Here is a 57671-nt window from a genome sequence, read left to right as displayed (position 1 = left end):
TGTGTGGTTGCGATAAGACATTTTGAGGTTTTTTCGAAACAGGTACTGATCGTCATTGAAACAGTCAACGTAGACGTACCAGACATCATCAATGAAGACAAATTTTGGAGACCAGGAAATTCCCGCAGCATTGCTCAGGTTGCTATACCAGTTTTCTGAGATCACTGTCGTGAACGCGTTCACTCCCTCTTCTATATAGGGAGAAGTGATCTGACTGATCCAGTTGGTTGCATTCACCCTCCTGACATCAATGTAATACATCTGCTTTGGTTTAAGCCCATGAAAGGTAATGGCACCGGAAGCATCCGTGAGACCATTCGCAACAGGGCCGTCCTGGTCGAGAAATCCTGCCAGAGATAAATAAACAGAAACTTCAGCGTTCGAAGCCCCGTTGCCCTCGGCATCAAGTACCGAAATTTCCAGCTGGGTGTTGGGGACTTCCGCTTCTTTGTCGCAACTGCACAATATGCCTAAGGCAAATAAAATGATCAGGACTCGCTTCATGGCTGGGCGTTTAATTCTTCTTTTTCTTGAACAGGCTATAGGAAAGCAGCAGCGCTATGGCAAACGCCATGATCAGAAAATAGTATCGCGGTTCACCTTTCTGCCAGGTTTTGTAAAAGTAGGCGGCACTCAGTGCCATTACCACGGTGACACCCAGGGTACTTAGATACTTGACAGTTTTCGGATTCATTGCTCAAACATATGTAATCCACACATGATGACAAACGATGGGTCGTGAAAAAGAAACCAACTAAATAAAAGGACAAAAACCAACCCTTTTTGGGACGATCGGTTACCGGATTTGTGGCTTTCCATGAGTATCTTTAACCTCTGGATTTTTTGCAGCAAGCTGCTTTAGGGCAGTTTTTTTGTGTCTGTTTTTCTTTTTTGATTTTTAAACACCTTTTTCATGAAATATCTATTCAAGGCCTGTTTGGTGGCTCTTTTTGCCATCATTTTACATGATGTCCAAGCACAAAATGAATCTCCACTGCTGACTAATATCACAAACCGTGAGGCCATGGCACTGGATGGAAAGTGGCGATACATAGTGGATCCAATGGAAAACGGGTACTATAATTATCGGTATAAAGTCAATCCGAATGGCTATTTCAAAGACCAGAAAGCCGAAACGGTCAGTGACCTGATCGAATATGATTTTGACAAATCCGGACAGCTCAATGTACCTGGCGACTGGAATACCCAGCGGGAAGATTTGTTTTTTTATGAAGGTACGGTCTGGTACAAAAAGTCATTCATGTATGAACCGTCCGGCCAACGTGCTTTTCTTTATTTCGGAGCGGTGAATTATGATGCCAAAGTTTACCTCAATGGCGTGAAAATCGGAGAGCATATCGGCGGGTTCACTCCTTTCAATTTTGAGGTGACGGATCTTTTGCAGGCAGGTGAAAATTTCGTCGTGGTAAAGGTGGATAATACCCGCAAGAGCGAAAGCATCCCTACCAAAAACAGTGACTGGTACAATTTCGGAGGGATCACCCGATCTGTGAAGCTGGTCTCCGTGCCTGAAACCTTTATCAGAGACTATGCCATTCAACTTAAGAAAGGGAGCAAAACAGACGTGGAAGGCTGGGTGCAGCTGGATGGTACTCAGTTGACCCAAAAGGTGCAGTTGGAAATCCCGGAGGCTAAGGTGAAGCTCACACTAACTCCTGATGCTACAGGTTTGGCTAAGGTGAGCTTCAAAACCAAACTGAGTCTCTGGTCTGATACAAACCCAAAACTTTATGAGGTGCGGCTCTCAGCAGGAAACGATCAGGTGACCGATCAGATTGGGTTTAGATCTATCGAAACCCGTGACAATGACATTCTCCTGAATGGCGAGCAGGTATTCCTGAAGGGTATCTCTATTCATGAGGTGGCAGCCTTCACCGGTGGCCGGGTGATTGCGCCGGAGCAGTGTCTGACTTTGCTCAATTGGGCTCGAGACCTGGGCTGTAACTTTGTGCGATTGGCCCACTATCCACACAATGAAGACATGGTGCGCCTGGCAGATCAAATGGGACTCATGGTGTGGTCTGAGATACCCGTGTACTGGACCATAGACTGGGAAAATCAATCGGTGTTTGCCAATGCTGAGAACCAGCTTCGTGAGATGATCACAAGGGATAAAAACAGAGCTGCGGTGATCATGTGGTCGGTGGCCAATGAGACACCCATCAGCGATCCACGAACAGATTTTTTGAAGCGACTGGTGGTGTCGGCCCGTGGTTATGACAACACCCGCCTGCTGACGGGTGCCCTGGAGCCGCATTCCAAAGATGGCTACCGGGTGATTGATGATGCACTGGGTGAGTCATTGGATGTGATAGGCATCAACAACTACTGTGGCTGGTATGGTGGCACCCCTGCGTCATGCGCCGGAGTGGAGTGGAAAATGGTCTACGACAAGCCTTTGGTGATTAGTGAGTTTGGTGGAGGTGCCTTGCAGGGACTGCATGGTCAGCCTGAGGAACGCTGGACAGAGGAGTATCAGGAGGATGTGTACAAATACAATATTGAGATGCTCAAAAACATCCCGTTTCTGCGCGGCACCACCCCCTGGATTCTGATGGACTTTTATTCTGCCCGGAGACCTTTGCCAGACATTCAGGATTTCTTTAACAGGAAGGGTTTGATTTCAGATCAGGGTATCAGGAAGAAAGCGTTTTTTGTATTGAAAAAATATTATTCCGAAAAACCCATCCAACTGGACTGAGTTATATTGCTGTTTTAACTCGAAAAAACACTTGTAACTATGCGAAATATCAATGCTGCGCTGCTATCGTTCGGCATGTCCGGAAAGGTTTTTCACGCTCCGTTTCTCCATTTGCATCCCGGTTTTACGCTGTTGGGTTCATGGGAACGCAGCACCAAAGCCATTGCCAATCAGTACCCCGGTGTGCAGAGTTATGACAGCATGGAAGCGGTTCTGACTGATGATCGGGTGGAACTGGTGGTGGTGAATACGCCCACCTATACGCATTACGAATACGCTAAAGCTGCTCTGAAGGCAGGTAAACACGTTATCGTGGAAAAAGCATTCGTAGGGCGCACCTCAGAAGCTGAGGAGCTAAAGGCATTGGCTGGGCGTTTGGGGTTGAAGCTGGCGGTATTTCAGAACAGACGCTGGGACAGCGACTTCAAGACAGTACAGCAGGTGGTTCGGCAGGGTTTGCTTGGAGAGATTGTGGAGGCGAGCATTGCCTTTGCGCGATATACACCCGAGTTGAGCGCAAAAACGCATAAAGAAAAGCCAAGTGCTGGAGCAGGAATCATTAAAGATCTGGGAGCCCATGTCATTGATCAGGCGCTGTGCCTGTTTGGAATGCCACGATCCGTCTTTGCAGATATTGCCATTACCCGGCAGCATTCTGAGGTGGATGACTATTTCGATATTTTGTTGAAATACGACAAAATGCGCGTTCATGTCAAGGGTGGCTACTTTTTCCGCGAGCCCACCCCTTCGTTTGCCTTTTTTGGAACAAAAGGCACCTTTCTGAAATCAAGGGCTGACGTACAGGAGGATCAACTGAAGGCGGGCATGAAACCCAGTGATCCACAATTTGGGGTGGAGCCGAAAACAGAGCAGGGACTGCTACACACTGAAGTGGAAGGCAAAGTGATCCGGGAGAAAATTCAAACCAGCCCAGGCGACTATAAAGAATACTATGAAGCGGTGTACCAATCCCTGATCGCAGATCATCCTGAGCCAGTCACCGCGCAGGACGGTGTGAATGTCATGCGCATTATCGATGCGGCATTTGAAAGTGCCGAAAGCGGGAAAGTGGTGGATTTGGAGTAAGAGCATGCTAAACTCCCCTCTTGAGAGGGGAATGATTTAATTTAAAAAAGGATGATTACCGCATATTTGACTGAGACTTATAATTTTTCGATACTGACTGATATTGGGACAAATCTCCCCTTTTGAGAGGGGCCGGGGGTGTGTTTATTTATCACACAATGCGGGCACAATCTGCTCTCCTCTTGAGAGGGGAACGATTCAACACAAAAAGGGGGATTACCAAATATTGACTTCTTATAATATTTCGATACTGACTGATGTGCTGTATCCTGAATGAAAAAGGGAAGTGAAATTTTCTAGATATCTGCTCCCCTCTTGAGAGGGGCTGGGGGTGTGTCTTTTTAATACAGCAAACCAGGCCAAAACAGGATCCGTCTTGAGAAGGGCCGGGAGGTGTGTTTGGATCCTTAATCTTCTCGCCTGAAAGGTCATTTCCCTACAGCGCCAAAAGGAACATTTCGAAGTGTGGTTTTGACCTCACCGAAAAGTGGCTTATCTTCCATAAAATCGCCTTTTCTTGAAAAAAGTATTCGCCGTAAGCCTAATGGTTCTTGCTTTCTCTACAATGGGCCAGGACGTGATTAAATTTCGATCACTGTCAACAGCTGACGGACTCTCACAAAATTCAGTCAATCAGATACTTCAGGATTCGCGCGGCTACATCTGGCTGGCCACCCAGGACGGCCTCAACAGATACAATGGTTATGAATTTGAGATTTTTCGTCCCGACGTTGAGGACTCCTTTTCTCTGGCGGACAATTTCATTATTCAAATGCTTGAGGATGATCAGTATCGCCTTTGGTTGTCTACGCGTGCGGGCATTCACGTTTTTGACATAGAAAATCGCCGCTTTCACAAACTGATTGATACCATACCGGGAAGAATAGTGCAGAAATATCATCTGCGCAAGCACGATGGATTTGTTTATTGGAAGAATACAGATACAGTAAATAGTATCTCCAGAATGCCAATGAATGTCACGTTAACAAAGGCGAATAACTCCCTTCAGGAATATTCTGAACAAATTCATCTCGCTCAGGAATACATTTATCAATATGTTGTGGGCGATTCAGGGCTTATTGTCCTGAGCAAAGGAAATATTCTGATCCCGGGGTATGGCCTTCGTGGTTCGGAGACAGACATGGATGGGGTAGGTGCACAATCCTGGGATTATCAGCCGGTGGGAGATAGCGTTTTACTCTTGCCTGGAGTAGATAAGATTATTTCAATCCATCAATTGAAGGGGAAAATCAAGAGCATAAATACCGGTTTTTCGGCTATGTGTTTTGTGCCTGCCAATGAGGACTATTGGGTAGGCACCAAGACAGGTTTGTACAGCTATGATGTGTATGCTGAGAAGACCAGTAAAGTGAGTACCAATCCTTCATTTCAAAACACCACCATTCATGACCTGACCAAAGACTGTTTTGGCCAATATTGGATGGGCACAGCTAATAGAGGTGTTTTTATTTATGATCCGAAGTGGGCTCAATTTCAGTACCTGAACTCTAATGGGCACATTGTCTGGGGATATGCGGAGCAAGGGGCGTATGCCTATCAAGCCACTCAAAACGGTATTTATGTGATAGATACGGCGACACGGACAGTAGTCCGGCACTTGCTCAAGGGCCAGAAAGTGACAGCTATCTATGTGGATTCGTTGGGCACTTTATGGGTTGGCACAGCCAATGGGGAGATTTATTCACAGGCGTACAATCAGCTGAAGCTCGAGGCCTATACTAAAGTGCTTGATCAGCATTCGTCGATCACGGGATTTCGGCTCGATCGTCAGGGAAATTTTTGGGTCGCTTCGCATGCTGATCTCGTCATGGTCAGTCCTAATGGAACCATTCACTCTGTTGAAGAACAGTCAAAGTCTTTCTTGTACGTGATGGATTTATTTGAAGATAGGGCGGGCAACATATGGGTAGGACTGCAAGATGGAGTTGGTTATGTCAAACCCACGGGGCAGTATGTGCATATAGCCCACACCAAAGGAGACCCGCGAAGCCCTAATTTTTCTTTCAGTTCGACTGTTCTGGAAGATAGCAGAGGGACGATTTGGGTAGGTACCTATGGTGGGGGCATTAGCCGGCTCAATGCAGACTCTACCTTCACTCACTTCACAGAAAAGAACGGACTGAGCAATAATGTCATACATGCGATGGAGGTAGATGATCAGGATAGACTGTGGATGGTATCCAATGGTGGGTTGAGTATGTTTGATACCAAATCCCAAACCTTTAAGAATTACTCCAATTCCAATGGGCTAAGAAGTCAGGATTTTGCTTTAGGTGCAAGTTATCACTTTGCTGATGGCAGACTGGGTTTCGGGACAGTAGACGGTTTACTGGTGTTTAATCCTAATAGAGTGGACACCTTGTTTAGCCAGCCCATATTAAAATGGGAGAGACTCCTGATTAACTATGACCGGGTGCTGGATCATTCTCTGGATGGGCTCAAGCAAATTGATTTGTACTACGGAGACCGGGTGTTCTCTCTCGGATTTGCTGCCCTCAAATATGACGATCCACACGATGTTACCTATAAATACACGCTGGAGGGCTTTGATGAAGAATGGGTGGATGTAAGTCCGCAATCAAGAATGGTCACCTACTCGTCATTGCCGTTTGGTAGCTATGAGTTCAAGGTAAAAGCGTGTAGTGGGAAGGGGCTCTTTCAACCCATTACCAGAGCCCTGGTAATTGTGGTGCACCCGCCCTTCTGGCTCACCTGGTGGTTTGTATTGTTGATGTTATTGACGGGACTTGGTCTCGGTACAGGATTGGTATATTATTTGTCCAGGCGGAAACTAAAACTGCGCCTGGCAGAGCTGGAAACACGAGAGAAAATCCAGCAGGAACGCGAGCGCATTAGCCGGGATTTGCATGACAGTGTGGGCACTCATTTTGCCTACATCATTTCCAGACTTGATTTTCTATATCTCGGTTGGGAAGGAGCACATGTGACGGACAAAAAAGCCTATTTGGGTAAATTAAGTGACTTTGCAAGATCCGGAATGAAGATGCTGAGAGAAACCATCTGGGCGCTCAATGAGGAGCAAGTCTCCGCCACCAGTCTAAAATTGAAGATAGATGACTACCTCAAATTGTGCTTTACCGATCAGCGAACCAGTTACAAATTCCTATTTACAAGTGTCGAAAATAAAGTGAACGCCACCATTGCCCTCAATACCTTCAGGGTGATACAGGAAGCGGTAAGCAATGCTTTGAAACACGCCGAGGCTAGTCATCTGGAAATTTCGCTCAATATTGACAGCTATAAACTGGTGTTAAGTGTGATGGATGATGGAAAGGGGTTTGATATGGGTGTCGTGGGTGAACAGGAGGGGCATTACGGCTTGCAGAATCTTAAAAAGAGAGCGGACGAGCTCAACGCCGAATTTTCTTTGATTTCCGATGGGGCGGGGACCAAAATCCTGATCACCTCTAAAATAACCCATACGTAGTATTGAATGCCGCGCTAAAAATCTGCTATTTAACATGATGGAAAGCATAAAGCTTGGGATAGTTGACGATAATGCACATTTGGCCAATCAAATGGTCAATAATTTCTCGTTGTTCAGTCACATCAAAATTGTTTTGATTGCAAAAAATGGTGTAGACCTGCTAAACCAGTTGAAGACTACCCAGCCTGATCTAATTCTGATGGATGTGCAGATGCCAGAGATGGACGGAATCACCGCTACCAAGGAAGTGAAGGCACGCTATCCAAACATTAAAATTCTCATGCTTTCGGTGTTTGACGAAGATAAAAAGGTGTTTTATTCAATACTAGCAGGGGCTTCGGGTTACATACTTAAGGAAGAGACCCCTGTGCGAATTTTAGAGGCGGTAGAAAATGTGCTCGATGGAGGAGCTTCCATGTCATCCCTGATTGCCGCCAAGGCCCTCAACCTGATTCGCTTTCAAAACAATCAGAAGTTGCCACAAAAACCGCCCTCGGACTTTGGATTGTCTAAGCGTGAGATGGAAACGCTGGAGCATCTGGCTGACGGTGAGGACTATCTCAAAATTTCTGAGTCTTTATTCATAAGCCCAAATACTGTGAAAAAACACATCTCCAATCTTTATGACAAGCTGCATGTGCACTCCCGAGCGGAAGCCGTGCGCATAGCGGTAGAGAATCAGTGGGTGTGACCAGTTAAGTTACCAACACCCGAAACCGGAAAGATTTCGGGTATATGTTTATTTCTTAGCCACATTAAACATCAGACCATATCCCACCATCATCCAGAGATTTTCTCCCTCAGGCGCCGGCCGTGATCCAATCTCAAACTTGATGAACTGCCCGTTGTTATTGTTCAGACCGGAATTCATGAGCATATAATAAGTCCCAAATCTCAGTCCAATGTTTGGCGTTTTGATCTCACTGTCTCCCTTGAAGTCATATTCTGTACCGGAGGGGCCATAATGGCCTGCATGGTCTATAAATGTTCCCAGATTCATCGTTACGCCCACCAGAACATCGGCATAGAGCTGGAAATACCTCAATTTTTTTAGTTCTCCATAATTCTCTGTAGTACTGGAAACTTTCATGACCAGGCTGGATCGCTGCATGCTGGTCAGTCCGAGGTAAAATCCTGCAGTTGAGAAATTTCCGGAATGAAAAGTTTGCGCTTCCACCTCATTGACTGTCGCTGGTGATCCATATTGGAAATTGCCCGTGTATCGCATCAGTCCCCCTCTTGCCAAAATCGATTTTTCGAAGGTAAATGGCACCTTGATGAAGGTGTTGTGGTAGCCTACAGACTTAAGAGGAAACGTTCTTTTTTTCGCCACACTTCCAGTGACTAATGGGAATTCACCTCCGAGTTCCATGGTCGTAGGTGCTTCAAAATTGGCGTCAGTAATAGACGCATTGATGAGGGCGTAATCGAAGTGCGCCCTGAGATGAATCGGTAATAATCTTACGTGCGCTTCACCCCCAACACTTATGGCACCGAGTGTTTTTGCCAATGAAGAGTACACATTGAAGTAGGGCATAATCGAAACCTGGTTGAAAGCAGGTTCCTCACTTACTTTTTCGTAGTTGACTTGTTGGGCGGTTGCAAAGGTGACAGTGAGCCCAATGATGGCGGCGGTGAATAAATTTTTCATGAAATTTTTTTAAGAATAAAATTCGACCTGCCTGAACGATTGATCAATAACCCATATGGATAATATCTGGAGTGGGCAGGAGCATTTTCCAATGGTAAATACTCCATATGGGTTATTGAAGGGTGCTTGACCCTGACGGATCTTTGATGTGTGAATCCTTTGCTGTGAGCGATTGTATCATGATATCCTGGATGTGGTAAGTCAAGGGTCACCGCTAACCTAATTTTCAATTAACTAATAAAGAAATGAAACTTCGAATGTTAATCTGCCTTATGATCGGGTCATTCATGTGGTCTGTTACTGCTCAGGATAAAGAGCGTGTGAAGGAACTGGAGAAACGCTATGCCACTTTTTCTAAGCACAAGAAATTCTACGACAAGGACAAATGGTCCATGGTGAGATTTCATATAGTCTATAAACTGACCACTGCCAAAGTGGCCAAATCCATGGACAAAAATGACTATGTAAAAGTGAAGTCATCAAGTGGAGCCTATGGAATATTGAAAGGAGTAAGTGAGGACGACCTGCAAGCCATTACGGATCAGGTCGCCAGAAATTTTATGCAAAGAATGAACGAAGAGGCGGGTATAGAGATAATTACCTGGGGTTCTTTTGAAGGGTCGCCCAATACGAAAAAAATCAAGGAAATGGCCATGGAACGTGAGGTGTATTCCAAGTCTCAGGGTTTGGGATATGCGGTCAGCTATGATGGTACGCCTGTGTGGAATAAGGTCATTCAGATCATTCCGGATGGTAAGAAAATCGCCAAAGAACTTGATTCAAATAATGGTATGCTGACCATCTACATAGATTTCGCTGATGCAGTTTCCGAGGCCAGTACCAGTGTGACACGCAAGGGAGATTGGATCTATTATAGCGAATCTGCAGAGCAGAACATACTCCCTGTTGTAAGAATTATTCCCAATATGCAAAGTCAGAATGCCTGGGAGCAAGCGACGAATATTGGATTTACTCAGTTCAATGCACAATCAGAGCAGTTGTATACTTTCAGCATGTCCTATATGACTGAAGACCCGGAGTATTTACAGTCAGAGATAAATTATGCCACCAAAGTGGAAGCCTTTAAAGGTGATCTGCCGGAGGTATTGGCCAATCGTGCCAACAACAAAATCGAGTATGTATCGACTTTTGAAGTCACCACCACCCCTGAAAAATATGGTGCAGCGGTCATGGACGTGACCAACAAGTTTTTTGATGACCTGATTGAGTACTACAATTTGGTTTCCGCCAAATGACGATCATGGATAAGGTTAAGCAATTGATCCTTCTTACGACACTGTTCTTTGGAGTGTTCGTGGCTCATGCACAAGATGGCAATCATGTTTTCGTCCAGCTTAATGTGGAAAACAATGCCTGGACCCTGGATAACTATGAGAAGGTAAATGCAACGGTGATCTACCCCGAAGTGATGTATCTAAGTACTTACGGTAGCGGTAAGGGTGGTGGTAACTGGGAGCTTGACTTTCCCGGTATATTTTCGGCACTATTTGGCAATGGTAATAAACTGGCGAGTGATGACAGTCTCTATATTTCCAATATCAACATCTGCAACTTCATTTCAAGGCATTATCTGGTTGATATTGCTGATGAAACACACAGCATAGGCTTTGCCTGGGGAATTGACTTTGTTGGCAATCAGCTAGCTCAAAATGCCGAAGAAGGCAACCTGGAAAGTGGAGATCAGATCGCTCAGGTTATGGGAATGGGAGTGCTGCTGGGTGGTGCTTATGAGTACAATATGGATGATCGGCTGTTGGTGGATTTGGATCTGACTTCTCATCTGGTCTATAACTCAGAGTCTGCCAAGCAAAATGGCCGCACCTTTCATGGAGTAGGGTGGAGGTCGCGCTTGAGGGCCCGGTATTACCTCAGTAGTAATTTCGTTGCCAAAGCCGAGCTGCTTTTGGAGTCCAACCACCACGGACCGAATGAAATCAATGTTTCTGAAGATGGAGGGAAGTTTAGTTATTCCCAATTCAGCATAGGAATTGGGTATCAATGGGTAAGGCCTTAATCTGTCTGGTGCTGAGTTGAGCAACCCCATCTCAACTTCTTTTTTAAGATTTATACATTCTGTCGGGTCTGTTTTCAATGATGTTTTTTGTAATTGAATGACCGGAAGACACGGTGGAAATAAAAAAGAAACAAAATTCTCCTCGCTGCATTTGGTAGATTGGATTGATCCGTTATTTTTGCGTTCCAATTTCGCAGACATGATCACAGGGAAAGTGTTGAATGTGGTCAGAATAAGTGGATTTGGAAAACGCAGCACTGAATAAGTGTGAGACCCAAACACAGAGGAGTGGCAGAGTGGTCGAATGCGGCGGTCTTGAAAACCGTTGTACCGCGAGGTACCGGGGGTTCGAATCCCTCCTCCTCTGCAAAAAAGCCTTCTTACAGATTGTAGGAAGGCTTTTTTCATTTTAGGTACCAACCGAGGTACAAACATTTAGTGCTAGACGCTATGTGAAATTGGGAAACGCTTAACCTTAAACAGAGCTACTTTTTTTGTTTTGATAGACTCTTTGAAAAAAGGCAAAACCATTCCCCTCTTGAGAGGGGCTAGGGGTGTGTCTTTCCACTTTTCGTTTCTACACACCCCCGACCCCTCTCAAGAGGGGAGGTTAGTGGTCCAATCATACGCACCTGGCTGACGAATTCTACCGAAAAAGTTAGTTTACTGTAGGCTGTGAAATCATATTAAGTTGATCATATCCATTTCTGCAAAGAGATTACGGGTCCCCTATGAATAATTCCTCCTCCTCTACTTTTAAGGAGTCAAACCTACCAAAACTCCATACTAACGTGCCCGGGTTTTTTCTTTTATGGCCTACCCAAAATATGCGATGCTAAGATCGAGCAAACTTGATGAGCCGATCAACCGATCCATTGTCTGCTTCCTTCAAAGCTTTGAGATAATCCGCTCTTGTATCTCCTTCACGACTTGAACTGCGCTCACCCCATGAAAATGGTTCTAAGCCGAAAAGCTTTTCAACGATGATGTCAGCCATCAAGCGACTGTGTCTTCCGTTACCATTTGAAAAGCAGTGGATACTTACAATGCGATGCTTAAACCGAATGGCCAGCTCATCAGGTGGAAACACTTCATTTTGAAACCAAAGAGCAGCGTCACTCAGGAGCATATTTAATTCCTGAGAGACCATCCAATAATCTACTCCTATATTCTTCTGAGTATGTCGGAATGTTCCTGCCCATTTCCACACCTGATTCAACATTCGTTTGTGAACATCACAAATGAACTTCTCACTAAAAATCTTCTCAGGTTTAATTGACTTCCCAATGAGCCATTGGAAGGCCTCCTCTACATTTTGTTGCTCAAACTCATCCAACTCCTCTCGACTAGTGATGGAAGGAATAAGCAACCCCTCTTTCTCTTCTTCACCAAGAGGGGTCTGGCCATTGAGGTACTCAGGATCTAATCCCATAAAATCTTCGGCATTTCAAGCTTTAAACTATTCGCTCTTTCTTCAATGGCTTTATTGATCCTTTCAGGAGAATTAGCCTGGTCTTCCAGCTTCATTGATGTGGATGTCCGTGACACAATTTGCTGGGCCAGTTCCTTTGCCTTACGCTCAATCAAAGCATCCAGGGATCCATCTTTTGGAACCAACCCGTAGACAAGCGTCATATCTAAAGCTCGTGCGGCTTCCCGAAGGTTCTTGATTGTCAATGTGCCAGCTGCTTCACGAGCTTCCAATTTCATGATTCCTTGCTTGGTCATATCTAGCCGTGCGCCCAATTGATCAAGAGACATTCCCAAAGCTGTGCGTATCGCTTTTATCCATCCTGTGGGAGGGCTTGATACGTTTGATGTGGAAGTAAATGACTGCATCTTGCGGTCCATTTGATCCAATAAGAGTCGCTGCTTGTTCTCCATGAGTAAATATATATGTTTACTTATATGGCACAAATATAAACATATAAGTTTACTAAATAACTAGTAAAGTAAACGTATTAGTTTACTTTAGAAAGGATGTCCCGGGGGTTCGAATCCCAAATGGCTCGAAAAAAGGTCAAAATACGCAGTTACAAGATTGGTGACTGTAATTGAGAATGCCATGTAACTGATTAATAATCAATACTTAAAAGAGAGGATCAAGTTCCTGCTCCTCTGCATAAAATGAAAAGGTCAGTACTGAGAGAAGGCAAAACTATTCCCCTCTTGAGAGGGGCTAGGGGTGTGTCTTTCCACTTTTCGTTTCTTCACTCCCTCCTCCCTTACTTCCCTCCATGCTTTGAGATCATTAAGTCCCAATCATAAGATGAAGGAACTGAGAAATAAGATGGTGTTTGATTATATAGTTAGGAATCCTTACTATATTTGCATCTGAACCTTTAAACCAATTCAATATGAAATCTTCCATGTTAGTTACCCTTGCTTGTTTGGGCTTTGTCTTTAGTTTATCTGCCCAGATCTCTTCGTACCAGGGTGATGATTTTGCCATTCAAAGTGTCAGCGTGACCAGTAACCCTAACCTGGGAGTTACCATTTGGGAAATTAATGTGTCTGGACTGGCGGGTAATACTACCCCTACTCCTGTTGGTCAGTTGGATGGTGCTCCTGTCCTTGGGTATGTTTTTCCTACAAGTCTGAAAGCGACAGATGTTGGATTTAGCCAAACAGAGGGAATTGTTGCACTTGGCCTTACCTCTCATCCTGATTTTGATGATACGCCTCTATGGGATGAAAATAATGATCGGGTGTATGACAATGATGGAATTGTATGGCATCCGCACTGGGTAATTCTTGTTGAGGATAAGCGTGTGGCGGGAGGATTATCCGTCAAGCAATTCAAAAAAGAGGATGCAACGGTGATTTTGCCTCCTACCAACCCTGGCATGCCAATGTATATGGATTCACCCGGATATCCGGTCATTACAATTGGTAATACCATTCTGGTGGTAGTGCCAAACTACCGAATCAATAACCAGACTGACTTCACCTATGATGGAGTTGCTGCTTTTATGCAAGTGAATACAAGTAAGGAGGGTCTGCCAATGCTTGGAGTGTATGAAGTCTATTCGGTGGCAAGTGGAGACTTGAGTCTTCCATATAAAGTGCAGAAATAATGTTAAGAATTGCAGTATGGGATACCTATGTGGAGAGGAGCGATAACAAAGTAATGCACTTTGATATTCTCGTTCCTCTGGAAGTAAGGGATGCGAAACAGGTCTATGATTTTGGAATGTCATACCTCAAATCAAAGCCTTTTCATACCGGGGCAATTAGTTCGAAGGAGTGTACTTTTTGTCATATAGAGAAAGCCTCTGATCAAGTCATTAGTGACATCAATGAGAAAGGCTACCACATCATCGAAATGCAGAATTGCAACTAGATTAATGTCTTTAAGGAGCAGTCCGTTCTTCTGGAGCGGGTTGCTTGCCGTTAATTACCTGATAGAAACCATGGCGAAACTTAAACTTTACGTTGAAAATTATATGGCCGGGGACCATAAGCTGGGGGAGCTCAATCTATTATTTACCTTTCAGGTGAATTGCCCTGGTTGCTTTAGTTATGGCTTTCCTTTAATGGAACTTTTGAGGGAGAAGTATCACGACAGGATTTCTTTTCTGGCACTATCTACTGCGTTTGAAGATTATGAATTCAACAACGTAGAAAATACAGAGTTGCTTGTCCAGGAGGGTCAATTGGTGGGTGAAACAAAAAAGATGTTTGGAGAGCAATTACCCTATCCAATCAAAATTCCAGTGGCAATGGATCAGGTAGCCGGTTCAAACGTTGATCTTGAAAGTTTGGCCGAGGAAATGTGTCATGCTATTTCTGATTTTAGCATCCGGTCCAATTCAGATAAAAATGAAATGCATGTAAGAATCAAAAATTACCTGCTCAGTCAGGAGAGAATTTCTCTTACCTTCAGTGTCAATCTGTTTCAAGGTACCCCTACTTTTGTATTGTTCGATAATAGCTATGAAATACTGTTCTCGTGGTTTGGACACCGGCCAAAAGAGCAAATTGAAAATACAATTGACGAATACATTCGTAAGTACTCGTAATAATATCTCATTAACTTTTCAAAATGAACAAAGCAGAGCGCATATTCGATCTCGAATTTCAGCAAGAGGATGTGAGGAGTAAAATTGTGGTGGGTCTCGAGCGCATCGGTGAGGTTTTTAGAGCTTTGCTTTGGGACTATGCCAAGTCTGTCGGTATCAGTCCAATACAAATTCAAATTCTTGTTTTTGTGGCGCATCACAAACCAGAATATTGTACCGTGAGTTATCTGGCCATGGAGTTCAATGTCACTAAGCCAACAATCAGTGATGCGGTGAAGGTCCTGGAACAAAAACAAATGGTAAAGCGAATCGACTCGTTAAAGGACAAAAGAAGCTATCAGGTGTCCCTCACCACTCAGGGGAAAAACCTGGTGGATGAAGTTTATGGCTATGGGGGACCATTCCTCAGGGAACTGAATAATTTTGATTCATCACAATTAGAAGGCCTGTATCATTCTATTACCCACATTATTTACGGCTTAAACAAGCATGGAATCATTCAAGTCCAGCGAACCTGTTATGCTTGTGCCTTTCATCAGTCATCTGATCATCAGCATTTCTGTACTTTATTGGATAAGGAATTGACCACCTCGAACATCAGGTTAGATTGTCCTGAGTATACAGCAAAAGAGAAATAGACAGTGCTTCGGAATGGTCATCAGGAGATTGTGTGGCAGTGAGACAAAACTACCCTGTTGGGTAAAAAATTACCACCTTGTTGACGCTCATTCTTAGCCTAAAATGGCTTTGAGTTGATTATAGCGTGATTTTTTATTGGTATGCATATTGTTATGGGCCTGGCAGGGATTAATAGGGTGGAGATATAATCAAATACGGGTTAATCTTGTCTGATGACGATCTGGACTTAGCAGTGTCAAAAACTCAACTGTTCTTGGGAAGAAGCGTTTTCCAGAAGGCTGAGATATCGTTAAATTATCTTGTCAAAATAAACTGAATTAAAATGGGGTGGAAATTTAGCTTAGCTCAAAGAATACGAATGGGTCTGGCAATGCTGGTAGTATTTTTGTTGATACTGGCTACCAATTTGGTTGACCGGCGTTATTTTAATGTGGTACAAAAAAGTATTACAACGGTATATGAAGATCGCCTATTGGCTAAGGACTACATCTATAAAATTTCCAGACAGCTGCAGAAAAAAAGGGATTTTTTGGCAATTGAGGACAAAGCTCAGGTAAAGAAAAAAATCATTCATGCGAATGACTCAATTCAAATACTTACGACGAAGTTCGCAGCGACCAGGCTTACTGATCATGAGGCGATACTTTTCGAATCATTAAAGAAAAATCTGGATGAATTATATGATCATGAAAGGAGATGGTCTCTGGATGCTTCTTTCAGGGAAGAAGGCTTGACTGCAGAGACGATAGATAACACCTTCCAGGCCATTTATGATGATTTGGATGCGTTAGCAAAGATTCAAATTGAAGAAGGTAAAAACGAAATTATCATTTCCACTGAGACCATCAATACAAGCAACCTGATTTCAAGGCTTGAAATAGTCATGTTGGTAATCATTGGGGTATTAATTCAACTGCTGATATTCCTAAAGCCGTTAAGTCGTTAGGTTCTTCAGTTGCGATTAGCTTTCAATTATTAGGTTACCACAGATCCTAGTCCTTCTCCAAATCGTATACTTCGCCACTGGCTGCTCGTGATACGCTGGCATTGAATTCAAAGCCAAGCAGCAGGATAAATGACATCAGCCATTGCCAAACCATCAGGGCGATAATGGCTCCAATGGAGCCGTAGACCTTGTTGTATGTGCCAAAATTGGCAACGTAGAAGGAGAAGCCTACAGACACCAGGATGCATAAGATGGTAGCCAGGGACGATCCGTAGGAGAAGAACTTCCACCGGTCGTGAATGGCGGGGCCCCAGTAATAGATGGAGGCTATCGCCAGGTAGAAGGCGATGTAGACCACGATAAATCTGAGAAGGAGGATGACATAATACAGGAAGTCTTCAGAGAGTAGTCCGGCCTCCAGTAGCCAGTCCAGCACCACCTGTCCGATAATAATAAACAGGATAGAGAAGATCAGCGCAAAGGCCAGTAAAACGGTGAGAAAGAGCGCTATAAGCCTGGTTTTGATAAAGCTACGGTTCTCCACTGTTTTGTAACTCATATTGAAGGTCTGCATCAGGGAATTCACACCATTGGTGGCCAGAAATAATGCAAAGAGCACACCAAAGGAAATCAGGCCCTCTCGTCTTATCTGTAGGGTGTCGTAGATGGTTTCGGCAGTAATCTCAAAAACACTTCGCGGTAAAATATCCTGTAGAAAGTGAAGAATTTCCCCCTGGCTGATGGAGGGGATGTACTCATGAATAAAGGGTATGAGTGCAAACAGGAAAATGATCGAGGGGAATAGAGAAAGTGTGAAATTAAAGGCCACACCATAGGCCTTTTCGAAAAGCTGATTATCCCCCACTTTGTCAATAAATATGATGAGCGCGCGGTATAACGAAGTTTTTCCACCGGATATCCTGATGCTCTTCAGGAAGCTGATCATTCGCAGATACCAGCCCGTATAGCTGAGGTGCCGATGAATGATCGTTCGCTTTCTCAATGGAAATGTGGTTGTATTAGTTTGTCCATAACCTCAGGTAATCTTACCGGTCGCCCGGTGTCCATTTTGATGAATACCAGCTCCGTCGCTCCTGTATTAATTAGCTTTCCGGCCTCATTAGTAACCTCGTAGTGAAATTTTATTCTTGCTCTTGGCCGCTCGGGGATGCTCACAAGGATGGTGAGCAAGTCGTCATACTTGGCTGGCTGATGGTAATTTACATTGAGCGAAAGCACTGGCATCCCAATCCCCATTTCCTCCAGTTTTTTATAAGGAAACCCCAGCGAACGGAAGGCTTCTACCCTGGCTACTTCATAGTAGGTGGCGTAGTTGCCGTAGTATACATACCCCATTTGGTCTGTCTCCGCATACCGTACCCTTATTTTCACTTCTTGCTGGTACATTGACTATCTGTAAATCCGCTCCATGTTAAGTGCCCGCTGAAATCTCGCAGCGTTGACGTTGTGCTCTTCCAGGGTTTTTGCAAATGCATGATAACCCGAAAAATCGTCTTTTGCACAAAAATAAAGATAGCGATGTTCTTCTGCATTCAAAACCGCCTCCAATGCGGCAATAGAGGGCATGTTAATAGGGCCTGGAGGTAACCCCCGGTACTTGTAAGTATTATATGGCGATTCGAAATCCTTGTCTTTGTTGAGAATCCGGCGAATGGAAAAATCACCGATCGCAAATACCAGCGTGGGATCGGCCTGGAGTTTATACCCTTTTTCCAGTCGGTTGAGATATACTCCCGCAATGGTGGCAGCTTCATCCATTTTATTGGTTTCGGCGTCCACTATGGAGGCCAGGGTGGCAGCTTCTGTAGGTGTCAGGCCCAATGCTCTGGCTTTGGCCATCCTGTCTTCATTCCAAAACCGGTCGTATTCTTTTTTCATCCGGTCCAGGATATCCCTTGGACTGGCCGTCCAATAGACTTCATAAGTGTTAGGCAGGAACATACAAATGAATGTCTGGGTAGTGAGGCCATAGGACTGAGCCACACTGTCAGATATCAGAAGTGGAGCCATGTCTGCCGAATCTATTTGCAGTGGAAAAGTGAGCTTGCTGGCCAGCTCCTCTATCTTTCGGGCCCCGTTAAAAGTCAGCTTTACCGGAGTCTGAATGCCCGCTCTCAGCATGTTGATAGCTTCTGTGTTGCTCATGTCTTTTTTGAGCAGATACATCCCGGCTTTTATTTCCCTGTCGAATCCTTTGGCCTTAGCCAAGAAACTAAAGGCAACCAGGTCATTGACAATGCGCTGGTCATAAAGCTCATTTTGAAGCTCCTTGAAAGTGGTGCCATCTTCAATGGCAAACATCCGATCTTCCTGTTCTACCAGTATATTTGGGGTATAAAGTATCTGATAGCCGTAAAATGCAAATGAGGAGAGCATTACGGCAAAAACGATCATGAAAGCAGCAATAAAATTTTTCTTCTTCATCAATTAAAAAGGATTCCCAAAGTGAAAAGTCTCGCAAAAATAACTAAGTTTTCTACTCGTTTGACTTATAGTGGGAGATCTGTTATTTTCTTCATCTTAACCCCGTAAAAATATGTCTGCAGAACTGATAAAACTCTACCCGGAAAACCCCGAAGAAAAGAAAATTAGACACATTGTGGATGTCTTACGCAATGGAGGGCTGGTAATCTACCCTACAGATACTGTATACGGTATCGGGTGTGATATTTTCAACAGCCGGGCACTGGACAGGCTGAAAATGCTGAAAGGGATCAAAGGGAAAGACCTCAACCTTTCCTTTATTTGCTATGACCTGAGCCAACTCTCAGAATACGCCAGACACGTGGAGACTCCGGTTTTCAAATTAATGAAAAAGTGTTTTCCGGGCCCCTATACATTTATTCTGGAGTCATCCACCAAGGTGCCAAAAATCCTGAATGCCAAAAAGAAAACGGTGGGGATCAGGGTTCCGGATAACAACATTCCAAGAGACATTGTCAAGATCCTGGGCAATCCCATCATCACCACTTCCATTCACGACGAAGATGAGATTGTAGAGTATTCTACCGATCCCAGTTTGATTTATGAGGAGTTTGAAGGCCTGGTGGATGTAATCATAGATGGAGGATTCGGAGGCAACCAGCCCAGTACCGTGATCGATTGCACCGGTGGTTCGCCGGTGGTGATCCGTCAGGGCATGGGTGATATTGCGCAGTATTTATAGATGTCGGAGCTTGTTATTGAACCCCACTACCTGGGGAGTCTTGAGTATTTTACCCAGCTGATAAAGCGTGAGCGCGTCTTATTGGAGGTGCACCAGCATTTCTCCAAGCAAACCTATAAGAACCGGTGCTATTTGCTCAGCAGCATGGGACCGATTCCTTTAACTGTACCCGTGAAGTTCACGAACCGAACGGCCTTCAAGGAGGTGCAGATAGCACATGATCAGAGTTGGAAAAGAGAACATTGGGGCGCATTTTATTCGGCCTATGGCAAGGCCCCTTTTTTCGAATTTTTGGCAGACCATTTTAGGGATATCTGGGATAGAAACCATCGGTTTCTTCTGGATCTCAATTTGGAAATGATGACATTGTGTCTTAAAATCTTACAAATTGACATACCAATAGAAATTACCGAGAGCTATCAAAAAAAAATAAATACCCCCATTAATGATCTGAGAGAGCATATTGTGCCGAAAAAGCCTTTTGAAGAACGACATTTATATATACCTTCCCCGTATACTCAGATATTTGGCAGCAAATTTGTCCCTAACCTGAGCATTATTGATCTTCTGGTGAGCGAAGGCAGCAATGCTTTGGAGGTTTTGAAAAAATCTTCTTATCCGACAGGTGAACAAATCTGAAAATCAATGTGTTTCTAAAACTCATTCTTTGTGAGGTTTTGACTCACAGAAGTTTTAAATTTACTTACTAACGCACTATCATAAATCCATTTTATGGAAGCTAAATTTTCAAACAGAGTAAAGGAGGTAATCTCTCTCAGCCGTGAAGAAGCTTTACGACTTGGGCATGATTATATCGGCACCGAGCATTTGCTTTTGGGGATGATCCGCGAGGGAGAGGGTGTTGCTGTCAGTTTGCTGAAAAAGCTTGGGGTATCTCTGGAGGAGCTAAGATCCGCCATAGAGCAGGCTACCAAGGGCACTGCCACGAGCAATGTGAAGAACCTCGCCAACATTCCTTTGACCAGACAATCGGAAAAAGTACTAAAAATAACCTACCTGGAAGCCAAGATTTTCAAGAGCCAGCTGATAGGTACGGAGCATTTGCTCCTCTCTATCCTCAGAGATGAAGACAATCTGGCTACTCAGATTCTAGATAAATTTGACGTGAGCTATGATGTGGTGAAGGAGCTGCTGGAATACCAGACAGAAAATCCTTTGGCACAGTCTGACACAGATGATGGTGACGAGGATACCGGCAAAATCTTTGGAGGCTCGTCCTCTTCCGGCTCCAGTGGTCGGGAGACTGGCAAGGGAGGGACTGAAAAGTCACGAACTCCTGTTCTGGATAACTTCGGTAGAGATCTGACCAAGCTTGCGGAGGACGACAAGCTGGATCCTATCGTGGGCCGGGAGAAAGAAATAGAGCGAGTGGCTCAAATCCTGAGTAGAAGAAAGAAAAACAACCCGATCCTGATTGGTGAGCCTGGTGTAGGTAAAACCGCAATCGCTGAAGGGTTGGCCCTCAGAATTATACAGAAAAAAGTATCCAGAATCTTGTTTGGAAAGCGGGTGGTCACCCTTGACCTGGCATCATTGGTGGCAGGTACCAAGTACAGAGGACAGTTTGAGGAACGGATGAAGGCGGTGATGAACGAAATCGAAAAGTCACCGGATGTCATTCTTTTCATTGATGAGCTTCATACCATTGTGGGAGCAGGAGGAGCCTCTGGTTCTTTGGATGCCTCCAATATGTTCAAACCGGCCCTCGCCCGTGGCGAAATACAATGTATAGGGGCTACTACACTGGATGAGTACAGACAGTATATTGAGAAGGACGGAGCATTGGCCCGACGTTTTCAGATGGTAATGGTGGATGCGACTACTGCAGAAGAAACCATTCAGATACTGGACAACATCAAGGATAAATATCAGGATCACCACCACGTGAACTATACGCCCGAGGCGATTAAGGCATGTGTGGCGCTGTCCGACAGATATATCAGCGACAGGTACCTTCCGGACAAAGCCATAGATGTAATGGATGAGGCAGGTGCCAGGGTACACATCAACAACATCAGTGTGCCCAAGCAGGTGATAGAGCTGGAAGAGCAGATAGAAGACATCAAAAAGGAGAAGAATCGTGTGGTGAAAAGCCAGAAGTACGAGGAGGCTGCCCAGCTACGAGACAGAGAGAAGAAGCTATTAGCTCAGCTCGACGAGGAAAAAAACAAATGGGAAGAGGAGACGCGCACCAAGCGCTATGAAGTGGATGAGGAAAATGTGGCGGAGGTTATCGCCATGATGACGGGTATTCCTACCAAGCGAATCGCTCAGAATGAAAGCGCCAAACTTCTGAATATGAAGGAGGAGCTGAAGAAAAAAGTGATTGGTCAGGAGGATGCAATCATGAAGCTGACCAAATCTATTCAGCGTACCAGAGTTGGACTCAAAGACCCTAGGAAGCCGATCGGATCGTTCATTTTCCTTGGCCCTACAGGGGTAGGTAAAACTGAAATGGCTAAGGTACTTTCTACCTTCCTGTTTGATAAGGACGACTCGCTCATCAGGATTGATATGAGTGAGTACATGGAGAAGTTCTCCGTGTCCAGACTCGTGGGAGCGCCTCCAGGATATGTGGGCTATGAAGAAGGTGGTCAGCTGACTGAAAAAGTTCGCAGAAAGCCATACTCAGTAGTGCTGCTGGATGAGATAGAAAAGGCCCATCCGGATGTATTCAATATTCTGCTGCAGGTGTTGGACGATGGTATCCTCACCGACGGCCTTGGTCGCAGAGTTGATTTCAGAAACACCATCATCATCATGACGTCAAATATTGGCGTGAGGGATTTGAAGGATTTCGGTGCCGGCATTGGTTTTTCCACTTCCTCCAAGCGTGACAATGCTGAGGACGTTATGAAGTCCACCATTCAGAGTGCATTGAAGAAAGCGTTTAGCCCTGAGTTTTTGAATAGACTGGATGACGTGATCGTATTCAATACATTGGAGCGTGAGCACATTCATCTGATTATAGACATCACTTTGGATAAGCTCTTCAAGCGGGTAGTTGATCTTGGGTATCATGTGGAGCTGACCAAAAAGGCGAAGGATTTTATCTCAGACAAAGGATATGATCCGCAGTATGGCGCCAGACCGCTCAACAGGGCCATTCAGAAATACCTGGAAGATCCTGTAGCTGAAGAAATCCTCAAGGGAGAAATTCAGGAGGGAGACACCCTGGTGGCTGACTGGGATGGGAAAGCTGAAGTACTTCACCTTAAGCTGAAAAAGAAGAAGGTGAAGCAGGAAGACAAAGAAAAAGAGTAAATGAAAGGGCCGATAAGGCCCTTTTTTATGCGCTGTTTTTTTTATGATGAGAACAATTCCTCTAGGATCCAGCTCGACATCCTCCGAAAGCGCAACCTTTTTGTTGTAAACTAGTTTATATTATAAACTTAACTATCTTTACAATTAAAAACATCTGTCATGTCTGAACAAACACTAACAAACAAAGAAAGCCTGGCACTGATCACGGAGATGATCGGACAGGCGAAGAGAAACTACCAGAAGGGAGGAAGTTTTCATTTCCTCCTTTGGGGCTGGGTGGTCATGCTCGCCAATTTGGGCCATTACTACCTCGAGGGATTCACCGACTATGCTCATCCTTATCTGGTTTGGGTGATCACTTTTCCGGCTGGGATTATCTCTGCCCTTTACGGCGCCCGGCAGAGCAAGAGGGCCACAGTAGTGAGTCATCTGGATCGTTTGTATGGCCAGGTATGGATCGCTGCCGGTGTGGGGATTGTCATTACATTGATCTTCATGCGGAACCTTTCGTTCAACCACGGCGCTATGATTCTTCTATTCGCCAGTATGGGCACTTACCTTTCTGGTCAAATGTTGAGGTTTAAGCCACTGATTTTGGGTGGTCTGGCCCTGGCGGCGGCTGCCGTGGTCTGCTTCAATGCGTCGGTGACAGATCAATATCTGGTGAGCGCCATTGGTATATTTCTAGGATACATCATCCCCGGATATCTTCTCAAAACCAAAGAAAATGGATGATTTTAAGCCATTAGATCCCCTGTTACATTCTCAGCTGCGCCTGGCTGTCATGAGCCTTTTGCTCAGTGTAGAATCAGCTGAGTTTACCTTCATAAAGGAAAAGACTCGGGCTACAGCGGGCAATTTGAGTGTGCAGTTGGATAAACTTTCGTCGGCGGGCTACATTCAGGTGGAGAAGGCCTTTAAGGGAAAGAAACCAGTGACAACCTGCCAAATTACGAAGTGGGGTGTGGAGGCATTTGAGACATATGTCAATGCCCTGAAGGGCTATATTGAATAATTTTTTTAAATATTTAGTTTATAAAATAAAGTAGTTTATCATGAAAGAGACAAGAAAATTGTTACTGATCCTATTGGGAATAGTGATCAGTCTGGTGGCCTTTACTCAGGACTTTAAGGCTACTGCCCAAAAGGAAATGCAGAAAATGAGCTTCATGATCGGGGAGTGGCAAGGTGAGGGGTGGGTCATGACTCCTGGTGGGAAGGAATTCAGTAGTGTGGATGAAGACATCTCCTACGATCTTGACAGTACGGTCATCAGTCTGCGCGGACTCGGAATGGCAGATAAAGGCGGGGTGAAGATAAAGGTGCATGAAGCGCTTGGCGTTTTGTATTTTGATCCTTTTCAAAGAAAATTTGGAATGAGCTCGTGGATTTCTAAAGGAATGCACACAGATGCCAATGTAGAACTGTTGGGTGAAGGCAAGCTCAAATGGTGGTTTGAAGCGGGACCGGCCGGCACCATCCGTTACACCATGACTATTGCCAATAATGAATGGGTAGAAATAGGTGAAATGTCACAGGATGGAGAGAATTGGCGACAATTTTTTGAAATGACCTTAAAAAGGAAATAGCAGAGTGCGTTAAACCGGCCGGATATCGGCCGGTATTATCCTGTCAATAGGCGCCCAGATATTTTCTTAGAAACCATTCGGTGCCTAAAAGACCAGCGATAAGCAGGATCACCCAAATACTGTTGATCAATGGGAAGGTTTCCTTGCTGGTTTTGATAATGCTCTTGTAACTTTTACTTATCAGATCCTCGCCAATTTGACCAGCCAGAGAGAACGGGTAAAACAGGCCATCATTCTTTTCCGCTACCGAGCGTAGCATGTTGTGATCAGCAGTAAGATTAATCCCTTCCAGTTGGATATCACGTATAGCAAATGATCCGGTCTCAGAAAAGCCTTTACCTCCTAAAGTAGTAGTTGCTTTGAACTGGTAGACACCAGCCTCCAGGGCTCCCAGGTTAAAACTGCTGTTGACAGGGCTATCCACCATTTCATAAGTGGTCTGGGTTCCGTTTTCATCGGTAATAGACAACTGGATGGTATTCCCATAGGCCCTTTCATAGATCTCATTGTATACCTCCGTATCCATGAATACCCGCTCCCCGATGTGGTAGTTGGACGCTCTTGGCTTCACTACGAAACGGTCCTTATTCACCTTAATGCTGAGATACTGCACCGTCTTCAGGATCAATTCTTCAAAGAATTCTGAATTTTCTTCACTCCCCGCTTCCTGTAGTTTCCATTGCCAGATTCCCGCACCTGGTGTCACCGCAGACTTTTGTGATCCATCGTCGAAAAACACCAAAAGAGGGCGTTCGGTGGTGATGCTACCTATCTGCTGATATAAAAGAACTTCTGTAGGCCCCACCAGTTGATATTCGCCGAAGGGAACCTCTATTGGTGGGTAATTCTGAAGCCGGTCTGTCAGCTCTTCGGATATTTTGAATTTAGAAAAGTTGCTGTTGTACGCACCTCTTACCTTGTCTTTGCCGTTTCCCTTCAGGCTGATGCTGAGGTAGGTGATGGTCTGAGCCATATTTCTCACATTGGAGGAGGAGCCCATGATGTACCATTTGCCTGTGGACTCAAAGTCGCCGTACTGGTGTCCTGAGAAAGCCTGATGTTCTATGATGGCATCAAATTTTTTCTCCGTGGGCCGCTCATGAATCCCCGGTATGTAGAGGACGGTTTCGTAGTTGGAGGTGGCATTGAGGACGGATCTGATGGCGTTGATGTCCGGGTGCGGAGCAGGAGCAAGTATCAGTATTTTGTCCTTTCCTTCTATAACGTCAATATAAATGTCCTGCTGATTGTTAACATATGACGATTCTCCCTCTTTTTCCTGTACAGCTATGGTGAGTCGGCGAATCCCCGGTGATTGAGCATCCAGTAGAAAATTAACTTCCTGGGCGCCGGGCTGAAGGGTGATCTCCTGAGCGGCTATCTTTCTTCCATTTTCGATTACTTCCACCGCCAGAGGCAGGCCATCATAGCCTTTTTGTGAAAGCAAAATGCTGATAGGGAATTGATTTCCCTGATAGGCTACCTGATTGTTTCTGACATTGCGAATGGCAATGTCCCTGGGTGGGATCGTGTCACCCAGGCCAACCGTAAAGACCGGAAAGCCGAATGTCTGGTAAGCCGGAGACTGGCCTTCATTGATGATGCCGTCTGAAACAAGCACTACAGCCCCGATATTCTGATTTTCGTAGACTTTTTCCACCCTTTTCAGCAGCGAGCTCAGGTTGGTCGTTTTTTCATCAAAAAAGATGGTGTCCTGCCTGCCAGAAAGGGTCTCTACTATTGGTTGGTATTTGTTTTCAAGATCCTTTCGGGTTTTGTCTATCCAGGCCTTTACATCCGAGGTATTCGCCGCCTCAGAACGTAACCCAATCGATTCAGAATTATCCACCGCCATGATGACCAGTGGAGTTTCTGTCCGGTTCACGTTGAGCTGGAGGAGTGGGTTGAGTAGTAGCAGAAGGATCAAAAAAACCGCGCTCATCCGAAGGAATCCCATGAACACATTCAGAGATTTACTCCATGGGGAGGCCTTTCGGGCATACAACAGCATTGCGGCACCAAGTGCCGCAATGAGTGATACAAATACCCAAATCGGAGAAACATCGAATGAATACCAACTATTATCCATAGAACAGAGTAAAGCCGTTTTGTAACCCAAGTGAAGCTAAAAACGGCTTAATTGTATCATGTGTTTGATTGAATTTTGATCAGGTAAGCATGCCGCCATCTACCTGCAGCACCTGCCCGGTCACGTAGGAGGCCATGTCTGACCCCAGGTAAACACAGGCGTCAGCCACGTCCTCGGGTTGTCCGCCTCTTTTCAGAGGTATGGCGTCTCTCCAGCTTTGCACGGTTTTTTCATCCAGTGCATCCGTCATTTCAGTTTCTATAAAGCCCGGAGCGATGGCATTGCATCGAATGTTTCTTGATCCAAGTTCCAGCGCTACAGATTTGGTGAAACCAATGATCCCGGCTTTTGATGCGGCATAGTTGGTCTGACCTGGATTTCCCTTTACTCCTACTACGGAAGACATATTAATGATTGATCCTGAACGCTGCTTCATAAAGGTTCTTGCTGATGCTTTCACCGTATTGAAACATGACTTCAGGTTGATGTTCATGATTTCATCCCACTGTTCTTCCGACATTCTCATCAGTAGATTATCTCTTGTAATGCCCGCGTTGTTAATAAGAATATCCAATGCACCAAAGTCTGCCACCACGCTATTGATCAGCTCCTCTGCTGCCTTGTAGTCGGAGGCATCCGAGCGATAGCCCATGGCTTTTATGCCGAAGGCTTCCAGTTCTTTAGAGAGTGCCTCACCTTTTTCTACACTTGACAGGTAAGTGAAAGCCACATTGGCGCCGTGCTCGGCATATTTCATGGCAATGGCCCTACCGATGCCTTTAGATGCGCCAGTGATAAGGGCTGTTTTTCCTTCTAGTAATTTCATTGTAATTAGTCAGCTGTTTATTAAAAAAGCTCTGGCAATACTATCGTTGACAACTTTTCGTAAAAAAGTAAAATGAAAAGTCTGGAATGGACGAGTGTATTGGCCTTGAGCCAAATATTCGATGTTTTTCAGGTGCCAAATTAACACTTACACGGCTAAAGAGCGGTGAGATGAACCATAATTGTGAAAAATAGGATTAACGATAGAAGACTCAGAATCTTTTACCTGGGAGACGAACCTTTTACAGAGCGGCTCATCCGGGCCTTATTTGCCCGAAAAGGCTATCAGATGGAGGTCTTCTCAGGAGATTTGTACGCAGACCCGGCCTGCCTTTTGCTAATGGACTCAGCTGTTCACCTGAAAAAGTATCAGGACGTAAAAGGGTTTAAGGTACTGATGAAAAACGAACCTCTCTTCGATTATTCGTATCATCTGTGGACCAAGACCCCAATTGCTGAGAATGCTGTGGATAACATACTGTTTTTTTACCAATGGGAACCAAGGTCATTCATTCAGGAGGACATTCAATCAATAAAGTCTGGCCGGTTGGAACGATTTGTTGGTCATGATCAGGCCAGACTTCAGGAAGTGATTGCGGAGTTTGTAGACAGTTTGAGTTTGAATTTGCGATTGCTGTGGGAAGCCTATCGGCGGAGAGAGGTGTCCGAAATTGGAGAAGTTGCCCATAGGATGTTATCTGGTATAAGCTACTATGACGCGAATCTGGCGAAAGCTGCGCTCAGGGGTCTGGAGCAGCTCGTTGGTTATGATCAAGCCTATTTGAATAGTACTTTGTATACCATTGAATGCCGCATTCGGGTGTTGAGGTCAGGACTTATCAGAGAGTATTTCTAATTCATATTTTTTGATTTTTTCATAGAGGGTTGTGCGGTCAATATTGAGTATTTTGGCCGCTTTTGTCTTGTTGAAATGTGTTTGTAGGAGCACATTTTTTATCAGCTGAATCTCATTGGCCTTGTTTACCTCCTTTAAATCAGAGGAGGCAGGTTTTGGCTCTTCTGTTCTCTCTTCCAGAAAAGAGGGCAAACTCTGAATGGAAATCTGCTTTGCTTTTTCGATGAGCACACTTCGTCTGATGACATTTTTGAGTTCACGAATATTCCCAGACCAGCGATAATTCATGATTTGCTCATGAGCATCTGGGGTCACCCCTGTTATATGCTTGCCAAATTCCTGATTGGATAGAAGAATAAAATGATTAACCAATGCCTGAAGGTCTTCTTTTCGTTCTCGCAGTGGGGGGATTTCAATCTGAAATTCATTGATTCGGTGAAACAAATCTTCCCTGAATTGACCCTGTTTTACTTTTTGCTTCAGGTGGTCATTGGTAGCCGCCAGAATCCGAACATCCACAGTCTCTTCCTTTTCGCTCCCCACTTTTTTAATTGTCCTTTCCTGCAAGGCCCGGAGCAATTGCACCTGCACTTCGGTGTTGAGATTGCCTATCTCATCCAGAAAGAGCGTGCCACCATCGGCAAGTTGAAACTGCCCAATCTTGTCACTATGCGCACTGGTGAAAGCCCCTTTGACATGTCCGAATAACTCACTCGCTGCGAGCTCATTGGAGAGCGTACCACAATCTACTGAGATAAACGGTCCATGGGCACGTTCACTCTTGTGGTGAATCAGCCTGGAGAGATATTCCTTGCCAGTGCCACTTTCTCCGAGTATCAGCACGGATAATTCTGTTGGGGCCACCAGGCGGGCTTGATCCAGGACTTCCTGAAACCTCGAACTGGTGCCGCTGATGAAACTTGGTATGGAATCCTGCTGTTCCACATGGGTTTCGTCTTTGCATGCTTCATGTATGATGTTCAGTAGCTCCTCATGGTCTATGGGTTTGGTGATGTACTCAAAGGCTCCGAGTTTCATCGCCTGTACGGCAGTCTTCACATGGCCATAGGAGGTCATTAGCACTACCGTTTGCCTGGGGTTGTTTGACCTGATCTCCTTGAGCAGCTCAATTCCATCCATGCCCGGTAGACGCAAATCGGTGAGTACGAGGTTATAATTGTCCCTTTTCAGAGCGACTAACGCTTCCTTTGCTGATTTTGTAAGCGTGGTTTTATACCCGTTTTTTCGGAGGTGTTGCACCACCATCATCCCAAATGACGAATCATCTTCAACGACCAATATTTTCATATAGCTGTTCTATCTAACTTCTTTAACTCATAAATCAGAGATTTTGTATAAAGTTTTGATAGAAAAAGCCCATCAAAAGGATTTGATGGGCTTCATTCAGCGTTATGAATAAGGGGATTATGCGCCAATCACCTCACCATTTTGATCATATGTGACTGTTTCTGCCTGGCCATCAGGGTTTTTGAAGTGAACCTCATAGGAAAGTGTTCCGCTTTCAGAAATCGCATAGGCCTTATCAACTGTCCATTGAGCATATTCGCCAGCCGAAATTGCTTCGACTACTTCCTTGGGGAGATCTTCCGGATCAATTTGTTCCTTCCCCATCTGAGTCATTTCCATCGGGTCTTCCCCCGTGGGAATACCGATCTGAGCCAACGCACTGGAAGAAATAAAAAGAGCGAGCATGAGCGCCCCGAGGATACTTTTAACTGAATTTTTCATAATTGACATAAGTTTTTGTTTCGAAATTGTTTGATAAGGGACCTAACAGAACTGTGCCAAATCCCCAGTCTTGTTTCAAATGACTGATACTCAGTGGTTTTTATTTTCATGAAGGAAATTGAGGGCTTAATGAGTTGTTGGATTTTCAGATAAATCGTTGGTAAATCCCACAGTTTTTTCCGCATCGCGGGGGTAAGAGGTCATGCTTTATGGAATCAAATTTTTTTCTAAACCCTACTGGCTTAAATTTGCGACCGTCAATAACCGGATTAAATAGTTAGAATATGGCATCAAAATATGATTTAATAGTAATTGGGAGTGGTCCTGGTGGATACGTGGCAGCAATTCGAGCATCACAGCTTGGTTTGAAAGTGGCAGTGGTAGAGAAGGCTGAACTAGGCGGGATTTGCCTCAACTGGGGGTGTATTCCTACCAAAGCACTCCTGAAGAGTGCTCAGGTGTTTGAATATATTTCACATGCGAAAGACTATGGCATAGATGTGAAGGGTGCTTCTGTCGACTTTGGAGGGATGGTGAAGAGGAGTCGTGAAGTAGCCGGTGGCATGAGCAAGGGCATTCAGTTTCTGTTCAAGAAAAATAAGATTGAAGTAATCAATGGTTTCGGTAAACTTCAGAAGGGCAAGAAGGTAGAGGTGACAGATGAAGCGGGAAAGAAAACCGTTTATGAGGCCAACAGCATAATCCTGGCAACAGGTGGGCGATCGCGGGAATTACCATCTATGCCTATAGATAATGAGAAAATCATTGGGTATCGCAAGGCCATGGTCATGGATAAGCAGCCCAAGAAGATGATTGTGGTAGGATCCGGTGCCATAGGAGTAGAGTTTGCCTATTTCTATAAGTCTATTGGGACAGACGTGACCATTGTGGAATTTATGGATAGGGTGGTGCCTGTAGAGGATGAAGAAGTGAGCAAGGCACTGGAGAGAAATTTCAAAAAGAGTGGCATCAGCATCATGACAAGCAGTGAGGTAACCAAGGTGGATACCAAGGGCAAGGGCTGCAAAGTGACTGTGAAAACCAAAAAAGGAGAAGAAATACTGGAGTGTGATGTGGTACTGTCTGCAGTTGGCGTATCTACCAACCTGGAAGGCATCGGCCTTGAGGAGACAGGCGTGAAAACCGAGCGCGGTAAGGTGATAGTTGATGATTTTTACAAAACCAATGTGGACGGAGTATATGCAATTGGTGACATAGTGCATGGTCCGGCATTGGCACACGTGGCCTCCGCAGAGGGGATTATCTGTGTGGAGAAAATTGCTGGTGAAAATCCGCAGCCATTGAACTACGGGAACATCCCGGGCTGTACCTACTGCTCACCTGAAATTGCCTCTGTAGGTATGACGGAGCAGCAAGCCAAAGATGCCGGATATGAGATCAAGGTGGGGAAATTTCCGTTCTCAGCTTCAGGCAAAGCAAGTGCCGCCGGGCATAAAGATGGTTTTGTGAAGGTGATTTTTGATGCAAAATACGGCGAGTGGCTAGGATGCCACATGATAGGAGCCAATGTGACTGAGATGATCGCGGAGGCTGTCGTAGCCAGAAAGCTGGAAACCACAGGGCATGAGATCGTAAAGTCTGTGCATCCACACCCTACGATGAGTGAGGCCATCATGGAGGCCGCCGCCGCTGCCTATGATGAGGTGATTCATATTTAAAATTGTCAAAAACATTTTGAGGATCTTTAGCAGAGAGCCGGATTATATTCTGGCTCTCTGTTTTTTTTATGGGAGTTTTTTTGTGCGCAAAAAATTGACTATTATTGTCAATAACTTTTTTGTCATGATTGGGAATATTTTGAAGGAAGGACGCTTTACCAAGGAGCTCAAGCTCAAGGAGCTGGCTGCCAAAGCTAATATTGATCAAACACTGCTCAGTAGATTTGAAAATGGAAGTCGTATGCCCACTGAGAAGCAGCTTAGTGTTTTAGGCGAGATTCTAGGCCTGGATATGAGAACTGCAAGGATAGAATGGATGGCAGAGAAATTGGTGGGAATGATACAATATTATCCGGAAGCCAGGGAGGTACTTCGTGTAGCCGAATCCAGGGTGGAGTACCTGGCGAGCCAAAGGGTTCTTGACCCACCAAGCCTTTCAGAGCGCATGACATTTAAATTGGAAAATCTGGATGCGCTGAAAACCCAATGGGCAGCGAGGCCAGTACTGAGCCCTGCACAGCTTCAGAGAATGCATGCATTCTTCGATGTGGAATATACTTATGAAAGCAATCGGATAGAAGGGAATACCTTATCGCTGCAGGAAACGGCTCTGGTGGTGAACGAAGGATTGACGATAGGTGGCAAGTCCATGCGTGAGCATTTGGAAGTAATCAATCATTCGGAAGCCATAGCGTTTGTCAGGGGCATAGTAGAGCGAAACGAAGATTTGGGTAGGCGAACACTCATGGAAATCCATCGGCTGATCCTAAAGGAGGTGGATACCGCCAATGCCGGGAGATACAGACAGGTGCCCGTCAGGATTTCAGGGAGTGAGACTGAACTTCCGCAGCCCTATCTATTGGATAAGTTGATGGAGGACTATTTTGAGTATTATGAAGCCCACAAATTGCGACTTCATCCCGTGATTTTGGCCGCAGAGATGCATGAGCGACTGGTAAGCATCCATCCGTTTATAGATGGTAATGGGCGTACCGCCAGGTTGGTAATGAATCTTATTTTGCTAAGAAATGGCTACACCAGAGCTAATATCAAAGGAAGCACTGAAAGCCGGATGCAGTATTATCGCGCACTTCAGTCTATTCAGGAGGGTAACAATCCTGAACCTTTCTATGAATTGGTTGTAGACGAGTCACTGAGATCTATCCGGGCTCATCTTGAGCTCATTTAAGCAGCTGCCCCTGGTGGGCAGTTGTCTTAAAACTTTGCTCCTTTAAAGTACCTGACTCTAAGTGGGAGCTTTCTGGAGGAGTACCCAATAAAGATAAATCCGGTACTGGTCACGGCATCCCGGAGCTTCAGGAGGTTGGAATTCTCTATTTCAGCAATGAGTCCAATGGGCTGTGGCTCCAGTGTATGATGTATGGACTCCAGATAGTCGAAAGAGCTATGAACAAGCTTGATAAAAAGTCCGGGTATTCGATACTGTGGATCCAGCATGCTTCTGAATGCTAGTAAATGGTTCCCCAGCTGTTCTATTCGGATGTTATAAGCTGTGGAAATGCCTACGATTTCCCTTTTTTCATTTCTGATGAGAAAGACTACTTGTCTGGCCCGTTTTTCAGGAATGTCGCCAGGAGGTATCACGCCAAGTGATTTCCATTTGTTGCTAATTTCTTCTATCAGGGCCGGGGATTTTTCTCCCCACACGTTTTCAAAAGTCAGTTGTTCCATAGCGGGTATTAAGATCTTGTGACCATCAGGGTGGTAACACTCTGTATCGTTAGTTTGGTTTTGGGTGGTGGAGGGCTGGCAATAGAGAGTTGCTCCATCAAAGGCAGCATATTTTTTATGAGTTCAATGGCTTCTATCTGTGCCATCTGTCTACCGAGACAGTGGTGCATGCCGTAGCCAAAGGCCAGGTGATCATATTTAATTCGGTTCAAATCCAGTTTGTCCGGGTTTGGAAAGTGGGCGGGATCTCTGTTGGCAGATCCTATGCATAATGTGAGTGTGCTGTTTTTGGGGATTTCGACTCCAGATAGTACCATCAACTGTGAGTTGGTTCGTCCGGTGAGTTGCACAGGGGTATAAACACGCAGCACCTCCAATACGAAATTTTCTATCAGGTCATCATTATCCCGAAGTTGGGAAGTCAACGATTTTTCTTCAATAAGAAGCTTTAGACAATTGCTGATAAGCGCAGAGGTAGTCTCAAAACCGGCGATAAACAAAAAAATCATCGGTGCGATGGCCTCCTTAGGATTTGGGTACAGTTTTTTAATTGAGCCAGAAAGAGACCCGGACTGAGGATCCACCTCCTGAAGGAAACTTTGAAAAAAGCTGTGCAGGTGACCCGCGGCTATTTCAATCTTTTCCAGATCTCTGATGGACAGGTAAGGGTCCAATAACTGGACCATTTGAAATCCATCATCTATAAGGTTCTTTCCATCGTCTCTGTGAATACCCATCAGGTCACAGATCATATAGAGAGGGAGTTTTTTAGAGACTTCTGCCACCAGATCAAAGGATCCTGAGGGGAGCGAATCCACTATGTCTGCACAGAGGTCTGAAGCCATGGTATGAAGGCGTTCTTTATCTGGCCAGTGGTTGCTCAGGGCACTTCTCAAGGCGGTATGCACGGGTGGGTTCATCTGAATGAGCATGCCCGCCATTCCTGCTGCGCTTTTACTGTAGTCCATTCCACGGGTGGCACCATATTCGCTCATTTTTTGAGCCCAGGCGGCACGGGCACCAGTCAGACAGGTTTTGTCCAGGAGTACTTGTTTGACATCTTCATATCCCAGGATTACATAGTCGCCTGTTACCGCCTGAAAAACGGGTGATTGATCCAGCAATTCTGCATATGCCGGATAAGGGTGCTCAATGAAATCAGGAAGGGACGGCTGCCAGATCTCAGATGCGCGCATTTTGCAGGTTGTTGATATAGGCAGAGAATGACTCAATGGTCGGGTTGTCATAGAGACTTAATGGGTCAATGTCGAGGTTTAAAGCATCTTCCAAATCTCCGAGCAGAAACAAAGAATTCACAGAGTCCAGTCCCAGTTGGTGAAAGCTGGACTGACTACTCATGTCGGTCAGCCTGATTCCCGTTTCTTTGGAAATCATTTCTTTGATCAAGGATTCTATTTCTGCGGTAGTGATCATTTTTCTTTGACAATAGGCTTCTTTTCCAAAAAAGGTCACATCAGAACGATTAAGCGGACCTTTAGACTCGAATCAAATTTAAAGGTTTTATTGTCAATTTGATCAAGAGTCAGTCATAGGGTGTGTACTTGGGTATTGGCAGTTGAACCGGATAAACTTATGCTCTATCGAAAGTTTCAATGGAAAAAGGGTTGCCATGGTTAGTTTAAGGACCCTGTTTAAGCTTTCTTGCGTTGCCTTGAATTTACTTGATCATTTGAAATTAAAAAGTATTGTCTGTATTCTGGCCATCTACTCATGGTCTGTGGTTTTGGGACAGCCTGAAGCGGTGACATTTCAGAAATGGAACATAGAGGATGGCCTCTCCAACTCCATTATCCGCAATATTGAGCAGGATTTAGCGGGCTATTTGTGGCTGGCTACCGAGCACGGCCTCAATCGGTTTGATGGATTACAGTTTAAGCACTATTTCAGTGTGCCTGGTGATTCTTTGGGTTTATCCCACAATATACTTTTCGGGCTTGCGATAGATGCCTCCGGTATGGTGTGGGTGGGTAGTGACTATGGCCTCAATCTTGTGAACCCCAATGGAGGAGAGGTTCAGCATTTCTATTTTGACTCACTTGATGAAAATAGCCTTAGCGACAACTATGTGCGGTGTGTTTTTGTGGATTCCAGGCATCGGGTGTGGGTGGGTACTCAGAAGGGACTAAACCGCTATCGGCCCACTTCCAGAAATTTTTTGAGGTACAAAGAGCCACGTGATTTTGAGGACTCTGAGCGAAGCGGTGTCCATTCCTACAACAGAATCAATACCATATATGAGGATCTCGAGGGTGCTATCTGGGTGGGGACAGATGGAGGTGGGATCAAAATCTACAGGTCAGATAGTGATGAATTCGAAGAGTTTTTCATTCCAGGAGAGGATGTAAAAAGGCAAATTGTCCGCAAGATTTATCAGGATTCAGCCGGAGACTTTTGGTTGGGGACAGATGGCGGGCTGGCTTATTACCAGGTCAAGTCGGAGCAGTTCGAATTTTTTGAAGAGCATGGACCTGAAGGGTTGTCCAATCAGTTTGTCTGGGGAATTTTGGAAGATGAGTATGATCGGATATGGGTAAGTACCTATCGGGGAGGAATCAATCTTTTTGATAAGGAAAATGACAGGTTTAAGGGCCACCTGCGCGAGAATGATCGGGTGCCGGGAAGCCTTTCAAGCGATATGATCTGGACATTATTTAAGGATCGGGATGGTGGTATATGGGCAGGTGCCGATGGGCAGGGTGGCCTCAATTACTGGAATCCCATAGGTAAGAAGGTTCAACACTATCTGGGAGGGCGATTCAATGAGGGCAGGCATGTGGTGAAGGATGTGCTGGAGTTGAGCCCGGATATTGTGCTGGCAGTTTCTTCCAGGGGACTTTTTCAGGTTGACAAGAGCGATCAATCTGTGAAGGCTTTGGATTTTAGTTGGTTGGATGAACCGCGGGCTCGACTCCTGAATGCCAATGGAGAGGTGTTTGTGGTATCTGGCCATGCGGTGGTGGTAATGGATTCACTATTGAATCCAGGGAAGACTTATGAATATGGCGGTGGGAAATCCGAAAAACACCCTACGGTGTTGGCATTGGATGAGGATATTTTCTGGATTGGAACCCTGAGCGACGGGTTGCACCGGCTCAATCTGAAATCCGGAGAGACGAAATCTTTTTTTTCAAAGGGGAGTACCAATTTATATCAGGATTCCAGATCGATCAAGGCGATGTTGTGCGCTGACCAAACCACCCTATGGGTGTCGTCAGTCCGCAGTGGTCTGTTTCGGATGAATACGGATACCGAAGAGGTCAAACAATTTTTCTACCATACAAAGGATTTCTTTGAGCCAACTATAACCTCCATAGTAGCAACCTCTGACAGCATCCTTTGGTTGGGCACACAGAATGTAGGACTCATTAAGTTTAATACCTCCGACGAGTCCTACCGGTCCTATGTTTCAGAAGGCACCCTGACCAATGAAATTACGGCTTTGATTGCTGAAGAGAATGGAAAATTCATCTGGTTAACCTCCAAGAATGGCATGGGAAGATTCGACACGCGTACAGGCCAGTTTCATGCTTTTACAGTGGAGGATGGTCTGCAGAGCAGGGTGTTTAATGAAGTATCTCACCGTGGGGAAAGTGGGGATTTCTATTTTGGAGGACAGAACGGAATCAATGTCTTTAATCCGAATGAAGTAATCCTGAACCCAACTAAGCTCAAGGTCTTTTTTGAAGATTTCATTATCAATGATGTGAGTAATCCTGAACGGCTCAGGCATGCTTCTGAGGGGTCAGTCAGCTTGTCATATGCTGAGAATGACTTATCATTTTCATTTGTGGCTCCGGCTTTTCTCCATGCCAACAAAGTACAATATGCATACCGTCTCTCTGACAAGGAGGAGTGGAAAAATTTGGGTGACAGACGGACGTTAAATCTTCCCAAGCTATCGACAGGAAGGTATCATTTGGAAGTGCGAGCAGCTAATAATGATGGCCTCTGGGGGGATTCGACATCTGTGATTATTGAGATTTTGCCACCATGGTGGCAAACCTGGTGGTTCAGGGTTTTACTGATGATCCTTACTTTTTCAGGATTGGGAGGATTTTTTATTTACAGAGTGAGGCGGATACAAAGGCAAAAGGAGGAGCTGGAAAAAGTAGTCGCAGAGCGCACCGGCGAACTCAAAGCCCAGCGAGACAAAGCCGAGTCCGATAAAGAGGTGATTCAAAAACAGTCGATAAGGCTCCAGCAACTTGATAAGGTGAAGTCAAAATTCTTTGCCAATATTTCACATGAGCTGAGGACACCTCTGACGCTGATCAACGCCCCTTTGGAGGTGATCATAGAAGGAGATCTTGGCCCGGTGAATCCAGAGATCTCAAAGGCACTACAAACAGCCCGCGCTAATGGTGGCAACCTGCTAAAGTTGGTGGAGGAAATCCTGGACCTTGCAAAACTGGAAGCCGGGAAACTTAAGCTGATCAAAAATCCCGTGCCGATACGTGAACTCATTGATCAGCTTTTTGCCTCCTATGCTTTTCGATTTGCGCAAAAAAGGATTGTTGGGGAGTTGGCATTTGAAGCGCCTGAAGACCTCACTCTGATGATCGATGAAAAGAAATTCAGCAAGATTATCAATAATCTCCTCTCCAACGCGATCAAGTTCACTCCCGATGGGGGTGAAATTCATCTTTCCGTAGTTTACCCTCATTCGGATGGAGGTATAAGTATTACCGTTTCCGATACCGGTCCTGGTATCGATGCAGATGACCTTCCGTTTGTTTTCGACCGATTTTATCAGGCTGAGAAAGATAATAAGGCCCAGGGCGGCACGGGCATCGGCCTGGCACTTTCCAGAGAATTGGCCCACTTGTTTGGAGGGCAATTATCCGTAAAGAGTGCTTTTGGTAAGGGTACGGAATTTACTTTTGATTTTCCCGTGGAGCTGTCTGAAGGTGGGGGGAATGAGATAATTCCAGAAGATGAGTCTTTCAAAAAAGACATTTTGCAAGGCCTGATACAGAGTGCCGAAATTTATTCGGACCTCTTTGAAGTGGATACACCTTCTGTTCTGATAGCCGAAGACAATACGGAGATGCGTGCTTTTATCTCTCATATCTTTGAGCCATATTTTCTGGTGGCCCAGGCTGCAGATGGTGCAGAGGCATGGGAACACCTGGAATCAAAGAGATTTGATATTCTCATTTCAGATTGGATGATGCCCAGATTGGATGGCTTTGAACTGATGAGTAGGATTAAAAATGAACCACGACACAGCGGCTTGTCGCTCGTGATGCTCACGGCCCGATCCTCAGAGGAGGATAAGCTGCAAGCCCTTACGGCCGGAGTGGATGATTATCTCACCAAGCCTTTCAACAAGTGGGAGCTGCTGGCCAGGGTGAAAAATATTCTGCAAAATAGAATTGCCAGAAAGGATCCGGAGACGATTGATCAGCCACTCACGGTAGATCAGGAGTTTATGAAGCGCCTCCAGGCCATTGTTTCTGAACAGCTTACGAGCGGCCTGCTTTCGGTGAGTTATCTGGCCTCAGAGTTGGCTATGAGTGAGCGCCAGCTCCAGCGAAAAATCAGAGCCATTTCCGGCTTGAGTCCGCAGCAGTTGATCAAGGAAGTGCGCCTTCAAAAATCCAGGGAATTATTAATGGCAAAGCGTGTCCACACGGTGGCTGAAGCCGCCAATCTGGTGGGTTTTGATAAGGCAGAATATTTCTCTTCTCAGTTCACGCAGCGCTTCGGTAAGCGCCCTTCTGACCTCCTAAAAGCCTGATTCTTTTCTATTGACAGGCATTTGTCCGATTCTTCAGGGTAATATGTCGGGTATGGGTGGTGACTCTCATGATACATTTGGTCTTTACTAACTGGTCTAAACCAGACCAGTTTTTGAATCACACCAAACCGCAAAAATCATGAAAGTACATTTCTATTTTACCCTAATTGTCACCCTCTTACTGGGGCGGGAAGTTTCCGCCACAGAACTGCTGGTAGTGGAGACCTACTATTGGATCGGTGGGGAAGGTAACTGGAACGATGGTGCCCACTGGTCAGCTACCAGTGGCGGAGAACCAGTCAACAGCCTCCCGGACGAGACCATCAACGTCATCTTTGACGATAACTCAGGTACGGAAGACTTTACCGTGACCATAGACGACCCCTATAATGTGAGGGATATAACCACCAGCTCCACTGCATTTGACATAGTATTTGACAATACTCATTATTCTCAGGATTTTGTGAATATCTATGGAAATGTATCCCTGAACAGCCATGTTAGTTTTGAGGATGTCTACATCCTGACCGAGGCGAGTGACTCCATAACTGTCGGTTTCAATGGCGCCAACATGAAGGACGATATTTTCTTCGAAGGAGGGGGTGCGTACATCCTTATATCAGACATGACCTCTGGCAGGTTGTATCATGAATCCGGCCGTCTGTACCTGGATGATGGACTTACTTTAACACTCAATAGCTTTTATGAAAACGGAGGCGCGGGAGACAAGATTGATTTAGCGGATGCAAATATTAACGTTCAATCGAATTACTTCTTCAGTGGTGAAGCTGGCTTTGAATTCGTGGCTGGAACCAGCGTAATAACTGCTGGGGCAAATTTGAATAACCTACGGTTTGATAATAATGGGATTGGCGTGGAGTACAATACATTCGTTATTTACTCAGATGTGCTACCTCAAGGTCTGCGCCAGGCTGTCTTTCAAAATCTAATACTTGAAGCAGGCAGTAACTTGAATTTTCTTTTTTCGGAAGGAGATGCTTTGACCATTACAGGTAGTTTGGCTATAAATGGCACTCAGGAGAGTCCCGTTAAACTGAGAAGCTATTACCCGGGATCACAGGTGTCATTGATCATGTCTGATGGGGCAGAAGTCTCCGCAGATTGGGTTCAGCTTACGGATATAAAGATCACCGGCGGTCAGACCTATGAGGCCACCAATTCTATTGATGGAGGAAATAATTCCGGGTGGAATATCACCGGACCGGTATTCAATGATTACTACTGGGTAGGTGGATCAGGAGCCTGGGAAGACTATGCAAACCACTGGGCCACCTCCTCTGGTGGCAGTATTTTCCATTCATCAGTTCCAGATCTTTACGATCACGTCTACTTCGATGAGCGGTCTACGGCCGGCGAAACGGTAGTGTATACTGACTCCACTGATCTTTTCATGGGGAGCCTGATGATTAACGACCTGACAGACAAGCTGTACCTGTATACTACACATGAATTCCCTTCCACCAGCCAACATGGAGTGTTGCACATCAATGGATCCCTTCGTTCAGACCCATTGTTCGAAACCAATTTGACAGAGCTTCACTTTTCGGGTGCCGGTGATCAGACCATTCACCCAAATGGTGATCCTCAGGTGTCCTATGATATCTATATGCAAGGCATTGGTAACTACAGGATGTTGGGAGACCTGGTCTTGAGTAAGTTTTATTTCGGTGGAACAGATGATCAAGGCACAGTGACTCTGGATGGGTTTTCTCTGGAAGCGGACTGGTTACAACTTGGTTATGAGTCTGGCTATTTGGATATTTCCAATTCCACCGTGAAAACAGGTTACCTGAGAGTATGGGACGGGTCAAAGCTCATGGACAATAATCAGTCATCTGTTGAGATATTTAATACTGGCCTAGGGGGAACCCTGGATGGCTACATGGACTATGACGATCCGGCACTTAACCATTTGATATTTAACGGAGACGTGAGGGTGGCAAACGTGGACGATATGACCTTTAATACTTTAGAGTTCAGGCCAGGTGCGATGGTATCTTTTGGGAATTATGCTTCAAGGGATATCACTTTTGATCAGCTAATCGCGGATGGCACTGTGCAGGCTATTTTTATCAGCGCAAATTCTGAGCTCAGTTTCGTCAATGATTCAGAGGCTGTGTCGGCAGAAAATGTGTCGTTGACGAATATCAATGGCACAGGTGAGGCGGTATTCACGGCCACCAATTCCCTTGATTTGGGAGGAAATACGGGCTGGATTTTCGATGGAGCTGCCGCGCCTACAGATTTTTATTGGGTAGGTGGGTCAGGAGATTGGGATGATTATGAAAATCATTGGGCGGCTTCCTCCGGAGGTGACGATCTAATGATGCGTTTACCTTCTTACTACGACAATGTCATTTTTGATGCTAACTCATTCAGTGAAGATAATAGTGTGGTGACAGTTTCTTCACCAGTGATATTCAACGACCTTTCCATGGTTTCATTGTCCAATACAATGTCGCTGAAAGGTGAAGGTCAAAAAGGGCACCTACATCCTATCAGGTCGCTGAATTTTGATCCAAAGGCCACCATTGATCTCGAAATGTATTTTGAATCAGATTCCAATCAAACGCTCACGGCGGATGGCGCAACATTTGGCGAGCATGAATGGTACATATACAAAGACGCAGGTGCGGTGGAAATCGTCGGAGACTTAAATGCCCCTGAGGTGAATATCGATCATCAGCGGGGTGGGATTGTATTCAATGATGGGGTAGCCTATACAGATATAGTCCTTAAAGAATATTACACCTACAATAACACCACTGTTGATTTGGGCAAGGCTATCATTGTTGCAGAGAACTTCCTTTTGTCCTGGTATTCATCGGGTACGCTCACCAAAGGGTATGCTCAGATCGAGGTTACCAATAGATATGCCGATCGTAAGAACCAGGGGGTCTATTACCTAAAGTTCAATGGCAAGGTAAACGTGGAGTCGGATGTGACAGCCAATACCCTGAGTATTACTTCGGGAAGTGAAATTACTTTCTTAGCGGGTTCTACTATTGAGATCTTGCAAAACCTCTCTATGTACAGCTTAGTATCCAATCCTAATGTGATGAAGAGCAGCATTCCGGGAACTCAGTATACTTTTTCAATGCCATCTTATGCCAGTATCAGTGCCAACGCGCTGATAATATCGGATTCTGAAGCCACCGGTGGAGCCAACTTCACGGCCAATGAAAGTGTAGATGCCGGGAACAATACAGGGTGGACCATCAATGGAACAGAAGCTTTGGATTTTTATTGGGTAGCTCCAACCAATGGAGCTCAGTGGTCAAGCCCCACTAGCTGGGCCACGACATCCGGTGGGTCCGAACTCCATACAAGGGCTCCGGGCCGCCATGACAATGTGTACTTTGATGCCGAATCTTTCGATAGTCAAGGCTTATTGGGGGTGATCATTCATCCAAATGGACACCAGGTAGCTAATCTTGATATGAGCGGAATGGATTCGCCTGTCAGGTTTTATTCCTATTCATCATCAGATGTGCTGCGGCTGACGGTTTTCGGATCTGCTGTGCTGAGTGACAAAGCTCAATTTGATGTACAGGAATTCTACCTCTATGATGTACACACTTTTGATGCGAATGGGGCCACATTCAATAAATCGCTGAAGATATATGCCGAGAGTAGTGATGATAATGTGTTGAGCATTCCAGAGGGTCTGAATCTGGAATCCCTGGAAGTAACTGGAGGAGGAATCGACTTTGGAGCAGACGTTTTTACCATAGGGGATTTGCACCTGGACAATATGACTTCTACCGTGGATCTTTCTGGCGCCAGCTTTGAGATAGGTGAGTCTTTCTATGTGGTTTCTGATGAGGAGGTTACTGGTACCGATTGTTCCATTTCGATGCCCTCGGGAGGTACTTTTGGAGGTAGCGCAATGGGTAGTGTCGGGCAGGTTACTTTGAGTGGAGAGGTAGAGGTTGGTACCTATTTTCATATGAATGAACTCATCCTGGATGGAGGCACAGACTTGACCGTACTGTTTAAAAGTCACTTGTCTTTTGATGCGCTGACCGCCGAAGGGGGCTCGCAGGAAGATCCCATTACCTTATCGAGAGGCGATGAGCATCCGGTACCTTCTCGTATTTACTCAGATGCCGAGACCATTGAGTTGAAATGGGGTGAGCTTTATGGTATTGAAGCCAGAGGCGCTGCTGATTTTATCGGGGTGGCCACGCTCGATTTGGGAAATAATCCAGGCTGGACTTTCACCAAGCTTGATCCTGAGCTTGTTTTTACCGAACTGGAAAGTGTGACTTATGGTGACGAAGGTTTTGAACTGGACGCTTCCATCATCGAGGGGTTGCAGGTACTTTTTGATAGCGAGGACACAGACCAAATAGCCATCGATGGGTCCTCAGTAACCATTGAGGGGGCAGGTCAGGCAGATGTTCGGGCTTATTTTGCCGGGAATGACTACTATGAGGCAGCCCAGATCACCCAGCCACTCACGATCAATAAGGCGCTACTCACAGCAATTCCAGATGCGAAAAGTAAGGCTTATGGTGCCGAACTTCCAGCGTTCACCTTTTCTTATTTGGGCTTGGTGAATGAGGATGATGGTTCGGTGGTTGATACCCCTCCTTCTGGGTCTACCGATGCGACTGTGACCAGCGAGGTAGGAACCTATGACATCACCCTGTCAGGTGGAGAGGACAATAACTATGTGCTGGCATATGAGACTGGAGTTCTTACTGTCACTAAAGCACCGCTTACCGTAACGGCAGACGACCAATCCATGACCTATGGTGATTTGGAACCAACATACACCTATAGTTATGCTGGTTTTGTGCTGGATGAAACAGCGGGTGTGGTTGATGAGGAGCCATCCGGAGTAATTGTTTCAGAAACTGTAGGCGATGCAGGCATATACATTCTGTCTGTTGAGAAAGACGGGAGTGATGACAACTATGATCTCGTTTATGAAGATGGCCAGTTGACCGTAGAGAAAGCACAGTTGACAGCTACTGCTGATGCGAAGACCAGGGTTTATGGGGTGGAAAATCCGCAATTCACCATTTCCTATTCAGGATTTTTGAATGAAGATGATCCAGCAGATATTGTGGAGCCTACTGCCGTCACCAGTGCTACAGAGCTGAGTGGAGTGGGTACTTACGACATTACCCTTACGGATGGGTCTGCGGATAATTATGTGCTCACTCTTGAGGATGGACTCCTCACAGTTACCCAAAAAGGACTCACTGTAACCGCTGATGATCAATCCAAAACTTACGGTGAGGAAAATCCCGAGTTGACCGTGACCTATTCCGGGTTTGAAAATGGTGATGATGTGGAGGATCTCGAAAGCTTACCCTCTATTTCCACCACCGCCACGGTAGAATCGGATGCCGGTACTTATCCGATTGAGTTGTCAAACGGATCAGCTATCAATTACACGCTTACCCTTGTAGATGGACTACTCACGGTTGATCCGGCCAGTCAGGAAATTTCCATTGAGGAAGTCCCGGAGAAGAAGATTATAGATGAGCCGTTTGAGGTGACGGCTACGGCTACTTCTGGCCTGGAAGTGGCATTCAGCATAGAAGGGCCAGCCAGCTTGTCAGGAAATACAGTGACCCTGAGTGGAGCTCCCGGTACGGTGGTGATCTACGCCGATCAGGCAGGGGATAACAATTACCTGGCTGCAGAAACCCAGTCCATCCTCTTTGATGTGCTGGATACCACCCGTTTGAAGCAGGAGATTACCATGGTTTCTATTTCAGATAAGGTTTATGGAGCTGCGCCTTTTTCCTTTTCAGCATTCACCGATTCCGGTCTGGAACTGACCTATACCACAGAAGGTCCAATAGCGCTCGAGGATGAGCTGATAAGCATTAGTGGGGTAGGTACGGCCAGTATTATTGCTCGTCAGGCAGGCAATGAAGCGTACAATGCCGCTTCGCTCAAGATGACATTCGAAATTACCAAAGCGACCCTCACCGCCAGCGCAGATTCCAAGAGTAAGGTTTATGGCGCGGTTAATCCTGAATTGACGATTAGTTATGCCGGCTTTGTTAATGGTGAGACGGTGGCTGTAATTACAGAGCCTTCTGCCGAGGTGATGGCTGATGAACTGAGTGAAGTGGGCAGCTATCCCATTACCTTATCCGGTGGATCCGCTGATAACTACTCCCTGATCCTCGTGGAGGGCAGTCTGACAGTGGGAAAAGCCACCCTGACCGTGACACCTGATGACCAGCAGAGAGTGTATGGAGCAGAAAACCCGAGTTTTACCTTTGAGTATTCCGGTTTTGTCAATGCTGACGATGCCACAGTTATCACTACCGCACCAACCATCTCCACAGCCGCCACAGCGACAAGTGATGCAGGGAGCTATGAGATTACAGGCTCTGGTGCAGAGGCTGACAACTATTCCTTTGGTTATGACAAGGGTGTTCTCACTGTGGTTAAGGCCGATCAGGTGATTAGCATAGAAGCCATAGCTGATCAGGATGTTGCTGCTGAACCATTCACGGTGGTGGCGAGTACCACCTCTGGTCTGGAACTTAGCTATGAAGTAACCGGCCCTGCAACCAATGAGGGTAACCTTATCACACTGACAGGAGTTACCGGAGTGGTTGAAGTGTTGGTAAGTCAGTCCGGCGGTACCAACTACAATGCTGCGGCAACAGAGACTGTAAGCTTTATAGTGACCGATGCGACCAAAACCTCTCAGACAATTTCGTTCACAGAAATTGCTGACCAGATTTATGGAGCCACTCCTATTGCACTGGAAGCTTCCTCTGATTCAGAATTGGATCTTACGTTTGATGTGGAGGGACCTGCCGTTCTTGATGGCTCCATACTGACAATCATAGGAGTGGGAGAAGTAACTGTCACTGCCAGTCAGTCAGGGAATGATACCTTCAACCCTGCGACAGAGAGCCGCTCGTTTACTGTAGCCAGGGCTACACTTACCGCCACAGCAAAGGAGGAGATCATCGTCTACGGAGATGCCCTTCCGGAGTTTACTTATGAGTTAGAAGGCTTTGTGAATGGAGAAGGAGAGGAGGTGCTGGTGACCATGCCAACAATCAGCAGCAATGCTTCGGCGGAAAGTGATGCCGGCACTTATGAGATCGTCGTGTCAGGCGGTGAAGCCGGTAACTATACCTTCACTTATGTGTCAGCTAACCTTACAATAGAAAAGGCCGATCAGGCGATTGCGCTGGAAACCATTGCAGATAAATTGGTCACAGATGATCCTTTTGAGATCATAGGCATTGTAAGCTCTGATCTGCCACTCACCTATGAGATTACCGGTCCGGCGAGCCTCTCGGGCACTACTATTACGCTTACAGGCAGCACGGGTACAGTGATCATCCGCGCCAGTCAGCCGGGTAATCAGAACTATCACGCCGCGATAACTACGAGTCTGAGTTTTAATGTGACTGACCCCTCCAAATTAGCTCAGGCGATCATTTTCGAAGCTATTTCCGGAAAGCAATACGGAGATGTATTTGCGCTGGAGGCTACGGCAAGCTCGGGTTTGGGGGTGGTATATGTGGTGACCTCAGGTCCGGCAACCATTTCCGGTTCGGAACTGAGTCTCACCGGGGTAGGAGAGGTGTCCATATTGGCTACACAGGATGGAGATGAATCTTTCAACCCTGCACCCTCAGTGAGTATGAGTTTTGAGGCCGGTAAAGCAGACCTGACAGTAACAGCAGAGGACAAAACCCGAATTTACGGGAAAGAAAATCCTGAGTTCACCGCCAGTATTCAGGGTTACATTGGTAGTGATTCGGAGGCAGATTTGGAAGCGGTTCCTGCTGTCTCCAGCACTGCCATTGAGGCAAGCGATGTGGGGACTTATGCGATCACTGCTTCTGGTGGAGCAGCTCAGAATTATACTTTTAGTTATACCGAGGGTACACTTACCATTACCAGGGCTACAGCTACCGTGAGTCTAAGTAACCTGGAGCAGGAGGCGGATGGTAGTGCTAAAATGCCAACCGTAACTACTGACCCGGCTGACTTGTCTTACGAGATCACTTATGATGGGAGCGCCGGTGCACCCACCGAAGGGGGTACTTATGCAGTAGTGGTAACCATCACCGAAACCAACTATCAGGGTTCGGCCCAGGGGAGTTTTGTACTGACCAGTGTATTGCCATTGGGCACAGCCGTGCTAAATGAGATTAGAGTATATCCGAATCCAGCCACTGAACGCATAATGGTAGCCGGTGAAGCAGGGCTGAGGGTGAAAGTGTATGACCTGATGGGTGTGCTTCTGCAGGAGAGTGAAACCAATAAGACGATTCAAATGGGTGAGCTTAGCTCAGGTGTTTACCTCATTCGGGTGCTCAATGCCGGAGGTCAATTGGTTAGTCACCACAGGATCGTAAAGCACTAGAAGTTTTGACCATACTAAGGCGGACTGACCTTTAGGTGAGTCACTAAACCAGCTCCCAGGGAGCTGGTTTTTTTGTGTCTGCTCGCAAGATGAATAGGGTATAGTAGTTGTCTGTTTCGTCGGAATTGGCTTAATTCGGGATACCTAACAGCACATTTATGTGCCAAATAAGGCCTAATGTGGATTTATGGCAAAATTGAGGATACTGGTAGCTGAGGATAATCTGGTTCATGCCAGTAAAATGGAAATGATTCTTGATGAGCTGGGGTATGACCTCATCGGCATATTCGACAATGAAATGGAGATGTTGCGCATGTTCAATGCCACTTTGCCGGATTTGGTGATTCTGGACATTGATTTGAAAGATACCGACGATGGGGTGACCATTGCCGGAAAAATGAATAGTATTCGCCCCACGCCTATCATTTTTGCTACGTCATTTGTAGACAAAGAGACCATTTCCAGGGCGCTCCGGACCGACCCGTACGCCTACCTTATTAAGCCCATTGAAAAGCCTTCTTTGCAGGCGGCCATTGAACTGGCAGTATTCAAGTTGGGCAAAAAGGATCAGGAAGCGAGCGTTGGTAAATTTGCAGGCTGGTCTGAAGACCTGGTTCTCAATGAAAGCTTTTTCATCAAATCGGGCAGCAAGTTGGTGAAGGTGACCTGGGCCGATATCCGATGGATAGAGGTTAGTCAGGATCGGTACTGCGAGATCGTCTCAGATAAGCGCAGCTTTCAGATTCGCTCATCTATGAACCAGTTGGAAGAAAAGCTGGACCCCACCGTGTTTGTGCGAATTCACAGGTCTCATATCGTGAACATAGAAAAAGTAGATGGAGTTGATGATGTGGATATGGTGGTGGAAGTTGGTGAGAAGTCACTGCCCCTGGGAGGAGCTTATAAAAACAACCTGATGAACAGGCTCAGATTATTATGATTTATTGATATTAGTCATTGCCAACCATACTTATTGCCATGAATAGAGTCATTTGTTGCTCACTGTGTTTGTTATTCTACTTTGGTTCTCTACTGGCCGGTGCCCAGGGGTTATCGTTGGTGGATAGTTTAAAATCAATGCTGAAAAATCCACCTAATGATTCTGTAGAAACCCGGTGGGTCAATTCGCTCTTTGGACTCTATATGTCAATTGACATGGATTCTGCGCTGTACTATGGGGAGCAAGCCAAAGCGCTGGCCGAAGAGCTTCAGGATTCTGTATTGATTGCCAGCAACACCCTGAATTTTGGAGGGTACTACTGGTACCAGTCAGATTTTACCAAGGCGATGGAATGCTATATCAGGGCTGCTGAAATTTTTGATAAGTTGGGGAGCGAAACAGACAAAGCTGATGCGCAGCTCAATATTGCGCTGATCTATATGATCATGGGTGAAGGAGCAAAATCCAAACCCCTCTTTTACAAAGTTTTTGATATCTACAAACGCAATAATTACCTGAACGGCCTCTCAACAGCTTACCAATATCTCGGGACTGTTTTTCAGGAAGAAGCCAATTATGATTCGGCTATTTATTGTTTTCAAAACTGCGTTGATTATGCCATAAAGTCTAAAATGGTCTTGAATCAGGCCTGGGGCTACAGTGGCCTGGGAGAGGCGTACCTCAAGAAGGGGATGTATGCCGAAGCAAGAAAATATCAACTGAAATCCCTTCAGATTGAAGAGCAGCTGGGCAATAAGATGGGAATGTTGCAATCCTACATTTCACTCGGGTCGATGGAAAAACAAATGGGTAATCTGGCGGCCGCTGAGCAATATTTTACCAAGGCAGAAGCCATGCCTGAGTTGTTAGGCGATTTTATAAGTCAGCGAAATCTTTACCAGGAGTTAGTGAAGTTATATGAAACTACCGGGGAAGTGTCCAAAGCATATCTGAGTTACAGGAAACATGTGGCCGCGGTTGATTCCATTAAAAACTCAGAAGATCTGGCTGTAATTAACGAACTCAATGAAAAATATGAATCTGAGAAGAAAGCCAACGAAATTATAACCTTGCAAAAGGAAGGTGAGCTTAACAGGTTGATATTGGACAAAGAGAGAAATCAAAAATGGCTATTCGGAGGTGCTTCCGTCTTATTTCTAATCCTCAGTGTAGCTATGATTTTTGGTTATTTTCAGCTGAAAAAGTCCAAGAATCAGATTGACAAGCAAAATCAGCTGGTTACCAAAATCAACAAAGCCCTCAATAGATCACAGGATGAACTGCTTGCTGCCAACAAGACCAAGGACAAGTTTTTTGCGCTCGTTGCCCATGACCTCAGGGGTCCTGTCACCTCCATGCAAGGCATAGGGCGGATGCTTTCTTTTTACCGGAAGAAGGGTGATGAGGACCGCATCAATCAGCTCATCGAGCAGGTGGATCAATCTTCCGCATCTGTGAACCATTTGTTGGATAATCTTCTGAAATGGGCCCTTTCTCAGACCAACGGTCTCAATTTTCAGCCCGAAGTGTTCGAAACAAAGGGCCTGGTGGAGGAATGCATGACCATCTTTACAGAGGGGATGAAAGCCAAAGAGATCACTATAACTGTAGAGCAGGAGGCCGACCTGATGGTGGAGGCGGACTACAATATGATCAGTACAGTGCTCAGAAACCTGCTCAGTAATGCCCTTAAGTTTTCTCCGGCAGGGGGCGTGATCCAATTATCGGTTTCCGAGCGCGAAGATTGTGTGGAGATTACCGTGACAGACTCGGGGCAGGGCATGCCGGAGGAGACCATCCGTAAAATTCAGGGGAATGAGCCGGTAGAAAGTACCCGGGGGACACAGGATGAAAAAGGCACCGGACTCGGGCTGGTGTTATGTCGGGAGTTCATTCGTCTGCACGGCCAGGAGCTGAGCATTTCTTCGTCCGACCGTGGCACCTCTATCTCTTTCCAACTGCAGTTGGCGCATCAGATGGCTTAACGTTGGGTCTTTTTTTCCTTCGTACCGAAGGGCTTTGAAATTTTAATGATCAAAGTAGAGAGGTTCATGCACCAATCCGAGAGGTTCATGTATTGATTAGTTTTTGAGGTTTTATTGGGAACCATCTTACGGAGTAAAGCCTCCCTGAGAGGCCTATTGTCCCTTAAAACCTAGTAAGACATGAACAATCTATCCGCCCTTGATTCCCCGGAATCATGCATCACACATCCCGTTAGTGGATTTTCTCGATTTGTGGCAGTTTTAGCACTGCTCTTTCTCACGATTTCAACAGCCTTTGCACAACCACCTCTTCCCAGTGGTGATTGTGGGCGAAATGTCCTCGAGTTTGAAGCTGGTTATCTCAGTACCATAGTCAATGGACTCCCAATCAGCTCTCAAGGGTCGGGCACCTGGGAGGCATGGGTGAAAAAAGACAATTGGGCTGCGGGTCAACCTGAATTCACGCTTTTCTCCAATGCATATGCATATCCGAATGCAAAGGCATTTTACGTCTCGCTGCACCCGGCTGTTGGGTTGCATTTCCGAAGTGGCTACGAGGGGGGAGGCTATGCTGCATACCCGACCACTATGCAATATGTAACTAACTCATGGCATCATTTCGCGGCCACCTGGTCAGAGGACGGGAGCAATGTTACTATTGCCATTTATGTGGATGGTGACTCAATAACCTCCACGGTGACTACAGCAAAGTTTGGCCTGGAGTCAGGTTTTTATTTTGGTGGATCACCAGCACATCCCACCTTTGCGCCAGGTAGCATGGCAGATATCCGATTGTGGGATGTCGCCAAAACGGAGGCTGAGATATCCGCCAGCATGAGCAGCATGTTGATTGGGAATGAAGCCGGTTTGATCGGTTACTGGCCTCTCAATGATGTCACCGGGAGTTCTACTGCCACCAATCTCGTTGCCGGTGGAAGTGCCGCCACTTTGGTATCGATGTCCCCATCTTCTGCCTGGGTTACCAGCCACCCATTTAAGATAACGTCAGGCGCAGAGGTGAAAAGTGGGTCAACGACCGATTTTGGTACCCAAATGACAGGTTTGAGTTCTGAAGCCAGGGTTTTTACCATTATCAATGATGGAACCTCGGCTCTCAATTTTCAGGGGAGTCCCATTTCCCAGCTTATGGGGACAGATGCCGATCAATTTATTCTTGACCTGACAGGTACCTCTGGTTCATTGGCAGCCGGAGCTACTACCACCTTTTCTGTCAGCTTTTCTCCCACCACCGAGGGTGTTAAAACTGCTTCGATCTCATTTACCAACGTGGAGAGCTGCGAGGATCCCTACATCATCAATTTATCTGGAATTGGTAGTACTTTGAGCGGTTCAATTAGTATTGACTCCCATGTGTCCATCTACAGTGGCTCAGACGGTCAGTTGACGGTGAGCTCTACGGGAGGTACGGAACCTTATACCTACCTGTGGAGCAATGGCGCCACTGGTTCAACAGTTGAAGGGTTGAGTGCCGGTGCTTACTCAGTGACGATTGCAGACAATGCGGGAGCCTCAGTGGTGAGGTCAGCGACCATTACTCAGCCCGACGAGCTCATTGTCACACTGGAAGTGAATGCGCATGTGTCAACCGTAGGAGGCAATGATGGTGCGGTCACGGCATCAGTCGTGGGTGGAGTTGAGCCCTATTCTTACTTGTGGAATAACGATGAAACAATTGCGGCTATCACTGACCTGGTTTCTGGAGAATATACAGTGACAGTAACGGATATGAATGGAGCCGTCGCCTCTGAGCGTATCACAGTGACTCAGCCCAAAGCAGTGTCGGCTTATATACAGGTGGTGACCGAGCCGGGATCCAATGGCAACTACGGAGAGTTATCTGCATATGCCCACCATGGGGCACCACCGTATTCATACTTGTGGAGTACCGGTGCCACTACTCAGGTAATATCTGGTCTTTCAACAGGTACATATTCTGTGACTATTACAGATGGGTACAGCATGGAGTCTGTAGCGAGTGTGACGTTTAAAAGCGCCACGATTGAATATAGTGGTAGTTTCTCTGAAGCATCAGCTAATGATGGTTCAGTACAAGGCTCTCTGAATGTTTCATTGTCTGGGGATATGTTCTCCGAGTCAGATGACATCCTGGATGAGAATGAAGTCACCGTCAGCGGAATTCCTGCTGGAATGAATTATGATTTTGAAATAACTGAAAGACATGCAGTGGGTGAAGTATGGGATACACTCATGGGCTTTTCAAATTCAGATGGATATTGGAGTGATCTGACCTATGGAAATGAGCGCTACGTAGCTGTGAGTAGTAGTTACTTTGAGTACGGAGTAATGATTTCTTATGATGGCATGAGATGGCAAGGTGTAGATAATACTTACGATTCCTGGAAAGCCATCACTTTCGGAGATAGCCTGTTTGTGGCCGTGTCGGAGTATGGATATATAACCCGATCTTCTGATGGAATCAACTGGTCAGAAACGTATCTTGATGACATCACTTTTAGCGATGTTGTCTTTGGAAATGGCTTATTTGTGGCCGTGGCCTCTTCCTATGATTATGAATCTATCATGGTATCTCCAGACGGAGCTACCTGGGAGGCTCCCACCGATTATAGTCATAATAGCTGGGCTGCGGTGAGTTACGGTGCGGGCATGTTCATTGCCATAAGTGGAGATGGCCAGCCGATGACCTCTCAAGATGGCTGGGAATGGTCTGTTGAAGAGGCAACTACAATTGAAAATGTTTCGAACATCGCTTATGGAAACGGACTTTTTGTTGTGACTACTTCCTCTGGGGAAATATGGACTTCTTCGGATGGATCTTCCTGGTCACAGCGAATGGATGTTTCAGATGTCTTGAGTGCTATCACCTATGGCCAGGGCGAGTTTATGGTGGTAACCGACAATGACGTTGACAATCTCATTTACAAGTCTTCTAATGGGATCGACTGGTCCACTGTAGCTCTGGGGTCAGTGGGGTTTAATGCCATTGCTTATGGAAAAGGAAGGTTTATCGCCATGGGGGACTATCACTCATCTCCGGGATGGATCATCACAAGCAAGCTTGGATCCACGGCTACCTTGAGCTTCGCTGGAAATGCCACTGCTCATCAGGATGCCGATGACATCAGCGATATTCAGATTGAGTTTTCTGATGCTGCATTTGCCAATGTTGAAGCTGCCGATGTAATCAATGCAGTGGGATCGAGTGGTGTTGGAGTGGATTTTAATGACAATCCAAATATGGTTTACTCCGGCGTGGGCTTTCGGGCAACAGGCGCCGGAAATGTAGAAGGTAGAATTGTGATCACGCTGAATGGTGAAAATTTTCAGGATGATGACGAAGATGGTCTGCTGGATATCAATGATGAGATTATCATCGGCAATATTCCGGGGGTACTTACACCCATGCTGACCATCACTGCTCAGACTCAGCAGGGACTTGATTGGACGGATGGCACGGATACTTCCATTAGCGGTACTTATACTGCCGCCGCTTACGGTAATGGCACCTATGTGGCATTGAATTATAACAGTACAGATTACATCTATTCCACAGATGGGGCAAACTGGGTAGAAGCTGAACTGAATTATGACGGTTGGTGGGATGTTACCTATGCCAACGGTCTGTTTGTGGCTGTTGGTAGTGCCGGAAATGGGTACGTCATGACTTCCACGGATGGGGTCAACTGGGATTATCAGGAAGTGTATGGATATTGGGAGGGTGTTACTTATGCCGAGGGACGCTTTGTGGTAGTGGGAGATAACGCTGCTATGTACTCTTCAGATGCACAGAACTGGATTGTGAATTCTGAAGTTCCCAGTGCTGAGTGGTTTGCGGTGACTTATGGCAATGGCAAATTCGTGGCCGTATCTCCTAATTCTCCCAACGCCATGGTTTCTGAGGATGGGGCAAGTTGGCTAAGTGTATCTTCAGAAATATTTGATGACGGTGGATTAGAGGATATAACCTACGGTAACGGGCTATTTGTTGGGCTCGGGGGATACGGAGATGATGTTTATACTTCGGTGGATGGATTTATCTGGACGGCTCACGAGATTGATTACGGCAACTGGAATTGGCTCACTTACGGAGGAGGACAGTTTATCATAGTAGGTGAAAATTATTATGACGATGCAATCCTGAGGTCAGTTGATGGACAGTCCTGGTCAGGAACAAACAACGTAATTGACATTGATTTGAATGTCGTCCTCTACGCAGAGGGTTCTTTCCTGGCATTCACTGATCAATCAGACCAATGGCTTCTGAAAAGCGAACCTACAGCATCAACCGCCCAGCTCACTCTTTCCGGTAGTGGACTCAATACCTCAGATAACACTGAAGATATCACCTTTGAGTTTGCCGATTATGCATTTGCCAACATAGCGGCAGCCTATGTGATCAATGCCACGGGCCCTGCCAGTAGCGGATTGGGGTTGACTTTCCACCCGAAAACAGCTTCAATGACTTATGCAGGTGAAGGTTTCACAGAAGCCGTGGCAAACGATGGATCGGTGGAGGGTTCCATCCAAATAACCCTCACTGGTGATCACTTCGCCAATGGTAACGAAGACAACTTTTTGGAGGTGGGAACAGAAGTGGTAGTGAATAACATCCCTGAGGGTCTTACCCCCGCTTTGGCCATTACAGAGAGCAGTGCCCTCGGAGTTACCTGGACCTCTACGTTTCCGGAGGGTACAGCGCAATATAAATCAGTGGCCTATGGAAACGGTATATATGTGGCAATGGCCGATTATGGAGCCAATAAATTGATTACGTCAAATGACGGAATCAACTGGACTCCCAGCGAAGCTCAGGATGCTGAGAATTGGGCATCAGTTGCTTTTGGGAATGGCATCTTTGTAGCGCTGCCATATTACGCCAGCCATTTGGCCTATACCTCGGAAGATGGCGTAAACTGGACAGCCAGGGCCCCTTCTTCTGAGCAAGGATGGATTGATATTACTTTCGGAAACGGGCGTTTTGTAGCTATACGCCCGAATGGCACTGATCGCGTGATGACGTCTTTAGATGGCATTCACTGGACACTGACGGCAGGTGACGAGAATGTTGGAGACTTTGTCGGATTTGGCAACGGATTGTTCGTGTCAGGGTCATATGGTGAGGATATTGCCACATCACCGGATGGAATCAATTGGACTCCACAGGAACTAAGCAGCTCTGAAGGCTCCTATTTTGGGATCAATGACGTGGCTTATGGGAACGGACTGTTTGTACTTGTGGGAGACTATTCGGAGGAATCAAGCATTGAAAATGACTACCGGGTGCTCACCTCACCTGATGCGGTAACCTGGACGCCCAGGTCAGTGGATATGAGTGACTGGTTTGCAGTTGATTATGGTGGAGGCTTATTTGTAGCCGTGGCCTACAATGGAACCAATAGGGTCATGACCTCAGAGGATGGTATCAATTGGACTGTGCAGCCAGACGCACCCCTGTCAGCTTGGGATGATGTCATCTTTGGGAGCGATGGTTTCGTGGCAGTGGCCAATGGAGGAGACCAACGGGTAATGACCAGTTTTCAAACCGCAGAGGCCAGCCTGACGCTCACTGGTAACGCAGGAGCTCACCAGGCTACTCATAATGTGAGCGACCTTACCTTTGAGTTTACGGATGCGGCTTTTACTAATTCCCTTGCGGTCAATGTCCTAAATGCTACCGGCCCTGCTAGCAGTGGGTTAGGAGTTGATTTTGAGAACAACCCACCCGCCAACGACGATTGCGCAAACGCTCAGGCACTGAGTGTTTACGAGCCGGGTGAAGGAACGGCAACCGCTGGCTCCACTGAATTTGCCGCGCCAAACGCGGAATCCAGCCCTTGTACAGAAGAATCCAACATTAAGGATGTGTGGTATTCGTTCAATTCCGGCGAATCAGGTCAGGTGATCTTTACGGTGGAGGCCGGAGAGACCACAGCCATAGCAGGAGCGGTTTATACTGCCTGCGGTGAAATATACCAAATTGAGAGTCCTTTTGGTGATTTTCCGGCTTGTGCGCTTGACCAGAGTGAGCTGCTTCTTCTGACACTCAGTCCAAATACGGACTATTTGCTCCAGGTATGGAGCCCGGGTGGAGCCGTAGGTGACTTTACCGTATTGCTTGAAGCAAACGCTCCTCCGGTCATTGATCCAATAGCGGATAAGACCCTGGACGAAGAGACAGAAATTCAGTTCACCGTTACTGCAACAGACGACTTTCTTCCATTGGGCAATATAGAATTCGCACTTCATGGGGATTTGGTTAATCTGGGGATGAGCATTGATAGTGAGTCCGGGGAGTTCAGTTGGATTCCGTCTGAGGATCAGGGTGGCGTCTATGAGGTAGTGGTTTACGCATTGGACTACTTGAGCGAATACACCTATTCTTTTAGCTACTCTTCAGATACTTTCAATATTACGGTAAATGAAGTGAACGTGGCTCCTGTGCTGGATGCAGTGGAGGATCAAACTGCCACAGTTGGAGAAACATTGAGCTTCACAATTTCGGGGTCCGATAATGACCTTCCTTCGAATGTGCTCACCTATTCTCTGGATGCTATTTCACTGGAAAAAGGAATGAGTCTCAATTCCGCCACCGGGGAATTTAACTGGTTGCCAACGACAACAGATGCCGGGACTTCCAACACTGTAACCGTGACACTTTCTGACGGATCACTAACGGATGAACGCTCTTTTTCGATCAACACGGAAAAGCTAAGCCAGACAGTCACCTTCGGCGAGCTTGAAGACAAGGTCTATGGCCAATCAGCTTTTGACCTCACGGCCACAGCAAGTTCAGAGTTGACGGTGATCTTTACCAGCTCAGATGAAACGGTGGCTTCAGTTTCGGGTAACACCGTGACGATCATGGGTGCAGGTACAGCCACCATCACGGCCAGTCAGGCCGGGAATGATAACTACAGTGCGGCATTGGATGTATCGCAAAGCTTAACCATAGAAAAGGCCACTCAAACCATCAGTTTTGAGGCACTGGCCAACAGGACTTATGGAGATCAGGCTTTTGATCTCACGGCCACAGCCAGTTCAGAATTGACGGTGACCTTCACCAGCTCAGATGAAA

At 45.9% G+C, this 57671-nt stretch carries 40 protein-coding genes and 1 tRNA gene (1 of these 41 running past the window's edge); 26 read left to right on the top strand and 15 right to left on the bottom strand.

Translation table 11 applies throughout. The features are described from left to right. Together RIH33_RS13825 and RIH33_RS13820 are read right to left on the bottom strand one after the other, a co-directional pair. Positions 1-504, bottom strand: partial view of a hypothetical protein gene (locus RIH33_RS13825; protein ID WP_406650906.1) — the 5' portion only. It extends 201 nt beyond the left edge of the window; the window shows 504 of its 705 coding nt (coding positions 1-504); the start codon lies at positions 502-504; its stop codon lies off the left edge, out of view. A gap of 10 nt (positions 505-514) precedes the next feature. Then, on the bottom strand, positions 515-694 hold the full coding sequence (locus RIH33_RS13820) for a hypothetical protein (RefSeq protein ID WP_406650905.1): 180 nt from the start codon (positions 692-694) through the stop codon (positions 515-517). Between the two features lie 219 nt (positions 695-913). Between RIH33_RS13820 and RIH33_RS13815 the strand changes: the two genes are divergently transcribed. The 4 genes from RIH33_RS13815 (at position 914) to RIH33_RS13800 (ending at position 7968) form a co-directional block, all read left to right on the top strand. Further along, positions 914-2722 carry a glycoside hydrolase family 2 protein gene (locus RIH33_RS13815; protein ID WP_406650904.1) on the top strand — a complete coding sequence of 603 codons (1809 nt, stop codon included), beginning with the start codon at positions 914-916 and terminating at the stop codon, positions 2720-2722. A 39-nt stretch (positions 2723-2761) separates the two neighbouring features. Next, the gene (locus RIH33_RS13810) at positions 2762-3808 is read left to right on the top strand and encodes a Gfo/Idh/MocA family oxidoreductase (protein WP_406650903.1); all 1047 of its coding nucleotides are present in this window, start codon (positions 2762-2764) and stop codon (positions 3806-3808) included. Positions 3809-4325: 517 nt separating this feature from the next. Continuing rightward, positions 4326-7277, top strand: a complete 2952-nt coding sequence (locus tag RIH33_RS13805; protein ID WP_406650902.1) for a two-component regulator propeller domain-containing protein — start codon at positions 4326-4328, stop codon at positions 7275-7277. A gap of 34 nt (positions 7278-7311) precedes the next feature. Continuing rightward, positions 7312-7968, top strand: a complete 657-nt coding sequence (locus RIH33_RS13800) for a response regulator (RefSeq protein ID WP_406650901.1) — start codon at positions 7312-7314, stop codon at positions 7966-7968. Between the two features lie 48 nt (positions 7969-8016). Here the strand turns inward: RIH33_RS13800 and RIH33_RS13795 are convergent, their stop codons facing one another. Continuing rightward, positions 8017-8928, bottom strand: a complete 912-nt coding sequence (locus tag RIH33_RS13795) for a hypothetical protein (protein WP_406650900.1) — start codon at positions 8926-8928, stop codon at positions 8017-8019. Between the two features lie 245 nt (positions 8929-9173). Between RIH33_RS13795 and RIH33_RS13790 the strand changes: the two genes are divergently transcribed. The 3 genes from RIH33_RS13790 (at position 9174) to RIH33_RS13780 (ending at position 11330) form a co-directional block, all read left to right on the top strand. Next, positions 9174-10184, top strand: coding sequence for a hypothetical protein (locus tag RIH33_RS13790; protein WP_406650899.1), 1011 nt, complete (start codon positions 9174-9176; stop codon positions 10182-10184). Positions 10185-10189: 5 nt separating this feature from the next. Continuing rightward, positions 10190-10963, top strand: coding sequence for a hypothetical protein (locus RIH33_RS13785; protein ID WP_406650898.1), 774 nt, complete (start codon positions 10190-10192; stop codon positions 10961-10963). A 282-nt stretch (positions 10964-11245) separates the two neighbouring features. Further along, positions 11246-11330: transfer RNA gene (locus RIH33_RS13780), tRNA-Ser, on the top strand. Between the two features lie 468 nt (positions 11331-11798). On the opposite strand, the gene RIH33_RS13775 is transcribed toward RIH33_RS13780, so the two are convergent. Both RIH33_RS13775 and RIH33_RS13770 read right to left on the bottom strand, forming a co-directional pair. After that, a complete protein-coding gene (locus tag RIH33_RS13775; RefSeq protein WP_406650897.1) occupies positions 11799-12395 on the bottom strand; it encodes a mobile mystery protein B in 597 nt (198 codons plus the stop codon). After that, positions 12386-12847: a mobile mystery protein A gene (locus tag RIH33_RS13770; protein ID WP_406650896.1), complete on the bottom strand. Its 462-nt coding sequence runs from the start codon at positions 12845-12847 to the stop codon at positions 12386-12388. The genes RIH33_RS13775 and RIH33_RS13770 overlap by 10 nt, the downstream gene beginning before the upstream one ends. A 473-nt stretch (positions 12848-13320) precedes the next feature. On the opposite strand from RIH33_RS13770, the gene RIH33_RS13765 reads away from it, so the two are divergent. The 5 genes from RIH33_RS13765 (at position 13321) to RIH33_RS13745 (ending at position 16570) form a co-directional block, all read left to right on the top strand. Continuing rightward, complete coding sequence (locus tag RIH33_RS13765) at positions 13321-14040, top strand: hypothetical protein (protein WP_406650895.1); 720 nt, start codon at positions 13321-13323, stop codon at positions 14038-14040. Continuing rightward, on the top strand, positions 14040-14306 hold the full coding sequence (locus RIH33_RS13760; RefSeq protein WP_406650894.1) for a DUF2024 family protein: 267 nt from the start codon (positions 14040-14042) through the stop codon (positions 14304-14306). The genes RIH33_RS13765 and RIH33_RS13760 overlap by 1 nt, the downstream gene beginning before the upstream one ends. Continuing rightward, positions 14263-14985, top strand: coding sequence for a hypothetical protein (locus RIH33_RS13755; protein ID WP_406650893.1), 723 nt, complete (start codon positions 14263-14265; stop codon positions 14983-14985). The genes RIH33_RS13760 and RIH33_RS13755 overlap by 44 nt, the downstream gene beginning before the upstream one ends. A gap of 23 nt (positions 14986-15008) precedes the next feature. Beyond that, positions 15009-15623 (top strand): MarR family winged helix-turn-helix transcriptional regulator, encoded by a 615-nt coding sequence (locus tag RIH33_RS13750; RefSeq protein WP_406650892.1) that lies wholly within the window; start codon positions 15009-15011, stop codon positions 15621-15623. A 323-nt stretch (positions 15624-15946) separates the two neighbouring features. Next, entirely contained in the window at positions 15947-16570 is a 624-nt protein-coding gene (locus RIH33_RS13745; protein WP_406650891.1) for an MCP four helix bundle domain-containing protein, read from the top strand. 46 nt (positions 16571-16616) lie between these two features. Here RIH33_RS13745 and RIH33_RS13740 read toward each other — a convergent pair whose 3' ends face one another. Genes RIH33_RS13740 through mltG form a run of 3 tightly spaced genes read right to left on the bottom strand, consistent with a single transcriptional unit; the run spans position 16617 to position 19015 of the window. Beyond that, complete coding sequence (locus tag RIH33_RS13740) at positions 16617-17573, bottom strand: YihY/virulence factor BrkB family protein (protein ID WP_406650890.1); 957 nt, start codon at positions 17571-17573, stop codon at positions 16617-16619. Beyond that, positions 17570-17977: a thioesterase family protein gene (locus tag RIH33_RS13735; RefSeq protein ID WP_159582402.1), complete on the bottom strand. Its 408-nt coding sequence runs from the start codon at positions 17975-17977 to the stop codon at positions 17570-17572. The genes RIH33_RS13740 and RIH33_RS13735 overlap by 4 nt, the downstream gene beginning before the upstream one ends. A gap of 3 nt (positions 17978-17980) precedes the next feature. Further along, positions 17981-19015, bottom strand: a complete 1035-nt coding sequence (gene mltG / locus RIH33_RS13730; RefSeq protein ID WP_406650889.1) for an endolytic transglycosylase MltG — start codon at positions 19013-19015, stop codon at positions 17981-17983. A 112-nt stretch (positions 19016-19127) separates the two neighbouring features. Between mltG and RIH33_RS13725 the strand changes: the two genes are divergently transcribed. From RIH33_RS13725 to RIH33_RS13700, 6 genes are all read left to right on the top strand, one after another. Then, entirely contained in the window at positions 19128-19757 is a 630-nt protein-coding gene (locus tag RIH33_RS13725; protein ID WP_406650888.1) for an L-threonylcarbamoyladenylate synthase, read from the top strand. Further along, on the top strand, positions 19758-20396 hold the full coding sequence (locus RIH33_RS13720; protein ID WP_406650887.1) for a WbqC family protein: 639 nt from the start codon (positions 19758-19760) through the stop codon (positions 20394-20396). A gap of 93 nt (positions 20397-20489) precedes the next feature. After that, a complete protein-coding gene (locus RIH33_RS13715; RefSeq protein ID WP_406650886.1) occupies positions 20490-23042 on the top strand; it encodes an ATP-dependent Clp protease ATP-binding subunit in 2553 nt (850 codons plus the stop codon). A 159-nt stretch (positions 23043-23201) separates the two neighbouring features. After that, complete coding sequence (locus RIH33_RS13710) at positions 23202-23777, top strand: hypothetical protein (RefSeq protein ID WP_406650885.1); 576 nt, start codon at positions 23202-23204, stop codon at positions 23775-23777. Then, positions 23770-24057 (top strand): winged helix-turn-helix domain-containing protein, encoded by a 288-nt coding sequence (locus RIH33_RS13705; protein ID WP_406650884.1) that lies wholly within the window; start codon positions 23770-23772, stop codon positions 24055-24057. The genes RIH33_RS13710 and RIH33_RS13705 overlap by 8 nt, the downstream gene beginning before the upstream one ends. A 40-nt stretch (positions 24058-24097) precedes the next feature. Next, entirely contained in the window at positions 24098-24631 is a 534-nt protein-coding gene (locus tag RIH33_RS13700; protein ID WP_406650883.1) for a hypothetical protein, read from the top strand. Positions 24632-24674: 43 nt separating this feature from the next. On the opposite strand, the gene RIH33_RS13695 is transcribed toward RIH33_RS13700, so the two are convergent. Both RIH33_RS13695 and fabG read right to left on the bottom strand, forming a co-directional pair. After that, entirely contained in the window at positions 24675-26720 is a 2046-nt protein-coding gene (locus RIH33_RS13695; RefSeq protein ID WP_406650882.1) for a hypothetical protein, read from the bottom strand. Positions 26721-26799: 79 nt separating this feature from the next. Continuing rightward, positions 26800-27546, bottom strand: a complete 747-nt coding sequence (fabG, locus tag RIH33_RS13690; protein ID WP_406650881.1) for a 3-oxoacyl-[acyl-carrier-protein] reductase — start codon at positions 27544-27546, stop codon at positions 26800-26802. A gap of 183 nt (positions 27547-27729) precedes the next feature. Here fabG and RIH33_RS13685 point away from each other — a divergent pair, with 183 nt between their 5' ends. Continuing rightward, positions 27730-28401: a hypothetical protein gene (locus RIH33_RS13685; RefSeq protein WP_406650880.1), complete on the top strand. Its 672-nt coding sequence runs from the start codon at positions 27730-27732 to the stop codon at positions 28399-28401. Here the strand turns inward: RIH33_RS13685 and RIH33_RS13680 are convergent. After that, positions 28375-29709, bottom strand: coding sequence for a sigma-54-dependent transcriptional regulator (locus RIH33_RS13680; protein ID WP_406650879.1), 1335 nt, complete (start codon positions 29707-29709; stop codon positions 28375-28377). The genes RIH33_RS13685 and RIH33_RS13680 overlap by 27 nt on opposite strands. A gap of 117 nt (positions 29710-29826) precedes the next feature. Continuing rightward, a complete protein-coding gene (locus RIH33_RS13675) occupies positions 29827-30150 on the bottom strand; it encodes a hypothetical protein (protein WP_406650878.1) in 324 nt (107 codons plus the stop codon). Between the two features lie 284 nt (positions 30151-30434). On the opposite strand from RIH33_RS13675, the gene lpdA reads away from it, so the two are divergent. Next, complete coding sequence (lpdA, locus tag RIH33_RS13670) at positions 30435-31829, top strand: dihydrolipoyl dehydrogenase (RefSeq protein WP_406650877.1); 1395 nt, start codon at positions 30435-30437, stop codon at positions 31827-31829. Positions 31830-31953: 124 nt separating this feature from the next. Beyond that, positions 31954-33018, top strand: coding sequence for a Fic family protein (locus RIH33_RS13665; RefSeq protein WP_406650876.1), 1065 nt, complete (start codon positions 31954-31956; stop codon positions 33016-33018). Positions 33019-33044: 26 nt separating this feature from the next. Here the strand turns inward: RIH33_RS13665 and RIH33_RS13660 are convergent, their stop codons facing one another. The 3 genes from RIH33_RS13660 to RIH33_RS13650 are packed head-to-tail and all read right to left on the bottom strand — an operon-like array spanning position 33045 to position 34955. Next, positions 33045-33521, bottom strand: coding sequence for a hypothetical protein (locus tag RIH33_RS13660; protein ID WP_406650875.1), 477 nt, complete (start codon positions 33519-33521; stop codon positions 33045-33047). An 8-nt stretch (positions 33522-33529) separates the two neighbouring features. Then, complete coding sequence (locus tag RIH33_RS13655) at positions 33530-34717, bottom strand: cytochrome P450 (protein ID WP_406650874.1); 1188 nt, start codon at positions 34715-34717, stop codon at positions 33530-33532. Then, positions 34704-34955, bottom strand: coding sequence for an acyl carrier protein (locus RIH33_RS13650; RefSeq protein ID WP_406650873.1), 252 nt, complete (start codon positions 34953-34955; stop codon positions 34704-34706). Before RIH33_RS13650 ends, RIH33_RS13655 begins: the two co-directional genes overlap by 14 nt. Before the next feature lie 256 nt (positions 34956-35211). Between RIH33_RS13650 and RIH33_RS13645 the strand changes: the two genes are divergently transcribed. From RIH33_RS13645 to RIH33_RS13625, 5 genes are all read left to right on the top strand, one after another. Further along, on the top strand, positions 35212-39282 hold the full coding sequence (locus tag RIH33_RS13645; protein ID WP_406650872.1) for an ATP-binding protein: 4071 nt from the start codon (positions 35212-35214) through the stop codon (positions 39280-39282). Positions 39283-39421: 139 nt separating this feature from the next. Further along, positions 39422-47671: an MBG domain-containing protein gene (locus RIH33_RS13640; RefSeq protein ID WP_406650871.1), complete on the top strand. Its 8250-nt coding sequence runs from the start codon at positions 39422-39424 to the stop codon at positions 47669-47671. Positions 47672-47858: 187 nt separating this feature from the next. Continuing rightward, the gene (locus tag RIH33_RS13635) at positions 47859-48611 is read left to right on the top strand and encodes a LytR/AlgR family response regulator transcription factor (RefSeq protein WP_406650870.1); all 753 of its coding nucleotides are present in this window, start codon (positions 47859-47861) and stop codon (positions 48609-48611) included. Between the two features lie 38 nt (positions 48612-48649). Next, on the top strand, positions 48650-50596 hold the full coding sequence (locus RIH33_RS13630; protein WP_406650869.1) for a tetratricopeptide repeat protein: 1947 nt from the start codon (positions 48650-48652) through the stop codon (positions 50594-50596). 180 nt (positions 50597-50776) lie between these two features. Continuing rightward, positions 50777-57671 (top strand): LamG-like jellyroll fold domain-containing protein (locus RIH33_RS13625; protein ID WP_406650868.1); only part of this gene is annotated, 6895 nt, incomplete at its 3' end.

It is taken from the genome of Marinoscillum sp. (assembly GCF_040222955.1).
Taxonomy (GTDB): domain Bacteria; phylum Bacteroidota; class Bacteroidia; order Cytophagales; family Cyclobacteriaceae; genus Marinoscillum.
The sequence above is the reverse complement of the archived record's forward strand: the minus strand, read 5'-3'. Positions and strand labels throughout refer to the sequence as shown.

Excerpts from the sequence above, each read along its gene's own strand:
- RIH33_RS13810 (WP_406650903.1), top strand. The coding sequence starts at position 2,762 with ATGCGAAATATCAATGCTGCGCTGCTATCGTTCGGCATGTCCGGAAAG.
- lpdA (WP_406650877.1), top strand. The coding sequence starts at position 30,435 with ATGGCATCAAAATATGATTTAATAGTAATTGGGAGTGGTCCTGGTGGA.
- RIH33_RS13720 (WP_406650887.1), top strand. The coding sequence starts at position 19,758 with ATGTCGGAGCTTGTTATTGAACCCCACTACCTGGGGAGTCTTGAGTAT.
- RIH33_RS13630 (WP_406650869.1), top strand. The coding sequence starts at position 48,650 with ATGAATAGAGTCATTTGTTGCTCACTGTGTTTGTTATTCTACTTTGGT.
- RIH33_RS13635 (WP_406650870.1), top strand. The coding sequence starts at position 47,859 with ATGGCAAAATTGAGGATACTGGTAGCTGAGGATAATCTGGTTCATGCC.
- RIH33_RS13755 (WP_406650893.1), top strand. The coding sequence starts at position 14,263 with ATGAGAAAGGCTACCACATCATCGAAATGCAGAATTGCAACTAGATTA.
- RIH33_RS13675 (WP_406650878.1), bottom strand. The coding sequence starts at position 30,150 with ATGAAAAATTCAGTTAAAAGTATCCTCGGGGCGCTCATGCTCGCTCTT.
- RIH33_RS13765 (WP_406650895.1), top strand. The coding sequence starts at position 13,321 with ATGAAATCTTCCATGTTAGTTACCCTTGCTTGTTTGGGCTTTGTCTTT.
- RIH33_RS13795 (WP_406650900.1), bottom strand. The coding sequence starts at position 8,928 with ATGAAAAATTTATTCACCGCCGCCATCATTGGGCTCACTGTCACCTTT.
- mltG (WP_406650889.1), bottom strand. The coding sequence starts at position 19,015 with ATGAAGAAGAAAAATTTTATTGCTGCTTTCATGATCGTTTTTGCCGTA.
- RIH33_RS13725 (WP_406650888.1), top strand. The coding sequence starts at position 19,128 with ATGTCTGCAGAACTGATAAAACTCTACCCGGAAAACCCCGAAGAAAAG.
- RIH33_RS13760 (WP_406650894.1), top strand. The coding sequence starts at position 14,040 with ATGTTAAGAATTGCAGTATGGGATACCTATGTGGAGAGGAGCGATAAC.
- fabG (WP_406650881.1), bottom strand. The coding sequence starts at position 27,546 with ATGAAATTACTAGAAGGAAAAACAGCCCTTATCACTGGCGCATCTAAA.
- RIH33_RS13775 (WP_406650897.1), bottom strand. The coding sequence starts at position 12,395 with ATGGGATTAGATCCTGAGTACCTCAATGGCCAGACCCCTCTTGGTGAA.
- RIH33_RS13695 (WP_406650882.1), bottom strand. The coding sequence starts at position 26,720 with ATGGATAATAGTTGGTATTCATTCGATGTTTCTCCGATTTGGGTATTT.
- RIH33_RS13710 (WP_406650885.1), top strand. The coding sequence starts at position 23,202 with ATGTCTGAACAAACACTAACAAACAAAGAAAGCCTGGCACTGATCACG.
- RIH33_RS13680 (WP_406650879.1), bottom strand. The coding sequence starts at position 29,709 with ATGAAAATATTGGTCGTTGAAGATGATTCGTCATTTGGGATGATGGTG.
- RIH33_RS13700 (WP_406650883.1), top strand. The coding sequence starts at position 24,098 with ATGAAAGAGACAAGAAAATTGTTACTGATCCTATTGGGAATAGTGATC.
- RIH33_RS13745 (WP_406650891.1), top strand. The coding sequence starts at position 15,947 with ATGGGGTGGAAATTTAGCTTAGCTCAAAGAATACGAATGGGTCTGGCA.
- RIH33_RS13820 (WP_406650905.1), bottom strand. The coding sequence starts at position 694 with ATGAATCCGAAAACTGTCAAGTATCTAAGTACCCTGGGTGTCACCGTG.
- RIH33_RS13790 (WP_406650899.1), top strand. The coding sequence starts at position 9,174 with ATGAAACTTCGAATGTTAATCTGCCTTATGATCGGGTCATTCATGTGG.
- RIH33_RS13770 (WP_406650896.1), bottom strand. The coding sequence starts at position 12,847 with ATGGAGAACAAGCAGCGACTCTTATTGGATCAAATGGACCGCAAGATG.
- RIH33_RS13785 (WP_406650898.1), top strand. The coding sequence starts at position 10,190 with ATGGATAAGGTTAAGCAATTGATCCTTCTTACGACACTGTTCTTTGGA.
- RIH33_RS13750 (WP_406650892.1), top strand. The coding sequence starts at position 15,009 with ATGAACAAAGCAGAGCGCATATTCGATCTCGAATTTCAGCAAGAGGAT.
- RIH33_RS13800 (WP_406650901.1), top strand. The coding sequence starts at position 7,312 with ATGATGGAAAGCATAAAGCTTGGGATAGTTGACGATAATGCACATTTG.
- RIH33_RS13665 (WP_406650876.1), top strand. The coding sequence starts at position 31,954 with ATGATTGGGAATATTTTGAAGGAAGGACGCTTTACCAAGGAGCTCAAG.
- RIH33_RS13735 (WP_159582402.1), bottom strand. The coding sequence starts at position 17,977 with ATGTACCAGCAAGAAGTGAAAATAAGGGTACGGTATGCGGAGACAGAC.
- RIH33_RS13660 (WP_406650875.1), bottom strand. The coding sequence starts at position 33,521 with ATGGAACAACTGACTTTTGAAAACGTGTGGGGAGAAAAATCCCCGGCC.
- RIH33_RS13655 (WP_406650874.1), bottom strand. The coding sequence starts at position 34,717 with ATGCGCGCATCTGAGATCTGGCAGCCGTCCCTTCCTGATTTCATTGAG.
- RIH33_RS13640 (WP_406650871.1), top strand. The coding sequence starts at position 39,422 with ATGAAAGTACATTTCTATTTTACCCTAATTGTCACCCTCTTACTGGGG.
- RIH33_RS13705 (WP_406650884.1), top strand. The coding sequence starts at position 23,770 with ATGGATGATTTTAAGCCATTAGATCCCCTGTTACATTCTCAGCTGCGC.
- RIH33_RS13715 (WP_406650886.1), top strand. The coding sequence starts at position 20,490 with ATGGAAGCTAAATTTTCAAACAGAGTAAAGGAGGTAATCTCTCTCAGC.
- RIH33_RS13650 (WP_406650873.1), bottom strand. The coding sequence starts at position 34,955 with ATGATCACTACCGCAGAAATAGAATCCTTGATCAAAGAAATGATTTCC.
- RIH33_RS13815 (WP_406650904.1), top strand. The coding sequence starts at position 914 with ATGAAATATCTATTCAAGGCCTGTTTGGTGGCTCTTTTTGCCATCATT.